Origin of the sequence: Streptomyces sp. NPDC096323 (assembly GCF_040302845.1) — a bacterium.
Taxonomy (GTDB): domain Bacteria; phylum Actinomycetota; class Actinomycetes; order Streptomycetales; family Streptomycetaceae; genus Streptomyces.
Genome location: NZ_JBEOSI010000003.1, coordinates 544563 through 602233, shown reverse-complemented (window position 1 = coordinate 602233; position 57671 = coordinate 544563). Strand labels below are relative to the sequence as shown.

Sequence of the window (57671 nt, the reverse complement as noted above, 5' to 3'; positions counted from 1 at the left end):
CCTCCGCGTGGTCGGCCAGCACGCCGGCCAGCGTCTCGCCGGGCAGCATCTTGAATTCGTCGGCCCGCCGCGCAAAGTCGGCCTCGGTCATCGCCGTGAAGTCCGGCATGGACGACGGGCCATGGACGATGAAGCCCGCCCAGCTCCGTTCGACGCTGGTGACGTGCTTGATGAGACCGCCCAGACACAGCGCGCTCGCCGTCGTGCGCAGCCCGGCCTGCTCATCGGTGAGATCACGGGTGGTGAAGCGGAGGAAGTGCCGGTGCTTGGCCAGCGTCTCCAGCAGATCGGCGCGCTCGCCGGTGAGGGCCGGGGACTCGGGGACGTCGTGGATGGTCGCCTCGTTGACGGTCATGATCTCTGCCTTCGGTGGTCGTTCCTGGTGCGCTGGACAAGGAACAAACTAGAAGGCATATAGGTCAGTTCCCGACCTGAACGGGACTGGTACGCAAGGGGGTTCGGCGGCAGGCCCGTGCGCGCGGGCGAGGGGTGTTGACCCGCAGGGTCACTCAAGGCCTTCGACGATGCGGAAGTCGCGCTCGACGCCGTCGGAGAGAGCGGCCAGCGCCTCCTGGTAGGCCTCACTCTCGCGGGCCGCGACGGCCTGTTCGAAGCTGTCGAACTCGACCAGGACAGTGCGCTCGGCGATTCCGGCGTCGTATGCGGCGACCCGGCCGCCACGGACGAGGGTCCGCCCGCCCCCGGCCCGGACGGCCGGACCGGCCAGTTCGTTGTAGGCAGCCAGCTTGTCGGGGTCTGAAATGGTGCGGTACACACTGACCCAGTAACCCTTGGCCACGGAACCTCCGGGGTTCGTGAGAGCACATCCGACGTCGATTCGCCATTCAGGGCGATCGTACCCAGTGACAGGTCACCAGGGTGATGCAGAGCACGCGCCGGTCAGGCCCGGCGAACACAAGTGAGTGCCCCCGCTTCCCAGCGAAGGCACTCACCTCACCGCACCCGCTCCCTCAACGCCGCCGCACCTTCAGGGTGTTGTCCGTACGGGTGGTGGGGTTCCCGTCAGGGTCGTTCTGGATGCGTTCGTGCTCCTCGCTGACCAGGACGTCCCACTCGCCCTCGGGAAGCTCGAGGGAGGCGAGCACCTCGTCCGGGGTGGGGAGCTCCATGTCCGCGTGATTGTGCTCCCATGCCGGGAAACCGGCGTGGCCGACGATCAGGAGGATGCCGCCGGGGGCGACCGCGGCGGCGGCGCGGCGCAGGATCTGCTCGCGCGGCAGGTCGCCCATGGAGTGCAGGAACTGCGCGGAGACCAGGTCGTACTCCCCCTCGGGGAAGGAGTCCCCGAGGTCGTGGAACTGCCAGTCGATGCGGTCGGCGACCCCCGCCTCCGCGCCGTGCTCCGCGGCCCGCTCCAGGGCGACGCGCGAGATGTCGGTGGCGGTGACCTGCCAGCCCTCGCGGGCCAGCCACACCGCGTCGGCCCCCTCACCGCACCCGAGGTCCAGGGCGCGCCCCGGCTTCAGGCCCTCCACCTCGCGGACGAGTGGGGCGTTGGGCTTTCCGCTCCAGATGCGCCGGCTCTCACGGTAGCGCTCGTCCCAGAGTTCGGCGTCGGACGCGGCGGTGCTGTCGTTGGTCATCGTGTCTCCTGCAGTCCGTGCGAGCGGTTTCCGAGGGTCTTCTCGCAGACCTCGCGCTCGGCCTCCGCCGAGAAGGGTGCGCGGCGGGCCTCGACCGCGCGGCGGGTGTCCTCGGCGACGAGGTCCGCGTTGATGGCGCCACCGGCCTTCAGCCCCGCCGCGGCGGAACCGATGACCTGCTCCATCAGACTGGCGACGTTACCGGCCACCCACACGCCCGGCACCTCCGTCGCCCCGGTCGGGTCGGCCGCGATGTACGTGCCGAGAGTGTGGCCGCCCATCTCCAGCGGGGTGGCGCGCAGACCGAGGCCGTCGAGCACCCCGGAGCGGGCCGTGAACCGCGGCTGGACCACGACGGCCTCGCGCGGAACGACCCGGCCGCCTGCCAGCCGCACCCCGGTCAGCCGGTCGCCGCTCACCTCGAGCCCGGCCACCTCCCCGTCGACGACGGCGATGCCCCGCGCCGCGAGCTGCTCGTACTCCTCGTCGCCCGGCTCGGGCCCGTCGTGGAGGAAGAGGGTGACGTCGGCGCTCCACTGCCGCCAGAGCAACGCCTGGTGCACGGCCATCGGTGTCAGCGCCACGATGCCGATCGCCGTGTCCCGTACCTCCCACCCGTGGCAGTACGGGCAGTGCAGCACGTCGTGCCCCCAGCGCTCGGCCAGGCCGGGGATGGGCGGCAGTTCATCGACGAGCCCGGTCGTCACGAGGAGGCGACGCGCGGTGACGGCGACCCCGTCCGCCCGTACGACCCGGAACCCGGCCCCACCCGGCAGCCGCTCGGCCGCCGTGACCTCGCCCTCGACGATCTCGGCCCCGTACTGAGCCGCCTCCTTGCGCCCGCCGGCCAGCAGCTCCGAGGGCGGGGTGCCCTCGCGGCCCAGGTAGTTGTGCACATGGGACGCGGGTGCGTTGCGCGGGCTGCCCGCGTCGATCACCAGCACGGAACGCCGGGCCCGCGCCAGGGCCAGCGCCCCGCTCAGCCCCGCGGCCCCGCCGCCGGTGACCACCACGTCGTACGTCTGCGTCATGTCGCTCATGCGAAACACCTCCATCTACGGGAGATGGTGCGCCCCCGGCCCGGATTCGGCAAAGATCCTTGCCGAAGCAGCAAACTCGCACCACCCAGGGCCCGGGCGGAGGTCACCAGCCGAGGGCGGCCGCCACCGGCAGGTGGTCGCTGCCGGTCTCCGGCAGGAGCCATGCCCGCTTCGGTTCCACGCCCCGGACCAGGACGTGATCGATCCGCGCCACGGGGAACGTCGCCGGCCAGGTGAAGCCGAAGCCGGCCCCGGCCTCGTCCTGGGCCGAGTGCAGCCGCGAGGTGATGCCGTCGAACGCGCGGTCGTCCATGGTGCCGTTGAAGTCGCCGAGAAGGATCACCCGCTCGTTCTTCTCGGCGGCGACGGCTTCCGCGAGCGCCTTCGCGTTGCGATCCCGGTTGCCCGTCCCGAAGCCGGTGCGGGGCGTGACGCGGACGGACCCCAGGTGGGCCACGTACACCGCGAGCGGACCCTGGTCGGTGGCCACCGTGGCACGCAGCGCCCGGGTGTCGGGCAGCTTCTCGGCGGCCGACTTGGTGGCCCCCAACGGCCCGACGTCCTGCTGGATGTCGACCGGCCCGGTGTCCGAGAGCGGCAGCTTGCTCCACAGCCCGACCGTGCCCAGCACCGTGTGGTGCGGGTACGCCTGCGCCAGTTCCTTCTCGTACGTGCCCCTCACCCGCGTGGCGATCTCCTCCAGGGCCAGCACATCCGCGCCCGAGGCGACCAGGTCGCGGGCGGTGCCTGCCGGGTCGGTGTTTTCGGCGCCGACGTTGTGGCTGACCACCGTCAGGTCGCCGCCCGACCGGGACCGGTCGCCGAGCAGCCCGCCGAAGAGGTTCAGCCACACCACGGCCGGCAGCAGCAGCGCGACCACCGCGGAGGCGGAGCGGCGCCACAGCGCGGCGGCGAGCAGCACCAGGACGCCCAGGACGAACCACGGGAGGAAGGTCTCCACCAGACTGCCGATGCCGCCTCGGCCGGGGATCTGCTCGTGCGCCAGCATGAGCAGGCCCAGTACGAGCGCCAGCGCGGCGAGCACCGGGCCGCGCTTCCACGGTCCCGGCCCGGAAAGGGCGCGGACCGCCCGCCGTATGCGGGCGGTCCGGGTCATCTCCGCAGGGGCACCGGTGCCCGCCGGGCCGCCCTGCCCGGTCTCCGCCGTGTCCACCTGCGTCATCGTCCGCCTCGCTCACTGTCCATCGCTGCTTCTCCGTGCCAGTCAACGCAAGGCGCTGTAGTCGTCACGTATGCGGTTTTCGATACACCGGCGATATGTGGCGAATCGTATTCTGAGCGCATGCGTGTCTTGATCGTCGAGGACGAGCCCTATCTGGCCGAAGCCATCCGCGACGGCCTGCGGCTGGAGGCGATCGCCGCCGACATCGCCGGTGACGGCGACACCGCGCTGGAGCTGCTCGCGGTCAACGCGTATGACATCGCCGTGCTCGACCGGGACATCCCCGGACCCTCCGGCGACGAGATCGCCCGGCGCATCGTCGCATCGGGCAGCGGGATGCCGATCCTCATGCTCACCGCGGCGGACCGGCTCGACGACAAGGCGTCCGGGTTCGAGCTCGGCGCCGACGACTACCTCACGAAGCCCTTCGCCCTCAAGGAGCTCGCCCTCAGGCTCAGGGCCCTCGACCGCAGGCGCGCCCACAGCCGGCCTCCCGTTCGGGAGATCGCGGGCCTGCGGGTGGATCCGTTCCGCAGGGAGGTCTTCCGGGACGGCCGCTATGTCGCACTGACCCGGAAGCAGTTCGCCGTGCTCGAAGTCCTCGTCGCGGCCGAAGGGGGTGTCGTCAGCGCGGAAGAACTCCTGGAGCGGGCGTGGGACGAGAACGCCGATCCGTTCACCAACGCCGTGCGCATCACCGTCTCGGCACTGCGCAAGCGGCTCGGCGAACCGTGGATCATCGCCACCGTGCCCGGCGTCGGCTACCGCATCGATACGGCGTCCGCGGGCGGGGACGGGGACCGTGGATAGGCAGCCCGGGCTGAACGTCCGCCTCAAACTCACCCTCAGCTACGCCGGGTTCCTCATGGTGGCCGGCGCCCTGATGCTCATCGCCGGCTGGCTGTTCCTGACGCGCGTCAAGCACGTCGGGCTCATCTTCCTGCCCGGCTACAGCATGCCCGTCGCGCGCGACTTCGCTCCGATGGCGGCCCTGACGATGCTGTTCCTGCTGGTGTTCGGTCTCGCGGGAGGGTGGTTCCTCGCCGGCCGCATGCTCGCCCCGCTGACCCGCATCACGCACGCCGCCCGGATGGCCGCGAACGGATCGTTCTCCCACCGGATCGAGCTGCCGGGCCGCCAGGACGAGTTCCGTGAACTCGCGGACGTCTTCGACACGATGCTCGTACGGCTCGAAGCGCACGTCGCCGAACAGCAGCGGTTCGCGGCCAACGCCTCGCACGAGCTGCGCACCCCCCTGGCCATCTCGAAGTCGCTGCTCGATGTGGCCCGCAACGACCCCGATCAGGATCTGGGCGAACTCATCGAGCGCCTCCACACCGTCAACACCCGGGCCATCGACCTCACCGAGGCGCTGCTGCTGCTCAGCCGCGCCGAGCGGAGGTCCTTCACCCGGGAACGCGTCGACCTGTCGCTCATGGCGGAAGAGGCGACCGAAACGCTGCTGCCCCTCGCGGAGGGCCACGGCGTCACCCTCGAAACCAGCGGCGACATCGCGCCCACGGCCGGATCACCAACGCTGCTGCTCCAGCTGGCCACCAACCTCGTACAGAACGCGATCGTCCACAACCTGCCCGAAGGCGGCAACGTCCGGGTCCACACCGCCGTGCGGCCCGGCGCCGTGGTGCTCACCGTGGAGAACACCGGTGTCCAGCTCACTCCCGAGGCGGTCGCGACCCTCACCGAACCCTTCCAGCGGGGCACCGAGCGCGTCCATACCGGCCACGCGGGGGTCGGCCTCGGCCTGGCCATCGTCGCCTCCATCACCCGGGCCCACGACGGAACACTCACCCTCACCCCGCGCGACACCGGCGGGCTGTGCGTGACGGTGGAGCTGCCCGCGGCGGTCTAGCCGCTTTTGCCTCTCAGCGCAGCAGGGCGCCCAGGAACATCTCACGGTGAGCCACCAGCCAGGCCTGCACGCGGTCCCAGCGCTCCCAGCCTCCGCGTTCAGCCAGCGACTTGGTGTAGACCGGGTCGCCGTCGGCCACTCGGGCGGCGACGAAGGCCCGGCAGGACGCGGTGGCCTGTTCGATGACGCCGGGCAGTTCAGCGCGCTCCTGGGGAGGGAGGCCGTAGCTGTCGGCGAGGATCCGCAGTCGGGCCGGGGCGTCCAGCCCTGCGGGACAGAGGGCTGCCGCGGACGCGGGATCGAGCATGGGCACCCAGTAGCGGGCGGTCATGGCGACGTCCCACACCGCGCGGCCGGGGGCCGCCAAGTCGAAATCGATCAGGGCCGCGGCCCGGCCGTCGCGGAAGACGACGTTGTCCGGGCACACATCGTTGTGGCACAGCACCGTTCCCCCTGCCGGATCGGCCAGGGCACGGGGCCACTCGACGGACGTGTCAACCGCCACGGCGGCGCCCGCATCGTGCAGGCGCCGCAGCAGGCTCCCCACCGATCTCAATGCGGGCTCGGTCATCACCCACGGCGGAAACGGCGGCAGAGCGACGTCCCCGGGAATGAAGGTCAGCTGCTCGCGGCCGTCCGAGGTGAGGGCGACCGGCATCGGAGCCGCGTGGAACCCGCGCTCCCCGAGCGCGCGGAGATGGGCGTGGAGGGCGCGCGCGGTGCGCGGCGCCGGGCGCTCCACCAGCGAGCCGCGACGGAAGACCGCGCCCGCGTTCTCCATGCCCCCGGCCAGGGCTTCGCCCTCACCCGTCTCGCCCTCAGCCGTCATGCCGATCACGCTACGCTCGGGGCCGTCGACGCGTCGCCGAAAGGTAGACGCGACGGGTGGGGATCTCGTCCTCGTACGCCTCGCGGACCGTGCAGTCGTCGACGCGGAACGCTGCGGACCCGGCCGCGGCGCGGAGCTCGTACTCCGTGAACTCCGCCCAGTACACGCGCAGATCGTTCCCCAGCGGATCGTCGATGACGTGGTCACCGGTCCCCTCCTTCACCACGATCAGCAGCTGCCCGCCGGGGCGGAGCGCCGCGGCCCATGAGGCCAGGGTGGCGGCCAGGTGCCTCTTGGGCTGGTCATGGAGCGAGTAGTACGAGACGAGCCCGTCCAGCCGCTTCCCCGCGAGGTCCCGCTGGTCCATGACGGCGAACCGGCAGCCGGGCTTCTCCTGCCCGGCGAGGGTGACGCAGCGCGGTGAGAGGTCGATTCCCAGGACGTCGAGGCCCTGGGCGGCCAGCATCTCCGTCACATGGCCGCAGGGCCCGCAGCCGGCGTCGTACACCCTGCCGCCCTCGGCAACGCGTCCGGCGAACGCGTGCAGAGCCTCCCGGTCGTACGGCTTGCCGTCCAACTCGTCGCGGAAGAGCCGGAGATAGTGGTCGGCGCGCGCGTCCCACGTACGGACGACGTCGGCGGCGCTGCCGGGCTCCGGCATGATCACCCTCCCATACCCTGGCCTCAGGCTACTGTGACCGCCCAGCGCGGCCCGTTCCACACTCGATCGAGTGGACGTTTCGTCCTGTGGACGTGGTTCGGGGCGGAAATGTCCTCCCCGGCAGCGATCATTCGGCCGTGATCTCAACCATTCGGACGGCACGCCGTCCCAAGTCCCCCTTTGCCGCCGGGCTCGGCGCCCTTGCCGTGCTGACGCTGCTCCCGGCGATCCCGGCCGCCGCTGCCGCGCCCTCGGCCGATGTGTCGCCGCGGGCTTCCGGGTTCGTCTCGCCCCGCGAGGTGACCGCGGCCGAGCGCAGGACCGCCGCGTATCTCGATTCCCTGCAGGGCAGGCCCGCGCGGCTGAAGGCGTTCTTCAAGGCCCTGCCCAAGGGCGGTGACCTGCATAATCACCTCTCGGGGGCGGCCACCACCGAGTACCTGATCAAGCTCGCGGGCGAGAAGGGCCTGTGCATCGACGCGACGATGACGGCCGTCGCGCCGCCCTGCGGTCCGGGGAAGCGGCCCGCCGCCGACGCGCGGACCGATGCCGCGTTCCGGCAGCAGATCATCCGGGCGTGGTCCATGCAGGACTTCCCGGCCGACGAGTCCGGACACGACCACTTCTTCGACACCTTCGGCAAGTTCGGCCTGGCGACGTGGGACCGGGGCAAGCTGCTGGCCAATGTGGCCAACACCGCGGTCGAGCAGAACCAGTTCTATCTGGAGACCATGGTCACCCCCGCCGGGGACAGCGCCAAGAAGCTCGCGGAGGCGGTCGGTTACGACGCCGACCTGGCGGCGTTCCACCGCAAGCTCCTGGCCGGCGGGCAGCTCGACCGGGTCGTGGACGACGCGGTACGGGAGGCCGACGACGCCGACGCGCAGTTCCGGGCGACCGCGCACTGCGACACCGCGCACCCCGAGCCGGCCTGCCGGCTGCCCGTCCGCTGGATCTCCCAGGTCTCCCGGGGCAGCTCCCCGGCGCGGGTGTTCACGCAGATGGCGGTCGGCATGCGGCTGGCGGAGCGCGATCCGAGGTTCGTCGCGGTCAACCTGGTCCAGCCCGAGGACTGGGACAGCTCGCTCAGCAACTACAGCCTCCAGATGCGGATGCTGAAGTACCTGCGCGGCCAGTACCCGGGCGCCCATCTCACCCTGCACGCCGGTGAACTGGCCCCGGGGCTGGTCAAGCCGGAGGACCTGACGTTCCACATCCGCGAGGCCGTGCTCGTCGCCGGAGCCGAACGCATCGGACACGGCGTCGACCTGGTCCACGAGGACGACTGGCGGCAGCTCGCCCGGACGATGGCGCGCCGCCAGGTCGCGGTCGAGGTGCCCTTCTCCAGCAACAAGCAGATCCTCGGCATCGCGGGCGCCGACCACCCGTTCGAGGCCTACCGCCGCTACGGCGTCCCCGTGGTCCTGTCCACGGACGACCCGGGCGTCTCGCGGATCGACATCAGCCACGAGTACCAGTACGCCGCCCGGACGTACGACCTGGGCTACACCGCGCTGAAGGACCTGGCCCGCGCCTCGCTGGAGTACGCGTTCCGCGACGGGCGCAGCCTGTGGGCCGCCGGTTCCGCGCCCTCCGGCTACCGCCCGGTCCCGGCCTGCGCCGGCAGCCGGCCCGGCGGTGACCGGCCGGGCCCGCGCTGTGGCCGTTACCTCGCCGACAATCCGAAGGCCGCGACCCAGTGGCGTCAGGAGGCGGCCTTCGCCGCCTTCGAGCGCGACCACGCGAACCGTCGCTGACAGGACCGCGACCGAGCCGCTCAGGGGTACGGGGCCATGGGCTCCGTACCCCTGACGCGTCCCCGGCGCTTCAGAAGCTGCCACCCCCGAAGTCGCCGCCGCCGAACCCTCCGCCGTCACCGAACCCGCCGCCTCCCCCGTCGCCGAACCCGCCCCCGCCGAAGCCGGAAGAGTCGAAGTCGGAGCCCGAGACGTCGCCGCCGGAGAAGTCACCGCCGCCGTACTCCCCCGCGTACGCCGGGGTGGAGAGCATCGAGCCGAGCATGGTGCCGACCAGCAGGCCGGGGAGCAGGCCGCCGCCGAAGTAGCCGCCCGCCCAGGGGCCGTAGGCCGGGCCGGCCTCCCAGTACGGGCGCCGGGTGCCGTCGCCCACGTCGACGGTGCGGCTCATCGGGTCGTCGCCGTTGCGGAGCCGTACCTCGTCGGCGCCGCAGACGGGGACCTCACGGGCCGTGCCGCCCGACGGCGACCAGCGGACGTCGGCGACCGAGGGTCCGTGGCGCGGGTCGAAGAAGCAGGGCGGGCGGCGGACGGGGAGTTCGCCGCCGGTGCGGCGGGCTTCGAGGACGGCGAGCGAGTAGCGCCCGTCCTCCAGGGCCTGCGTCACCCCGCGCACGTCCGAGGGATGCCGGGCGTGTTCCATGCGGGACTTCGCGCTCTCGTACGAGTCGAGGGCGCGTGCGTAGTCGGCGCGCATCGCGTCGTCGGCGCCGCGCTCCGCGGGGTGGAAGTCGAGCCGGTCCAGGGTCTCCCCGTACGCGGTGATGTCCTCGTCCACGACGACCCGGAGCCGGTCCAGGGCCGCCTGTTCCTCGGCCTCCTTGCGCTTCCGGTTGCGGCGCACGACCGTGTACGCCGCCGCGCCGCCGAGGACCACGACGCCGCCGATCACGATCAGGCCGGCGGCGGCCGAACCGGAGCCGGAGGAGGTGCCCCCGCCGCCCCAGGAGCCGGGGGCATGGCCGCGGGCCTGGTCGACGGCCCGGTCGACGAAGGCGTTCAGCTGGGTCGCGGCGGACGTGTCCGCGCCGGGGGCCTTCACCGCCGCGACGAGGTTCTGGACGGACTGCCCGGACATGACCTGCGGGTCGGCGCCCGCGTTGAAGCCGTTGCCGAGGCGGATCGCGTAGACGCCGGTGATCCCGGTGTCGGTGCGCAGGGTGCGCAGCACGCTGTCCTCGGGGAAGGCGGGGCTCTGCGGCAGGACGGCCACGAAGACCGGCTTGTCCGCGTCCTTGATCTTCTTCGTCAGGGCGTCGGCCTGGCTCCGGGAGAGCTGGCCGGCCGCCGCCGGGTCGACGTACACCGGGCCCTTGCGCAGGGCCCGGGCCACCTCCTCGACGGTGGAGGCGCTGGTCGCGGCGGGTGCGGCCGGGGCGGCGGAGCCGGCCGGGGCCAGGAGCACGGCGGCGGCCGACAGCAGAAGGAGGAGTCCCGCCAGGAACGCCGGGACCAGGAATGTGGGGAACGCTCTGTTCCGCATACTTCGACGCTAACCCGAACGGGTGAGAAGCGCGTGGTGGGCGGGGGCTGCCGAGGCCCCCGCCCACCCGCGGATCAGGCGGCCCGGTACGCCGCCCTCAGCTTCGCCACCGCACCGGTCAGGTCACCGGTGAGCAGCAGGTGGTCCGCGTCGGCGAACGGCTTGGACACCGCTTCCGTCAGCTTCCCGCCGGTCTTCTGCTGGACCAGCAGCCGGGCCTGGCCGACGATGGTCCGGCCCACGTCGGTCCGGCCGAGGCCGGTCCTCTCCGCCACCTGGGCGGCCAGGGCGAGGGCGCCGAGCGTGAGCTCGCCGCCGGCCGGGGCCTTCTTCAGCGTGGTCAGGCCCCACCCGTACGGGAACTGCGGGTCGTACGCCGCGTCGCCCACGTTGATGGGCAGCTGCGCCTCGGACTTCGGCCAGGTCACCGGAAGCTGCCCGGTGAAGGCCCGCTTGCCGAAGAGCACGTCGGCCACGCCGTCGCCCTCGGTGCCCGGCAGCCAGGAGGCCACCAGCGCGTCGATGCCGTCGAGCCGGTCGCCGATGAGCTGGGGGCGGCCCGAGACGATCAGGACGGCGCACTTCATCGCGGCGCAGACCTTGTCGACCGCCGCCTTGTCCGCGGCGGACAGCTCCAGGTCGTGGCCGTTGCCGACGTCGCCGATGCCCTCCGCGTACGGGGTCTCGCCGACGACCACGACACCGACGTCGTAACCGTCCGTGGCGGCCGATGCGTCCTTGGAGTACGTGACCGAGGCGGCGTCCTTCTTCATGGCGGACAGGATCGTGGTGCCCGGGGTGATGTTGCCGGACGAGCCCTGCCAGCTGACGGTCCAGCCGCCGGCCTGGTTGCCGATGTCGTCGGCGTTGGACCCGGCGACGTACACCTTCTGCGTGGACTTCAGCGGCAGCACACCGCCGTCGTTCTTCAGCAGCACCTGGGACTTGGCGGCGGCCTCGCGGGCCACGGCACGGTGCTCGGCCGAGCCGACCTTGTCGAGGTTGGAGGTGTCGGCGTACGGCTTCTCGAACAGGCCCAGCTTGAACTTCTGCGTCAGGATGCGGGAGACCGCGTCATCGATCCGGGCCTGGGTGATGCGGCCCGCGGTGACCTCGTCCTGGAGCGTCTTCGTGAAGTCCTTGTACGCCGTCGGGACCATGATCATGTCGAGTCCGGCGTTGATGGAGGTACGGACGTCGCTGGCGTAGTCGCCGGGGATCTGGTCGATGGCCTGCCAGTCGCTGATGACGAAGCCGTCGAAGCCCATGCGGTCCTTGAGCACTCCGTTGATCATCTCGGCGTTGGCGTGCATCTTCACCGGGCCCTCGTCGTCGCCGAGGATGTCGAGCGAGGAGTACGACGGCATGACCGTGCCGACACCGCGCTTGACCGCGTCCGCGAACGGGGCGAGGTGGACGGCTTCGAGCTCCTGGCGGGTGACCTTGGTGACGCCCTGGTCGATGGGGTACGAACCGGTGGTCGAGGAGCCGTACTCCGTACCGCCGTCGCCGACGTAGTGCTTGGCGGTGGCCAGCACCTTGTCGTTGCGGGCCAGGTCCTTGCCGGAGGCGGCGCCCTGCATGCCCTGGATCACCGTCTCCAGGGACTCCACGAGGGCCGGGTCCTCGCCGTACGCCTCGTAGGCGCGGCCCCAGCGGTCGTCGCGCGAGACGCAGAGGCAGGGGGCGAAGTCCCACGGGATTCCGGTGGCGCGCACCTCGTTGGCGGTGACGGCGCCGGTCCTCTCGACGGTCCTCGGGTCGCGGGTCGCGCCGAGGCCGACGTTGTGCGGCATGATCGTCGAGCCGATCACGTTGTTGTGGCCGTGCACCGCGTCCACGCCGTAGATCAGCGGAATCTGGAAGCGGGTCGCCTGGGCGCGCAGCTGGTAGGCGTCGACCATCTTCGCCCAGGCCGCAGCGGTGTTGGGGGTCGGCACGGAGCCGCCTCCGGACAGCAGCGAGCCGAGGTCGTACGTGGCGATGTCGCCCTGCGAGGAGAGCGCGTTGCGCTCGGCCTGCGTCATCTGGCCGGCCTTCTCGGCGGGCGACATCCGGGCGAGCAGGTCGGCGACCCGCTTCTTCACCGGCAGCTTCGGGTTCTGGTAGGGCAGTCCGTGGGCGTCGATGACGACCTGCGGGTTCTCCTTCGGCGGCCGGGCGCCGGTGACGGTGAGCTGGAGCGGGATCGTCTTCGCGGAGGCCGCGCCGGTGATCTTCTTCGTGGTGACCGAGACGTGGTGCGTGGTGCCGGACGCGGTGCCCGCGGGGAAGGTGTACGTGCCCCTGACGGGGGTGTAGTCGGTGCCGGGGACGGCGCTGCCGCCCTGCGTCTCGTACGCGACGGTGACGGGCTCGTCCAGCGGGAGCGAGCCGGTGGTGGCGACGGAGAGGTCGAGGCCGGCGGTCTCGCCCTGCGTGACGGGGTGCACGGCCGCGTCGGTGACGACGCTCGCCTTCAGGGCGGCGTCGGCCTTCCCGTACAGCTCGACGCCGTCGATGGCGAACTTGCCGGGGGCGCCGGGCGGCAGGGTGAGGGCGTAGCCCCACATCTCGTTCAGGCCGAGCACCTGGTCGATGCCGCCGACGGGCTGGTAGTCGCCGCGGTAGGCGAAGTCGGCGAACGGGATCTCGACCTGGTGCCAGCCCTCCCAGTCGTCGGTGAACGAGGTGGTCCAGAGCTCGGAGGCCTCGCCGTGGGCGCCGCCGTCCTTGATCTCGAAGCTGATCCTCTTGCCCGAACCGGGCGGCAGGGGCGCGGTGTTCTGTCCGTACCACCAAAAGCGGATGCCCTTGTGCGCGGACCAGTCGTGGGCGGGCTGGTCGGCGGCGTAGTCGTGGCTGAGTCCGCCGTAGCCGCTGATGTCGTAGGTGCCTTCGAGGACCTTCGCGCCCTCGGGGGCATCAGGGCGTTCCTTCAGCGCCAAGGTGGGCGGGTCGTCGGCGTCGCCGCCCCAGGTGAAGATGCCCTCGGCGGGCTGGTTCGCGAAGGGGACCTCTCCCTCGAACCGGTCGACGGCGACGGGCGCCGGTTCGTCGGCCGCGAGGGGCGCCGCCGCGCTGGGGACGGCCCCGGCGAGCAGTCCGGCGATGACGGTGGCGGCGGCCAGTGCGGCGGTCGCGGGTCTGGCCCGGTGACGGGTGCGGGGTGGCATGTGCGGCTCCTTCGTACGGTGGGCTGCGGTACGGGGTGCGGTCTCTGCTACGCGTTGCGGGTGAGGCGGATGGTGTCGCGGTACCACTTGGCGCTGTCCTTGAGCGTCCGCACTTGCGTGTCGTAGTCGACGCGGACGATGCCGAACCGCTTGTCGTAGCCGTAGGACCACTCGAAGTTGTCCATCAGCGACCAGGCGAAGTACCCCCGGACGTCGGCGCCTTGGGCGCGGGCGGCGGCGACGGCGGCGATGTGGTCGGCGAGATAGGTGGTGCGGTCGGCGTCGTGGATCTCGCCGTCCGCGGAGACGGTGTCGTCGAAGGCCGCGCCGTTCTCGGTGATGACCGTCGCCAGGCCGTAGTCCTTGTCCAGCCGGACGAGCAGGTCGGTGAGGGCGGTGGGGGTGATCTCCCAGTCCATGGCGGTGCGCGGCAGATCGCGCTCGACGACGCGGGTGACCGGCAGTCCGTCGGCGTCCGTCGTCGCGCCCTCCTCCGTCACGCCGGAGAAGAGCGAGCCGCGGTAGAAGTTGACGCCGAGGACGTCCAGCGGGGTGGCGATGGCCGCCAGATCGCCGTCCTGGACGGGCAGTTCGATGCCCTGGGCGGCGAGGTCGGCGACGATGTCCTCGGGATAGGCGCCCTTGACGACGGGGTCCAGGTAGAGGCGGGCGCCGAGTCCGTCGGCGCGGCGGCAGGCCTCGGCGTCCTCGTGGCTGTCGGTCTCGGGGGTGGCGGTGCCCAGGTTGAGGGTGAGACCGAGTTCGAGGTCGTTGCCGCGCGCGGCGGCCTGCTCCCTCATGTACCGGGAGGCGAGGCCGTGGCCCAGGAGCAGGTGGTGGACGGCGTGGATGGCGTCGCCGAAGTTCTTCCGGCCGGGGGCCTGGTTGCCGTACGCGTAACCGAGCATCGCCGAGCACCACGGCTCGTTCAGCGTGGTCCAGTGCTTCACCCGGTCGCCCAGGGCGTCGTAGGCGAGGGCTGCGTACTCGGCGAAGCGGTAGGCGGTGTCGCGGGCCGGCCAGCCGCCGGCGTCCTCCAGCTCCTGCGGGAGGTCCCAGTGGTAGAGCGTGATCCACGGGGTGATGCCCTTGGTGTCCATCTCGTCCAGCAGCCGCTTGTAGAAGTCGAGGCCCTTGGCGTTGGCGGGGCCCCGGCCGCCGGGCTGGACGCGGGGCCAGGCCAGCGAGAAGCGGTACGTGTCGACGCCGAGACCGGCGATCAGCGCGACGTCCTCGGGCATCCGGTGGTAGTGGTCGCAGGCCACGTCACCGTTCTCACCGCGGACGACCATGCCCGGCACCCTGCAGTACGTGTCCCAAATGGACGGCGTTCTGCCGTCCTCGGCCGCCGCTCCCTCGATCTGGTACGCGGCGGTGGCGACGCCCCAGCGGAAGTCGGCGGGCAGACCGGGGACGGCCTGGGCTGTCAGCTCGCGGGCGTAGGCCCGGGGGGTGCTGAGGTTCATGGGTCTCCTGGGGTGTGCGTGACGTCGGCGCTACGAACGAACAGCGGGGGCCGGGGCTTCCTTGTGGAGCCAGCAGGCCACCGAGCGGGAGCCGTCCCCGTCCGGAGCCGCGAGCACCGGGACGTGGGTGTCGCAGCCCTCGACCTTCTTGGCGCAACGGGGGTGGAAGGCGCAGCCTGCCGGCATCGCGGACAGGTGCGGGGGCGATCCCGGGATGCCGCTGAGTTCGCGGCGGGGCCCGTGCAGGGCGGGGAAGGAGTGCAGAAGCCCGTCGCTGTACGGGTGGCGGGGGTCGCGGTAGAGGTCGGACGCGCCGGCCTCCTCGACGATCCGGCCGCCGTACATGATCGCGATCCGGTCGGAGAACTCGATGAGGAGGGAGATGTCGTGCGTGATGAAGACGACGGAGAAGCCGAGTTCCTCACGCAGCTTGACCAGTTGGCGCAGGATCTGGCGCTGCATGACGACGTCGAGCGCGGTGGTGGGCTCGTCCATGATGACGATCTCGGGCTCCAGGGCGAGGGCCATCGCGATCATCACGCGTTGGCGCATGCCGCCGGAGAGCTGGTGCGGGTAGGCGCCGAGCCGGTCGGCGGAGATGCCGACCAGGTTCAGCAGTTCCCTGGCCCGCGCGGTCCGCTCGCTCTTCCTCATCTCCGGGCGGTGAGCCTGGAGTACGTCGGTGAGCTGGCTGTGGACCGTGTGCACCGGGTTGAGCGAGTTCATCGCGCCCTGGAAGACGATCGACAGCTCCTGCCACCGGAAGGCGCGCAGTTCGGGCGCCGACAGGGTGAGCAGGTCGAGCGCCTGGCCGTCGCGCTGGTGGTAGTGGACCTCGCCGCCGGTGATCACGCCTGGCGGGGAGAGGAGCCGGGTGACGGCGTAGGCCAGGGTGGACTTGCCGGAGCCCGACTCGCCTGCGAGGCCGAGGACTTCGCCGCGGTGCAGGGTGAGGTCGATGTCGCGCAGCGCGTGTACGGCGTCCGCGCCGGTCCCGTAGTCGACGTTGAGACCGCTGATGGTGAGGACGGGCTCGCTCATGAGCGGGTTTCCTTCTCGGAAGTGCCGGTACGGGCCACGGGGGTGAAGCCGGTGTCGGTTCTGTCCGTGCGGGCCACGGGGGTGAAGCCGACGCGCATGCGGACCTTCCGGGAGGCGCCGGTCTCGGTGCGCAGGCGCGGGTTGACGAATTCGTCGATGCCGAAGTTGATGAGGGCGAGCGACATGCCGAGCAGCGCGATGCAGAGCCCGACGGGGACGAACCACCACCAGGCGCCCTGGGCGAGGGCCTGGTTGGACTGCGCCCAGAACAGGACGGTCCCCCAGTTCCAGTTGGAGATGTCGGCGACGCCGATGAAGGCGAGCGTGATCTCGGAGAGGATCGCGAAGATGACGGTGCCGACGAAGCCGGAGGCGATGACGGCGGTCAGGTTGGGGAGCACCTCGAAGAGGATGATGCGCCAGGTCGACTCCCCGGTGGCGCGGGCCGCCTCGACGTAGTCCCGGCGGCGCAGCGAGAGCGTCTGGGCGCGCAGCACCCGGGCGCCCCAGGCCCAGGAGGTCAGGGCGATGACGGCGGCGATCAGCAGGTCGCCCGCGTCGGAGACGAAGCTGGCGATGATGATGATCAGCGGCAGTCCGGGGATGACCAGGAAGACGTTGGAGAGCAGCGAGAGCACCTCGTCGGCGGCGCCGCCGAGGAAGCCGGCGCTGACCCCGACGAGCACGGACAGCACCGTGGCGAGGATGCCCGCGACGAATCCGACGATCAGGACACCCCGGGCGCCCACGAGGATCTGCGAGAGCACGTCCTGGCCGATGTGCGTGGTGCCGAACCAGTGGGCCCCGGACGGCGGCTGAAGCAACTGGTCGCTCATCGCGTCGGGGTCGTACGGGGCGATCCACGGGCCGATGACGGCGATCAGCACGAAGAAGAGCAGGATGCCGAGTCCGACGACGGTCTTGCGTCCGCGCAGGAAGCGGAACCTGCGCCTGCTGGGCGCCGGGGTCTCGGCGGCGTCGAGTACGGCTACCTCGGTGGCGGTGACGGCCATGTCCTACGCCTCCCTTCGGGTACGGGGGTCGAGGAGCATGTAGAGGACGTCGGCGAGGAGGTTCGCCGCGAGGACGGAGAGCGTGATGATGAGGAAGACGCCCTGCATGAGGGGGTAGTCCTTGGCTCCGACGCCCTGGAGGAGCTGGAAGCCGATGCCCGGGTAGTTGAAGACCATCTCGACCAGGAGCGTGCCGCCGACGATGAAGCCGAGTGAGAGGGCGAAGCCGGAGATGTTGGGGAGGATCGCGTTGCGGGCGGCGTACCCGAACATCACCCGGCGCTCGGACAGGCCCTTGGCCTGGGCGACCATGACGTAGTCCTCGCTCGACACCGTCACCATCATGTTGCGCATGCCGAGGACCCAGCCGGCCACGGCGCTGAGCACGATCGTGAGGCCGGGCAGCGCCCCGTGGTAGAGCGCGCTGGAGATGAACGGCCAGTCGAAGGCGGGCACCAGCCCGTCGTCGTATCCGCCACCGGCCGGGAAGAGCGGCCATTTCATGGCGAACAGCCAGATGGCGACGAGGCCGAGCCAGAAGTACGGGATGGCCGAGATGAACGTGGTGACGGGCAGCAGGCTGTCCATCCACGAGCCGCGCCGCCAGCCGGTGAAGACCCCGAGGCCGGTGCCGAGCACGAAGCTGATCAGCGTGGTGATGCCGACGAGCGCGAGTGTCCACGGCAGTGCGTCGCCGATGACCTCGCTGACCGGTGTCGGGAAGAAGGTGAACGACAGCCCGAGGTCGCCATGGAACAGGTGCACCCAGTAGTCGGTGTACTGGTCCCAGAGCGACTGGTGCTTGTCCAGGCCGAACAGCGCCTTGAGCGAGGCGATGGCACTGGTGTCCAGCTGCCCCTGGAAGCGGGCGATGAGGGACTGCACCGGATCGCCGGGCATCAGCCGCGGGATGAGGAAGTTGATGGTGATCGCGGCCCACGCGGTGACCAGGTAGAAGGCGAGCCGTTGGAGCAGGTACTTCACTTCGCAGCCTCCTTCGCCGCAGCGCCTTCGGAGTCGTACAGCCAGCAGGCGGCCCACTGGCCGTCGGCCAGGTCGAAGCGCGGCGGCGGTTCGGTGCGGCAGCGCTCCATGGCCTTCGGACAGCGGGGGTGGAAGCGGCAGCCGGCCGGCGGGTCGATGAGGGAGGGCGGTTCGCCGCTGCCGGTCTCCTCCTGCTCCACCTCGTCGACGACCCGGTCCGGGTCGGGCGCCGAGGCGATCAGGAGCTGGGTGTAGGGGTGGGCGGGGCGCTGGGTGACGGTCTCGCTGTCCCCGCCCTCGACGATCCGACCCGCGTACATCACGAGCGTGGAGTCCGCGAAGTAGCGGGCGGAGGCGATGTCGTGGGTGATGTAGAGGATCGCGAGGTGCATGCGGTCCTTGAGGTCTTTGAGGAGGTTGAGCACGCCGAGCCGGATCGAGACGTCCAGCATCGAGACGGGCTCGTCGGCGAGAAGGACCTGGGGGTCGGCGCCGAGCGCGCGGGCGATGGCCACGCGCTGGCGCTGACCTCCCGACAGCTCGTGCGGGAACTTGTCCAGATACTGATGAGGAGGAGTCAGCTGGACACGGTTCAGCAGAGCGGTCAGGTTCTGTTCCAGTTCCGCTTCGCCGCTGCCCGCCCTGCCGTGGATCTTCAGGGCGCGGGTGAGGTGGTAGCGCACGGTGTGCACGGGGTTCAGCGAGGCGAACGGGTCCTGGAAGATGAGCTGGACCCGGCGTACGTACCTGCGGAAGGACCGGCCACGTCCGGCCTTCACCGCCTGACCGCCCAGGTGGATCTCGCCCTCGGTGAGCGGATACAGCTGGGCGAGCAGCCTGGCGACGGTCGACTTCCCGGAGCCCGACTCCCCCACCAGTGCCGTGACGGTGCCGCGCCGCAGTTGCAGCGAGACGTCGTCGACGGCGTGGACGGTGCGGCGCCTGCCCGCGAGGAGATCGCGGCCGGTGCGCCGTACGGCGAAGTGTTTGGTGACTCCGCGTGCTTCGAGCACGACGTGGTTGTTCTGGGTCTGTTCAGACATGGCCGGTTCCTGGATCCCTGGGTGTGAGGCCGACGGCCCTACTTCGACGGCTTGAGATTCAGCACGACTTCCAGCGACGAGGGCTGGGTGTGCTGCGGGTCGGCGTACGGGTTGGCCTCGGTGGGCCAGCCCACCCAGTTCTTGGTGGAGTACTCGGCCCCGATGGGGGCGGCCGCGGTCGGGATGACGGGCGCCTGCTCGACCATGATCTTCTGCAGGGTGTTCATGGCGGTGGCCCGGGCCTCGTCGGTCGTGGCGCCGGCGAAGTCCTTCAGCGCCTCGGTGGCCTCGGTGTTCTTGAAGCGGCCGAAGTTGCCGAGCTGGGAGGCCTTGCCGATGGGCTGGAGGAGGGCCCCGTCCATGATGTTCTGGTACATGTCGTACGGGGTGGCGCCGCTGTTGGTCCAGTGCAGGGTGGCGTCGAAGTTGCCGTTGGCGACGTCCGCGCCCCAGGCCTCGGCGGTCTGCGTCTTGACCTTGGCCTCGATGCCGAGCTTCTTGATGTTGTCCTTGATGATCGCGAGGCCGGTGATGTAGTCGTTCCAGCCGGCGGGGTCGGTGAAGGTGAGCTTCACGGGCTTGCCGCCCGGGTCCTTCAGCACGCCGCCGCTGAGCGTGAAGCCGGCCTTCTCCAGGACCTTCTTGGCGCCCTCGACGTCCGGCTTGATGGTCGCGCCCTTGTACTCGGGCGCGAGGAAGGACTCACCGGCGGGCAGCGGGATGCCGGTCGGGTTGGTGATCTCCGGGTAGAGGGTCGCCTCGGCCTGGACGTAGATCGCCTTGCGGTCGACGACCATCGCCATGGCCTTGCGCAGCGCCGGGTTGTCGAACGGCTTGCGGGCGGTGTTGAACCACAGTCCGTGGATGCCGAGCCCGGAGGGGAACCAGAGCTTGTGGTTCTTGGGGTCCTTGGCGATGTACAGCTGCTTGTAGTTCGGCATGAAGACGAACGACCACTCCAGCTTGCCGCTCGCCAGGGCGGTGGTCGCCGCGCTGTTGTCGTTGTACGTGCTGTAGCGCAGCTCCTTGACCTTCGTCGCGCCCTTCCAGTACGTGGGCGTGGCGGTCAGGGTGGTGGTCTGCGGGGTGAACGTCTTGAGCTTGTACGGCCCCGAGCCGACGGGCGTCCGGTTGGGCCAGGTCTCCGGGTCCTTGACGCCTTCCCAGATGTGCTTGGGCACGATGAACTGGTTGATGATCTTGTTCTGGTTGACGTACTGGGAGTCGTCGAAGGTCAGGACGACCTTCTTGCCCTGGACCTCGACGCCGCCGAAGGCGATGCCGTTGCCGTTGAGCGCCGGGTGCTTCTTCAGAAGGTTGAAGGTGAACGCGACGTCCTCGGCGGTCAGCGGCTTGCCGTCGGCCCACTTCGCCTTGTCGTTCAGGGTGAAGGTGACCTTGGTGAAGTTGAGGTCCCACGTCCAGTCCGTCGCCAGCCACGGGTCGGCCTTCTCGGCGGGGCGGATCTGGCGGGTCATCGCCAGCGGCTCGTAGATCATGTAGCGGTAGCCGAGGGTGGCGCCCGCCGACGTGGCCAGGAACGGGTTGCTGTTGTTCGTCTGCGGCCCGTCCGGCTTTCCGAGGGTCAGGACGCCCGAGGCGCTGCCGCTCTTGTTGTGGTTCGAGTTGGCGGACGAGCATCCGGCGGCGAGCGCGACCACCGCGGTGGCGAGCGCGACCGCTCTGAGCGTGTGCTGACGGCGTGCGGACATGGCGACTCCAGGAGGGACTGGCGGGTCTCGAAGATCCGGAAACGGGCAGCGCTCGGCGCGCCGGGTACGGGCGGTGCGGGTGCGGTGCGGGTCCTGCGGGTGCGGCGCGGGCCGGAGCCCCCTCCGCTAAGGCGCCGAGTGGCGCACGACCAGTTCGGTGGGCAGCACGAGGGGTGCGTCGGGCACGGGTGTGCCGCCGAGGTGGGAGAGCAGCATCCGTGCGGCGGCCTCACCCATCTGACGGGTGGGCTGGCGCACGGTGGTCAGGGGTGGTTCGGTGTGCTCGGCCATCGGGATGTCGTCGAACCCGACCACCGCGATATCGCCGGGCACGGTCCGCCCCGCGGCGCGCAGCGCCCGCAGCACGCCGGCGGCGGAGATGTCGTTGTGCGCGAAGACCGAGTCGAACTCGGCTCCCGAGGCGATGAGTTGCTCCATGGCCAGCCGGCCGCAGGGCTCGGTGAAGTCGCCGCGGACGACGAGGTCGGTGGGCAGGACGGAGACGAATCCCGCCAGCCGGTCGCGTACGCAGCCGAAGTGCTGGGGGCCCGTGAGGACCACGGGCCTGGTGCGGCCGGCGTCCCGCAGATGACGGGCGGCCGACGCGCCTCCTTCGTGGTTGGTGGTCACGACGGAGGGGAACTCGGGGTGGTGGCCGCGATCGTCGATCAGCACGATCGGCAGGCCGCCGCGGTGCAGTGCTGTGAGGTGGTCGAGGGTGTTCTCGGGCTCGACCACCACCAGTCCGTCGAAGGCCCGCGCCGACACCTGGGTGGTGAAGCGCTCCACGGACTCGGCCCCGCGGTTGCAGGTGAAGAGCAACAGCCCGTAGTCGGCGGCCTCGACGGTGTCGACGACGCCCTGAAGCAGCTCGCCCATCCACGGCCAGGTCAGCGAGGGCACCAGCATGCCGACCGTACGGCTGCTGCCGCGGGCCAGACCGACGGCGCCCGAGCTGGGGACGTAACCGAGCTGTGCGATCACTTCACGAACACGGGCGGCCGTCTCCGCGTCCACTTCGCCCTTGGTGTTGATGACCCGGGAGACGGTCGTCTTGCTGACGCCGGCCTCGCGGGCGACATCAGCCATGGTGACACGCATCGAGGGCCTCCAGGACACAACGGGACAGAGCGAACGAGCAGCCGTGGAACCGGTACCGCAACCGGTTCCGGAACCGGTACCGGCGTTGGTGGCGTGAGTTAACCGCGCCGGAACAGGGCCGTCAATACTTCACGTCGACATTGGTCCGTACCCATCCTTCGAGCAGCGGGAAAGGCGATTGCGTTCAAGTCCTGAACACAAAGCGCTCTTGACGTGGGCACGTAAGAGCAGTTCACTCCCCTCTCGTCCGACGGCACGTCCCCCACGCTCCCGCCGAGGAAGGCATCAGCCATGATCCGATCAGGAAGGGCGGCCAGGGCGCTGCTCGCCGCAGCGCTCGCCGCCGCCGGCCTCACCGGACTCTCGTCCGGCACCGCGCAGGCCGCCGGTGAGACGGTGAACATCGCCCTGACCACCACCGACGACGCGGGCGGCCGTCATGTCACCCGGGGGCTGCAGGCGCAGACCCCGGTCACGTTCGGGGCCGGTAACGGGGGCGGCGGTACGAACATCACCGTCGACGAGAACACCAGGTACCAGACCTTCACCGGCGGCGGCGCCTCGTTCACCGACACCGCGGCGTACCTGCTGAAGAGCAGCGGGGCGCTGAGCCAGGCGACCCGCGACGCCACGATGAAGAAGCTGTTCTCCCCCACGGAGGGCATCGGACTGTCGTTCGTACGCAATCCGATGGGCGGTTCGGACCTGGCACGGTACGGCTACACGTACGACGACCTGCCCTCCGGGCAGACCGACCCGTCACTCGCGAAGTTCTCGATCGCACACGATCTGGAGGACGTGCTGCCGCTGACGAAGCAGGCCAGGCAGCTCAACCCTGCGCTGACGACGGTGGCGTCCCCGTGGACCGCACCGGCCTGGATGAAGGACAGCGGGCAGCTGAACGGCGGCTGGCTGAAGGCGGAGAACTACGGCGCGTACGCCGACTACTTCGTGAAGTACCTCCAGGCCTACCGGGATCAGGGCGTCCCGGTCGACTACGTCACCGCACAGAACGAACCGACGTGCTGTTCGGGATACCCCTCGATGAGCTGGAACGGCTCCGGACTGGCCTACTTCACCAAGAGCGAGCTGCTGCCGAAGCTGGCCTCGGCCGGACTGGCCACCAAGGTGCTCGCGCACGACTGGAACTGGGACACCTACGACGCGTACGCCGCGGCCACCGTGGACGACGCGGCCGTGCGCAACCACCCCAACTTCGGCGGAGTGGCCTGGCACGGGTACGGCGGTGACATCGCCAAGCAGACGACGGTGCACAACCAGTACCCGTCGATGGACGCGTTCCAGACCGAGCACTCGGGCGGGACCTGGATCGCCGACCAGCAGCGCGAAGACATGATGAACATCATCGATTACACCCGCAACTGGGCGAAGTCGGTGACCAAGTGGTCCCTGGCGGTGGACCAGAACCGCGGCCCGCACAACGGTGGCTGCGGCACCTGCGACGGGCTGATCACCGTACACAACGGCGACAGCAGGAGCGGCCAGGTCGACTACACGGTCGAGTACTACACGATGGGCCACCTGACCAAGTTCGTCCGCCCGGGAGCCTCCCGGATCTCCTCCACCGCCAGCTCCACCGTGCCCAATGTCGCCTGGCGCAACCCGGACGGCTCGAAGGCGCTGATCGCGTACAACGGCGGCGGCTCGGCGCAGCAGATCACGGTCAACTGGGGCGGCAGTAAGTTCAGTTACTCGCTCCCCGCCCGCACCTCGGCGACCTTCACCTGGTCGGGGACGCAGTCCGGGGCCGAGGCCGCCTCGGGGGCGCTGTCCGGACCCGGCGGCAAGTGCCTGGACGCTACGGGCAACACCGGCGCCGACGGCACCCCGGTCCAGCTCTGGGAGTGCACGGGAGCGGCCAACCAGCGCTGGACCGTCCAGGGTGACGGCTCCATCCGTACGCTCGGCGCCTGCCTGGACGTGACCTCGGGCTCGACGGCCAACGGTGCGAAGGTCCAGCTGTACACCTGCAACGGCACCTCGGCGCAGCGCTGGACGTACAACGCCGCGACGGGCGACATCGTCAACACGGCCGCGGACAAGTGCCTGGACGTGACCGGTCAGTCGACGGCGAACGGGGCCCGCACCCAGATCTGGACGTGCACCGGTGCGGCCAACCAGAAATGGCACCTCCAGTAGGAGCCGGCAGGAGCCGCACACACCTGGACCGCGGGCCGGGGAGCCGGCCCGCGATCCGGACGTGTCCGATTGCGTTACTCGGTCGGCTCGACGCCCGCGCGCAGCAGCCCGAAGGTGTACGCGTCCTCCAGGGCCTGCCAGGACGCCGCGATGACGTTCTCGGCGACCCCCACGGTCGCCCAGTCGCCCTTGCCGTCGCCCGTGGTGATCAGGACGCGGGTGGTGGACTCGGTGCCGGTGCGGCCCTCCAGGATGCGGACCTTGTAGTCGACCAGCTCCAGCTTGGCGAGCTGCGGGTAGATCCGCTCCAGGGCGACCCGCAGCGCCCGGTCGAGCGCGTTGACCGGGCCGTTGCCCTCGGCGGTGGCGACGAGGCGCTCGCCCTTGGCCCAGAGCTTCACGGTCGCCTCGTTGGCGTGGGTGCCGTCGGGGCGGTCCTCGACGATGGCGCGCCAGGACTCCACGCGGAAGTAGCGCCGGGGCCTGCCCTCGACCTCGGCGCGCAGCAGGAGTTCGAAGGACGCGTCGGCCGCCTCGTAGGTGTAGCCCTGGAGTTCGCGGGCCTTGACCCGCTCGACGACGCGCCCGACGAGCTCGCGGTCGCCGCCGAGGTCGACTCCGAGCTCCTGGCTCTTGAGCTCGATGGAGGCGCGGCCCGCCATGTCGGAGACGAGCATGCGCATGCTGTTGCCGACCAGCGCCGGGTCGATGTGCTGGTACAGGTCCGGATCGATCTTGATCGCGGAGGCGTGCAGCCCGGCCTTGTGGGCGAAGGCCGAGACGCCGACGTACGGCTGGTGGGTGGAGGGCGTGAGGTTGACGACCTCGGCGATGGCATGCGAGACGCGGGTCATGTCGGCGAGGGCGCCCTCGGGCAGGACCTGCTTGCCGTACTTGAGCTCCAGAGCGGCGACGACCGGGAAGAGGTTGGCGTTGCCGACCCGCTCGCCGTAGCCGTTGGCGGTGCACTGGACGTGCGTGGCGCCCGCGTCGACGGCGGCCAGGGTGTTGGCGACGGCGCAGCCGGTGTCGTCCTGGGCGTGGATGCCGAGGCGCGCGCCGGTGTCGGCGAGGACGGTGGCGACGACGGCCTGGACCTGGGCGGGGAGCATCCCGCCGTTGGTGTCGCAGAGGATGACGACGTCGGCGCCCGCCTCGGAGGCGGCCCGGACGACGGCTTTGGCGTACGCGGCGTTGGCACGGTACCCGTCGAAGAAGTGCTCGCAGTCGACGAAGACCCTGCGCCCCTGGGCGACCAGGTGGGAGACGGTGTCGCGCACCATCTCCAGGTTCTCGTCCAGCGTGGTGCGCAGGGCGAGCTCCACATGGCGGTCGTGCGACTTGGCGACCAGGGTGATCACCGGGGCGCCCGACTCCAGCAGCGCCTTGACCTGCGGGTCTTCCGCCGCCTTGCCGCCGGCCCTTCGGGTCGCGCCGAAGGCGACCAGCTCGGCGTTCTTGAACTCGATCTCCTGGCGGGCGCGGGCGAAGAACTCGGTGTCGCGGGGGTTGGCGCCCGGCCAGCCGCCCTCGATGAAGCCGACGCCGAAATCGTCCAGGTGCCGGGCGATGGTCAGCTTGTCCGCGACCGTCAGGTTGATGCCTTCACGCTGGGCGCCGTCGCGCAGCGTGGTGTCGAAGACATGGAAACTGTCGTCGGTGGGCTTGGCCTTGGTGGTCATGCTGGTCTGACTCCTGTCGGATGAGTGGATCCGGACGATCTGGCTCCACTTGCCCCCATCATCCCGCGCGCCTCGTCCCGGCCCCTGGTGAGGGCCGGAAAACAAAAAACCCCTCGCGGGTGCGAGAGGTCTGCGCGCGGGTCTGGGGCACGGTGGCCGTGCCGTACGTGGTGGTACGGGACGATCACTGCGGACCGGCGCGCCTGTTGCCAATAATCATGACGAACGAGGACACGGAAGCAGTCTGGCACAGGACCGCCTCCGTGCCCCGCCCCGTCTCAGGATGCGGGCGTGACGCTCGTCGCCCCGGACGGCGTCGCCTTCTCTCCCGCACGCACGGCGGCGACGCGGTTCAGGTCGATGTCGCGGGTCTCGCGCATGGTCAGGTAGACGACGAGCGAGACCGCTGCGCAGCCCGCCACGTACCAGTAGAAGCCGGATTCGGCGCCGGCGTTCTTGAACCACAGCGCCACGTACTCGGCGGTGCCGCCGAACAGCGCGTTGGCGACGGCGTACGAGAGGCCGACGCCCAGGGCGCGGATGTTGGTCGGGAAGAGTTCGGCCTTCACGCAGGCGTTGATGGACGTGTAGCCGGTGATCACGAGCAGCGCGAGGAGCGCGAGGCCGAGCGCGGGCCAGAAGGTGTCCGCGTGCCCCAGCATCGTCATGATCGGCACGGTCAGGAAGGTCGAGCCGATCGCGAAGGTGATCAGCAGGGGGCGTCGGCCGATCCGGTCGGACAGCATCCCGGCCAGCGGCTGGATGCACATGAAGACGAACAGCGCGCAGAAGCTGACGAGCGAGGCGGTCGACTTCTCCATGCCGGCGCTCTTGGAGAGGAACTTCGTGAGGTAGGTCGTGTACGTGTAGTAGGCGACGGTCCCGCCCATGGTCAGCGCCATCACGAGGAACGCCTCGCGCCGGTGCTGCCACAGCACCTTCAGCGTGCCGCGGTCCTGCTGCTCGGCGGCGCCGGACTCGGCGTACACCTCGGTCTCCAGCATGGAGCGCCGCAGGTAGAAGACGATGCCCGCGCCGAGCGCGCCGACGACGAACGGGATGCGCCAGCCCCAGCTGTGCAGCGCCGCCTCGGACATGTTGCGCTGGAGGAGGATCTGGAGGCCGAGACCGACGAGCTGTCCCGCGGTCATGGACACGTACTGGAAACTGGAGGCGAAGCCGCGCTTCTCGGGTGCAGACGCCTCGGTGAGGTAGGTGGCGCTGGCCGCGTACTCACCACCGACGGACAGCCCCTGGAGCAGCCGGGCCAGCATCAGCACGGCGACGCCCCCGTATCCGGCGACCTCATAGGTCGGCGCGATCGCGATGAGAACCGCGGACGCCGACATGAGGGTGACGGTCAGCGTGAGGGCGGCCTTGCGGCCCTTGCGGTCGCCGATCCGGCCGAGCAGCCAGCCGCCGACCGGACGCATGAAGAAGCCGACGGCGAAGATGCCCATGGTGTTCATGAGGTTGGCGGTCTCGTTGCCTTCGGGGAAGAACGAGTCCGCGAAGTACACCGCGAAGGTCGCGTACACGAACCAGTCGAACCACTCGACCATGTTGCCGGCCGAGCCGACCCAGATTTTCTTCCACTGCTCTCGTCCCATGGTGGGACACCGTGCCCGAACCGCGGGAAGGCCGACAAGAGTGCAGGGCGCAACGATCGCGGGTACTTACGTGCGTTGCGTTCACGACCGGGTGACGTCAGCCCGCCACGGTCAGCGCTTCGTCGAGGAACTCCCGCACACGTTCCAGAACTTGGGACCGGCTGGTGCCGGGAAGTCCGACCACCACATGGACGCTGAACCCGTCGAGCAGGGCACGCAGCCGGGTGGCGAAGTGCTCGGCGTCGACCCGGCGGAACTCCCCGCGCGCACCGCCCTCGGCGAGCAGCGCCACCAGGTCGCGGTGCCACGCGCCCTCGATCGCGGCCTGCCGGGCGCGCGCCTCGTCACCGGCGTCGCGCGAGCGGTTCCAGACCTCCAGCCAGAGCGTCCAGTGCGGGTCGCGGTGACCGGCCGGGAGGTAGAGGCCGATGTAAGCGTCGAGCCGCTCGCGGACGCTCTCCGGCCGGGACAGCAGCAGGCGCCGCCGCTCCCCGAGCCGGTTCTCGCTCCACTCCAGGGTCTGGAGCAGCAGCTCGTCCTTCGTACGGAAGTAGTAGAGGAGATGGCCGCTGCTCATGCCGACCTCTCGGCCGAGCCCCGCCATCGTCAGGCCGTCGAGGCCGCGTTCGGCGACGGTGGCCATGACGGCGGCGAGCACGTCCTCGCGGGGCGGGGCGGTGTTGCGGGTGCGCGGGGCGGGGGGCACGGTTCAGACCTTCGGCTGCTGCTGGGTGATGCAGTGGATGCCGCCGCCCCCGGCGAAGATGGTGCGGGCGTCGACGAGTGTCACCGTACGGCCGGGGAAGAGGCGGCGGAAGATTCCGGCGGCGAGCTCGTCGCGCGGATCGCCGAAGGCGCACAGGACGACGCCGCCGTTGCAGACGTAGTGGTTGATGTAGGAGTAGTCGACCCACTCCCCGCCGGCCCGCAGCACGGTGGGCGCGAGGACCTCCACGACCTCCAGCGGCCGCCCCTTCGCGTCGGTGGCCGCGCGCAGGATGCGTACGGTCTCCTGGGTGATCTCGTGGTCGGGGTGGGCCGGGTCCGGCTGGACGTGGGCGACGACGGTGCCGGGGCGGGCGAAGGCGGCGACGATGTCGACATGGCCGAGCGTGCCGTACGTCCCGTAGTCGCCGGACAGGCCGCGCGGCAGCCAGATGGCCTTCTCGGTGCCCAGGCGCGCGTGGACCTCGGCCTCGACCTGCTCACGGGTCCAGTCGGGGTTGCGTTCCTTGCCTAGCTGCACGGTCTCCGTGAGCAGGACGGTGCCCTCGCCGTCGACGTGGATCGCGCCGCCCTCGTTGACCAGGGGCGAGCTGTGCACGGGGACGCCGGCGAGCTCGGCGACGGAGCGGGCGATGTGCCGGTCGTGCTCCCAGCGAGCCCAGCCCTGGGCGCCCCAGCCGTTGAACGTCCAGTCGACCGCCGCCAGTTCGGTGTCGTCGGTGACGAAGGTGGGGCCGATGTCCCGCATCCAGGCGTCGTCGAGCGGGCGCACCGCCAGCTCGATGTCCGGGCCGAGCAGGGCGCGGGCGCTGTCCTCCTGACCCGGGCCGACGACCACCGTGACGGGTTCGAAGCGGCGGACGGCGTGGGCGACGGCGGCCCAGGCGCGGCGGGCCTCGTCGAGTTCGGCCGGGGTGTCGAAGGTGGGGTTGGGGCCCGGCCAGGCCATCCAGGTGCGTTCGTGCGGGGCCCATTCGGGCGGCATGCGGAAGGTCACGGCGGATCCTTGGAGGAAGGGAAGCGGGGGGTTCTTACAGGAAGTAGAGCCGGTTGAGGGAGACCGACTCGGCGGGCTCGGAGCTGAGCGGGTCGCCGTCCAGCGTGACGAGGCCGCTGCGGGCGTCCACATCGACCGCTCCCGTACGGGAGTTGAGGCGGAGGTCGGCCGGGCCGATGCCACGGGTGCCCCGGACGCCGACGCGTCGTCTGCGGGTCGGCATGGCGTCCGCCCCCAGCTGGGTGGCGGCCTGCGAGACGAAGGCGACCGAGAGATCGGCGGCGGTGGCCCCGTATGCGCCGAACTGCGGTCCGAGGACGAGCGGTTCGCAGGTGTCGGTGGCGGCGTTGGGGTCGCCGGTGACGCCGTAGGCGGGGAAGCCGGACTTCAGGACCAGTTGCGGCTTCGCGCCGAAGAACTCGGGCCGCCACAGCACGATGTCGGCGAGCTTCCCGCTCTCGATGGAGCCGATCTCGTGCGCGAGGCCGTGGGCGATGGCCGGGTTGATGGTGAGCTTGGCGATGTAGCGCAGCACCCGGGCGTTGTCGTCGCCCGGCCCGTCACCCTCCATCGGGCCGAGTTCGGCCTTCATCTTCCCGGCCATGGCGAAGGTGCGGCGGACGGTCTCCCCGGCCCGCCCCATGCCCTGCGCGTCGGATGAGGTGATCCCGATCGCCCCGAGGTCGTGCAGCACGTCCTCGGCGCCCATCGTGCCGGCCCTGATCCGGTCGCGGGCCATGGCGGCGTCGCCGGGCAGGTCCGTCTTCAGGTCGTGGACGGAGACGATCATCCCGTAGTGCTCGGCCACCGCGTCCCGCCCGAAGGGGAGGGTGGGGTTGGTGGAGGAGCCGATGACGTTCGGCACGCCCGCCATCTTCAGGACGTTGGGGACGTGCCCGCCGCCGCAGCCCTCGATGTGGAAGGCGTGGATGGTGCGCCCCTCCAGGACACGCAGGGTGTCCTCGACCGACAGGCACTCGTTCAGCCCGTCGCTGTGCAGGGCGACCTGGACGTCGTACTCCTCGGCGACGCGCAGCGCGGTGTCCAGGGCGCGGGTGTGGGCGCCCATGTCCTCGTGGACCTTGAAGCCACAGGCCCCGCCCTCGGCGAGCGCTTCGACGAGCGGCGCCTCGTGGGAGGAGGAACCGCGGCCCAGGAAGCCGATGTTGACCGGCCAGGCGTCGAAGGCGTTGAAGGCGTGGCGCAGGGCCCACGGCGAGTTGACGCCGACGCCCCAGACCGGGCCGAACTCCTGGCCGATGATCGTGGTCACGCCGGAGGCGAGCGAGGCCTCCATGATCCGCGGCGAGAGCAGGTGGACATGGGTGTCGACGGCCCCCGCCGTGGCGATCATGCCCTCGCCGGACACGATGGACGTGCCCGTGCCGACGACGACGTCCACCCCGTCGAGGGTGTCCGGGTTCCCGGCGCGGCCGATCGCGGCGATCCGGCCCTCGCGGATGCCGATGGACACCTTTCGGATGCCCTGCACGGCGTCGATGACCAGCACATTGCTGATCACCACGTCGCAGGTCTCCCGGACGGCGGCGGCCTTGAGGTGCAGCCCGTCACGGGCGGTCTTGCCGAATCCGGCGAGGAACTCGTCGCCGGGCTTCTGGGCGTCGGACTCGACCCTGACGGTCAGCCCGGAGTCGCCGAGCCTGACCCGGTCCCCGGCACGGGGGCCGTGGACGGAGGCGTACTCGTACGGATCGATGCTCATCGCTCTGCTCCCAGGTAGCCGCAGGCAGCCGCACGCCGCAGCGCCTCCTCGCGCGCCCCGGGTGTGTCGAGCGGACCGTCGACCAGCCCGGCGAACCCGATCGCGACACGGTCGCCGCCGATGGGCACCAGGCCCACCTCGGCCCGTTCACCGGGCCCGAAGCGGACCGAGGACCCCGCGGGGACGCAGAGCCGCATCCCGTACGCCGTCGCACGGTCGAAGTCGAGCCGCGGGTTGGCCTCGAAGAAGTGGAAGTGCGAGGTCACGGAGACCGGGACGGTCGCGGTGTTGCGGACGTCCAGCCGTACCGCGGGCTCCGGCTCCGGCGTGGCGGGCCCGGGCACGACCGCGCCGGGCGCTTCGTCGCCGAGGCCGGCGCCCAGCGGCCGGGAGACCACGGCGAGCCGCGATCCGTCGTCGAAGACGGCCTCCACATGGACCTCGGTCACGACGTCCGCGACCCCGGGCAGCACATCGTCCGGCCCCAGCACGCTGCGGGCGGCCTCGATCGCCTCGGAGAGCCGGCGCCCGTCCCGGGCGGCCTCGCAGACGGTGTCCGCGATCAGGGCCGTGGCCTCGGGGACGTTCAGCTTCAGACCGCGGGCGCGGCGGGCGCGGGCCAGCTCGGCGGCGCCGAAGAGCAGCAGCCGGTCGCGCTCGGTCGGGGTCAGTCGCACGTCGTCGCACCTCCTGTTTAGAGCAGCACTCTAACCAGTGAACAGGGAAAAATGGAACCCATGGCAGTCAGGTTTGAACGACACTCGAACTTCTGCGCACAGGAAAGGCCGCGCCCGGCGGAGGCGCGGCCTTTCGTGCGTACAAGCGGATGCCGACTAGCCCAGCGGGTGCATCCAGCCGTGGGTGTCCTCGGCGACACCGCGCTGGATGTCCAGCAGGCGCTCGCGCAGCCGGAGGGTGACCGGGCCCGGCGTGCCGTCGCCCTGGGTCCACTCGGCGCCCGCGCTCTTCACGGTGCCGACGGGGGTGATGACGGCGGCGGTGCCGCAGGCGAAGACCTCGGTGAGAGTGCCGTTCGCGGTGTCGTCGCGCCACTGGTCGATGGAGACGCGGTTCTCCTCGGGCTCGTAGCCGAGGTCGGCGGCGAGCCTGAGCAGCGAGTCACGGGTGATGCCCGCGAGCAGGGAGCCGGTCAGGGACGGGGTGACGATCTTGTTCCCGTACACGAAGTACAGGTTCATCCCGCCGAGCTCCTCGACCCACTTGTGCTCGACGGCGTCGAGGTAGGCGACCTGGTCGCAGCCCTTGGCCGCGGCCTCGGCCTGGGCCAGCAGGGACGCGGCGTAGTTGCCGCCGGTCTTGGCGTCGCCCATGCCACCGGGGACGGCGCGGACACGGTCCTCGGAGAGCCAGATGGAGACGGGCTTCACACCGCCGGGGAAGTACGCGCCGGCCGGCGAGGCGATGACCAGGAAGAGGTACTCGTTGGCGGGCCGGACACCGAGCCCGACCTCGGTCGCGATCATGAACGGGCGCAGGTAGAGCGACTCCTCGCCGCCGTGGGCCGGGACCCAGGCCGCGTCCTGCTGGACGAGCGCGTCGCAGGCGGCGACGAACGTCTCGACGGGCAGCTCCGGCATGGCCAGCCGGTTCGCGGAGCGCTGGAAGCGCTCGGCGTTGGCCTCGGGGCGGAAGGTGGCGACCGTGCCGTCGGGCTGGCGGTAGGCCTTGAGACCCTCGAAGATCTCCTGGCCGTAGTGCAGCGTCATGTTGGCGGGGTCGATCGACAGCGGCGCGTACGGGACGAGCTGCGCGTCGTGCCAGCCGCGGCCTTCGGTCCACTTGATCGTCACCATGTGATCGGTGAAGTGGCGGCCGAAGCCGGGCTTGACCAGGATCGCCTCGCGCTCCGCGTCGGACAGCGGGTTCGAGGAGGGCTTGAGCTCGATCGTGGGCGTCGTCATGAGTGCGTGTCCTTCACCGGTTTTGTGTGTGTAGGACCCACGCCCACGCCAGTTCCTGCCGGACGGATGCTAGGACGTCCGAGCTTCGCGGCAAGCCACGGTCCCGTTCGATTATCTCTCGCGGGGGGCCGTGCACGAAATGGCGTGAATGCGGTCCAGGGTTCGATGGTGACACCCGGGGCCGCACAGGAGAAGCCGCCGGGTGCGTGTGCGACCCGGCGGCTTCGTGAGGGAGTCGTCGGATCAGCCCGCTACGCGTACCGCGAGCGCGTCGCCGATCTCGTCGGTGCTGCGGGCACTGCCTCCCCCGGAGCCTGAAAGGCCCGGGAGGTGCCCCCCTCGCTCCGCGAGGTCGGCGGAGACGGCGTCCTCGATGCGCACGGCCTCGGCCTCGTAGCCGAGGTGGCGCAGCAGGAGGGCGACGGAGAGGATCGTGGCGGTCGGGTCGGCCTTGCCCTGGCCCGCGATGTCGGGGGCCGAGCCGTGGACCGGTTCGAACATCGACGGGAAGGCGCCCGTCGGGTTGATGTTGCCGGAGGCGGCCAGGCCGATGCCGCCGGAGACGGCCGCGGCGAGGTCGGTGAGGATGTCACCGAAGAGGTTGTCGGTGACGATGACGTCGAAGCGCTCCGGCTGGGTGACGAAGAAGATCGTCGCCGCGTCGACGTGCAGGTAGTCGGTGGTGACCTGGGGGTACTCGGCCGCGACCCTGTCGAAGGTGTTCTTCCACAGGTGACCCGCGTACACGAGGACGTTGTTCTTGTGGACCAGGGTCAGCTTCTTGCGCGGGCGGGCGGCGGCGCGCTCGAAGGCGTCGCGGACGACGCGCTCGACACCGAAGGCGGTGTTGAGGCTGACCTCGGTGGCGACCTCGTGCTCCGTGCCCGTGCGCAGCGAACCGCCGTTGCCGGTGTACGGACCCTCGGTGCCCTCACGGACGACGACGAAGTCGATGTCCGGAGTGCCGGCCAGCGGGGTCGCCGTGTTCGGGAAGAGCTTCGACGGCCGCAGGTTGATGAAGTGGTCGAAGGCGAAGCGCAGCTTCAGCAGCAGCCCGCGCTCCAGCACGCCGGAGGGCACGGACGGGTCGCCGATCGCGCCGAGCAGGATGGCGTCGTGGCCCTTGAGGGCCTCCAGCTCCGCGTCCGGGAGGGTGTCACCGGTGCGGTGCCATCGCTGGGCGCCGAGGTCGTACTCCTTGGTCTCCAGCTTCACATCCTGCGGGAGAACAGCGCGGAGGACCTTGAGCCCCTGGGCCACGACCTCCTGGCCGATACCGTCACCGGGGATCACTGCGAGATTGATGCTGGGTGCCATGTCCGGAACGATACTGCGCGTCCCACCCCGTGACACGTCGCGTCCACTATGCGGACACGTGGACGGCTGTACGTGTGCCGTTCATCTACCCCGCGGAGTGCAGTCGGGCAGCAGTCAGCGCGCTCGCCAAGAGGGGCGAGCGCATCGACCACTTCGAGATCAGCCGCGGCTGACCGGCGGCGACTGCGCGGCGGCCGACGGGACGTACGCCGACCGGTGAACGTGTCGCCGACCGACAGACGTGCGGCCCCGGTTGTTCAGTGCCCGGTGGAGCCGCCGTTGTCCCTGCGGTCCAAGGCGCGCTGCAGGGCGGCGGCGGCATTCTGCCGCTCCGACTCGGTCGGGCGGTGGGTGTGGCGGACGCGGCGGCGGACAGTGGTCTCGGCCATGGTGGATCGACTCCTTGAGATCGCGAGGATTTCGAGATCGAAAAATCGTGAACGTGATGTCGAGATCAGGGATTTCGAGGTGCCGGAAGGGGCGGGGAGCAGGCGCGGCAGGGGTTGCCTGCTTCGGGGCGCGCGCTCACGACCGCCAGTCGCTTGATCAAGCGAGACGTTCGGCTTCTACAAAGCTAGAACAGCTGCGCCGGTCTGTCTCCACAATTACTCGGACTTCCTACTATCTGAGACGGAGGTTTACGCGCGCTCACGCCGCGCTCACTCTCAGCTCCCGGATGAGCGCCCGCACGGCGAGCGATCGTGCCAGCTCAGGGGTGGTGACATAGCCCACCGAACGGGTCGGCCGCTCCGGTCCGAGAGCGGTGATCGCGACCGTGTCCGGTGCTCCTTCGAGGGACAGTCCGGGCATGATCGCCATGCCGAGACCACGGGACACCATCGAGAGCACCGCTCCGTCGTCCTCCGCCTCCACCGTCGCCCGCGGGATCCAGTCCTGGGCGGCCCACCAGTCGCGGGTGTACGAGGTGCAGCTCTCCGCCCAGTCGACCAGGGGGAGCGTCCGGGGCGCCGGATGACCGGCCGGATGTACCAGCGCGTACTCCTCCTCCCGCAGCACTCCCCCGACCAGTTCCTCCGGTACGGGTGAACTCGCGCCGATCGTCGCGATGCCGAGGTCGGCGCGGCCGTCCAGGACCTCCCCCGCCGTCCCTCGCCCCACTTCCCGGACCACGCGCACCCTCGGCTCGATCCCCGGGTGGCGGGCCCTGAGCCGTTCCAGGGCGGGCGGCAGCAGATGGAGCGCGGCGCTGCGGAAGGCGGCGATCCGCAGCGGCCCGGCCAGGGCGCCGGCCCCCTCGGGTCCGGAAGCCGCCGCCCGCGCCTCGGCGCCCATGACCTCCAGCAGCCGCAGGACGCGGCGTGCGTGCGCGACGGCACTCGCACCCGCCGCCGTGGGCCGGGCACCCTTGCGGCCGCGGTCGAAGAGCACCGCCCCGATCCTGCCCTCGCTGGTCCGGATCGCATGCGAGACCGCCGACTGCGTCATGCCCAGCGCGGCCGCGGCGCCCGAGAAGCTGCCGGCGTCCTCGACCGTGACGATGATCCGCAACTCGTGCGGGGTGAGATCGGTCATGGTGTGCGTCCCCCTGTTTCCCTCAGCCATCCATGAAAGCCGTTCATGGAAACGGGCTTTCCATCGACGGAACCCACTGCCGGCCCGATCGATTCCTTCCTACGGTCACTGCCATGACGACGACCCGCACCGCCCGTACCTTCCACCTGACCACCCGCCCCTCCGGCTTCCCCGCTCCCGGCCTCTTCTCCGTGGTCGACGCCCCGCTCCCCGCTCCCGGTCCGGGCGAGGCCCTCGTGGAGAACCTCTACCTCTCCGTGGACCCGTACCACCGCGAGGAGATGGACGGCGGCTGGGAGCTGAACACCCCGCTGGAAGGCCGCGCGGTCGGCCGGGTCGTCGCCTCCCGCGACCCCGCTCTCGCCGAGGGCGACCTGGTCTTCCACCGGCACGGCTGGCGGACCCACGCCCTGGTCACGGCCGGCACGCCCGGTACGCGCAGGCTTCCGTCGTACGAGGGCGTGCCGCTGGCCGCTCATCTCTCGATCCTCGGCGGCACCGGTCTGACCGCGTATGTGGCGCTCACCCGCACGCTGGAGCTCAGGGCGGGGCAGGATCTGTTCGTCTCGGCCGCCGCGGGCGGGGTCGGCACCGCGGTGGGCCGGATCGCCCGGCTCCTCGGCGCCGGCAGGATCGTCGGCAGCACGGGTTCGCCCGCGAAGGCCGCCCGGCTGACGGGGGAACTCGGCTTCGACGCGGCCTTCGACTACCACGACGGGCCGTTCGGTGAACTCCTCGCCGAGGCCGCGCCGGACGGACTCGACGCCGTCGTCGACAACGTGGGCGGGGACCAGCTGGAGGGCGCGATCGGGGCGCTGCGCGAGCACGGGCGGATCGCCTGGGTGGGCGCGATCGCCCAGTACCACTCCGCGGGCCGGCCGCCCGCCGCCCCGCGCAACCTCTACGACGTGGTGGGCAAGAGCCTGCGGCTCGAAGGCGTGCTGGTCCGCAACCACGGCGACGCGCAGGGCGAGTTGGAGGACCTGCTCGTCCCGCATCTGCGGAACGGCCGGATCACCCCGGACGTCACCGTCGTCGACGGCTTCGAGCGGACCGTGGACGGCTTCCTGGCCATGCTGCGCGGCGAGAACACCGGCAAGATGCTGATCCGTACGGGCGCCTAGCCGGGCGCACCCGCGCCGCACCAGAGAGATACTCAGCCGCCGTTTGAGTACCTGCCCCGTGTCGAAGGCATGCGCGGCGCACGACAGTTGGGTCCATGAACGGCCTCTACGCTCTCAAGCCCTGGTACGCGGACCGGCTCTCCGGTCTTCGCGCCTCGCTCGTCCGCCGTGAGGTGTCGCCCGACACCCTCACCGCCGCCGGCGTCGTCGCCGCGGCCGGCGGCGCAGCCGCGCTCGCCTGGCTGCCCACCGGAATCGCCGCGCTTCCCGTCGCCGTGCTGCTCGCGGCCCGGCTCGCCTTCGCCAACCTGGACGGGGCCCTGGCCCGCGACACGGGCCGCACGACGCGGCGTGGCGCGGTGCTCAACGAGCTGGGCGACCGGGTCGCGGACCTGGTGGTGCTGGCCGGATTCCTCGCGCTCGCCCCGCTCTGGCTGGTGGCGGTCGCCGCGCTCGCGGCGACGCTGCCCTCCTGGGTGTCGCTGGCCGGTGCGGCGGCCGGGGCACCCCGGCGCAACGGCGGGCCGGTCGGCAAGACCGAGCGCTGCCTGCTGGTCGTGGTCGCCGCGGCCAGCGGCTGGGCCGTACCGGTACTGATCGTGATCGCCGTCGGTTCGCTGCTCACGGCGGCGCTCCGGCTGGCCGGGCTGTGGAGGGAGCTGGCATGAGCGCCGTACTGATCGCCGAGGAGGCCGTCGTGCGGGCGGTGCCGCTGGTCGCGGGTGTGCTGGGGGCGGGCGGGGTCGCGGTCGCGGTCCTCCCCTCGAAGGTGCGGATGCGCGCCGAACTGCGCAGACGGTGGCGGACCTGGGCGCTGGTCGCGCCGGTCTTCCTGGGGGCGTACGCCCTGGGCGGCGGCGGCACGTACGCGCTGGCCGCGGGGCTCGGGGTGATCGCCGCGAGCGAGTTCGTCCGGATGGCCGGACTGCGGCGCGGCGACCATGTGGTGCTGGCGGCGGCCGCGGTCACCCTGCCGGCGCTGGCCTGGCTGGGGCCGCAGCTCCTGGACCTTCGGGCGGCGGCCCTGCTGCTGGTCGCGGCCGCGTTGCCGTCGGTGCTTGGCGGGGACGACCGCACGGGCTTCACCCGCACGGCCCGCACCGCGTTCGGGCTGCTGTGGATCCCGGTCGCGCTGACCGGTCTGGTGACGCTCGGCGAGACTGCTGTGGCGGTGGGCCTGGCGGTGGCCCTCGGCGATGTCGGGGCCTGGTGCGGCGGTACGGCACTGGGCCGGCGCGGTCCGCTCGCCCGGCCGCTGTCGCCGCTGTCCCCCAACAAGACCTGGGCGGGCGTGCTCGGCGCTGCCGCCGCGACGGCCGGACTCCTGCTCGTGCTGGGCGAGTTCAGCCTCCCGCTGTGGGCGGCGGTGATCGTCGGCTGTGTGCTCGGCGACCTGATCGAGTCCATGGTCAAGCGCGAGTCGGGGGTCAAGGACGCGGGCAGCTGGCTGCCCGGCTTCGGCGGGCTGCTCGACCGGATCGACTCCCTGCTGGTGGCCCTTCTCCTGGCGACGGTGATGACGTGATGGGTGCGCTCCTGAACCTTCCTGCCCGGCTTGTGCTCCCGCGCCGCTCCCGTGCCGGCGCCGCGCTCCGGCGCGGGCTGTGGTGGGGCGTGCTGAGCCTCACCGGCGGGGTCGAGCGGCGCGGCCGGCTGCCGCGCGGCGGCTGTGTGGTGGTCGCGAACCACTCCTCGCACGCCGACACGGCGGCGCTCCTCGCGGCGCTCGACGCCCGGCACGGCCCGGCGATCGGCGCGGCGGCCGACTACTGGTTCGCCTCCCCGTGGCGGCGGCGGATCTGCCGCAGGCTGGCGGCGGGCTTCCCGGTGCGGCGGGGCGGCGGCGGGATGGAGGACCTGCTCACGATGGCCGGGGAGCTGCGGGCGGGCCGCGCGGTCGTCCTGTTCCCCGAGGGAACGCGGGCGCAGGACGGGGCGCTGGGCTCCTTCCACCGGGGCGCGCTGGTGCTGGCCGAGGAGGCCGGGGTGCCGGTGGTGCCGGTAGGGATCGCCGGTACGGACCGGCTGCTGCCCAAGCACGGACGGCTGCGTTCGGCGCTGGTGCGGGTGTCGATCGGTGAGCCGCTGCCGCCCGCCGTGACCCCGGAGGAGGCCCGGGACGCGGTGGTCGCGCTGCACGCCCGTACGGTCTCCGAGCCGCTGCGGGACTCCGCGACGCGGCGCCGGGTGGCGGCGGTCGTCACCTCGCGCTGGGGTGTGTTGCCGGCGTTCTGCTGGGCGCTTGCGGAGGCCCTGAGCTGGCCGCTGATGCCGGAGCTGCTGCTGGGCGCGGTGTGCGTGGCGGTGCCGCGCGCGGCCCTGAAGATGTCGCTCGGCGCGCTGGCCGGCAGCCTGGCGGGCGGTCTGCTGGCGCTGCACCTGGCGTCGGCCGGCGTCCATCTGCCGGCGCCGCTGACCACGGACCGGATGAGGGCGGAGGTCCGGCACGAACTGGCCCTGGAGGGCGCGTCGGCGGTGCGCCACCAGCCGTGGAACGGCATCCCGTTCAAGGTGTACGGCGCCGAGGCGGGCCGCGCCGGTGTCCCCGCGCCCGACTGGCTGGCCGCGTCGGCGGCGGCCCGCGGCTCCCGCACCCTGACGGTCGGCCTCGCCTTCGCGGGCTTCGGCCTCCTGATGCGCCGCCACCGGCGCCACTACGGCCGCTATCTGGTGCTGCTGGGCGGCGGGTTCGCGGCGGGGCTGTCGTTGATCGTGCACGGCTGGAGGTGAACGGGCGGCAGGGGAAATGGAAACCGCCTCCCGGCCGGCAGGGGAACCGATCGGGAGGCGGAGTTCGTGGCGGGGCCGGGGCCCCTGGGCATCAGCCCTGGTGGGGGTAGGTGTAGTCGGTCGGCGGGACCAGCGTCTCCTTGATGGCCCGGGTCAGGGTCCAGCGCTGGAGGTTCTGCGGGGCGCCCGCCTTGTCGTTCGTACCCGAGGCGCGGCCGCCGCCGAAGGGCTGCTGGCCGACGACGGCGCCGGTCGACTTGTCGTTGATGTAGAAGTTGCCCGCGGCGTACCGCAGCTTCTCCATCGTGTACGCGGCCGCGGCGCGGTCGTTCGCGATGACGGCGCCGGTCAGGGCGTAGTCGGAGACCGACTCCATCTGCTCCAGCATCGCGTCGTAGTTCTCGTCCTCGTAGACGTGCACGGCGAGGATCGGGCCGAAGTACTCGGTCGTGAAGACCTCGTTCTCGGGGTCGCTGCACTCGATGACGGTCGGGCGGACGAAGTAGCCCACCGAGTCGTCGTACGTGCCGCCCGCGATGATCGTGCACGCCGGGTCGGCCGCGGCGCGGTCGATGGCGGCCTTGTTCTTCGCGAACGAGCGGTCGTCGATGACGGCGCCCATGAAGTGCGACAGGTCGGTGACGTCGCCCATGGTGATGGAGTCGACCTCGGCCGCGAACTTCTCCTTGAAGCCGGAGTTCCAGATGGAGGCCGGGACGTAGGCGCGCGAGGAGGCCGAGCACTTCTGGCCCTGGTACTCGAAGGAGCCACGGGTCAGCGCGGTCTTGAGGACGGCGTGGTCGGCCGACGGGTGGGCGACGACGAAGTCCTTGCCGCCGGTCTCGCCGACGAGGCGCGGGTAGGTGCGGTAGTTCGCGATGTTGTTGCCGACCGTCTTCCACAGGTGCTGGAAGGTGGGGGTCGAGCCGGTGAAGTGGATACCGGCCAGGTCGCGGTGGTTCAGGGCCACCTCGGAGACGGCGATGCCGTCGCCCGTCACCAGGTTGATGACGCCCTTGGGCAGACCGGCCTCCTCCAGGAGCTGCATCAGCAGCACGGCGGCGTGGGTCTGCGTCGGGGACGGCTTCCACACGACGACGTTGCCCATGAGGGCGGGGGCGGTGGGCAGGTTGCCCGCGATGGCCGTGAAGTTGAACGGCGTGATCGCGTAGACGAAGCCCTCCAGCGGGCGGTGGTCCATGCGGTTCCACACGCCCGGGGAGTTGGCCGGGGGCTGCTCGGCGAGGATCTGGCGCGCGTAGTGCACGTTGAAGCGCCAGAAGTCGACGAGCTCACAGGGACAGTCGATCTCGGCCTGCTGGGCGGTCTTGCCCTGGCCGAGCATCGTGGAGGCGGCCATCGTCTCGCGCCAGGGGCCGGCGAGCAGCTCGGCGGCCCGCAGGATGATCGCGGCGCGGTCGTCGAAGGCCATCGCGCGCCAGGCCGGGGCGGCGGCGAGGGCGGCGTCGATCGCGTCCTGCGCGTCCTGCTCGGTGGCGCCGGCGAACGTGCCGATGACGGCCTTGTGGTTGTGGGGCTGGACGACGTCGAAGCGCTCGCCGCCACCCATCCGCTTCTCGCCGCCGATGGTCATCGGCAGGTCGATCGGGTTCTGGCCGAGCTCCTTGAGCTTCGCCTCCAGGCGGGCGCGCTCCGGGGAGCCCGGGGCGTAGGAGTGGACCGGCTCGTTGACCGGCGCGGGGACCTGGGTGACAGCGTCCATGATTTCCGTGGCTCCTTCAGTAATAAAGGGGTGGGGGGCTCAGCCCTTGGTGAGGATGGAGCGGCCGAAGAACAGGAGGTTGGCCGGCTTCTCCGCGAGGCGGCGCATGAAGTAGCCGTACCAGTCGGTGCCGTACGCGGTGTAGACACGCATGCGGTGGCCCTCGGCCGCGAGCCGGACGTGCTCGTCGCTGCGGATGCCGTACAGCATCTGGAACTCGTACTCGTCGAGCTTGCGCCCGGCCTTGCGGGCCAGCTCCTGGCCGATGGCGATGAGGCGCGGGTCGTGGGACCCGATCATCGGGTAGCCCTCGCCCTCCATCAGGGTCTTCAGGATGCGGACGTACGCCTTGTCGGTCTCGGCCTTGTCCTGGTACGCGACTGAGGCGGGCTCCTTGTAGGCGCCCTTCACGATGCGCACGCGGCTGCCGGCGTCGGCCAGGCGGCGGGCGTCGTCCTCGGTGCGGAAGAGGTAGGCCTGGATGACGCATCCGGTCTGCGGGTGGTCCTTCCGCAGCTCCTCGTGGATGGCGAACATCGAGTCGAGGGTGGTGTGGTCCTCGGCGTCCAGCGTGACCGTGGTGCCGATCGCGGCGGCGGCCTCGACGACCGGGCGGACATTGGCGAGGGCCAGCTCGTGGCCGCCGTCCAGTGCCTGGCCGAACATGGAGAGCTTGACGGACATCTCCGCCTTCGTGCCCAGGCCGAGCTCCTTGAGGCGGCCGATGAGCTCGAGGTAGGCGTCGCGCGCGGCGGCGGCCTGCTCGGGGGTGGTGATGTCCTCGCCGACCACGTCGAGGGTGACTTCGAGGCCCTTGCCGGTGGCGTCCTCGATGATCGGGACGACCTGCTCGACCGTCTCACCGGCGATGAACCGGTCGACGACCTGCTTCGTGCCCGGGGCTGCCGAGATGAAACGGCGCATCTTGTCGCTGCGTGACGCGGCGAGAATCACGGGACCCAGCACGGGGCACCTCCACGGAAAGTACGAACGAAGGCCGAACCGCCACAAGTGCCCGATAGGGAACAGAAGCGGTGCAGCACGGAGAACCACCGTGAAATCTAAGGATCCCTCCGATCCTGTGCCATCGACAGCTGTCACGCATCCGTTCCCCGGATCTCAGACATATGTCTGAAGGGGTGCGAGAATGGCGGGGTGAAGGGCGATTACCAGGAGCTGGTCGACGAGATCTCCGCGCTGCTCGGCGTCCCCGCGACACTGGAGAACCGGGACTTCGGCCTGGTCGCCTTCGGGGCCCATGACAGCGACGACGACACGGCGATGGACCCGGTCCGCACCCGCTCGATCCTGACCCGCCGCTCGACGCCGGCGGTCCGCGCCTGGTTCGAGAACTTCGGCATCACCCGCGCCACCGGCCCCGTCCGCATCCCGGCCGCCCCGGAGGCCGGTGTCTACCGGGGCCGGATCTGTCTGCCCGTACGCCATCGGGGCGTCGTGCTCGGTTACGTATGGCTGCTGGACGCCGATCCGGGGCCGACCGACGAGCAGCTCGACGCGGCGATGGACGCGGCGGGCCGGATCGGGGCGCTGCTCTCCGACGAGGCGCGGGTGGGCACCGATCTCTCCCGGGAGTTCGGGGCGGTCCTGACGGCGGGGCGCGGCTGGCAGCGGGACATGGCCGTGGCCGCGCTGGCCGAGGCGCTCGGTCCGGACGCGGAGGGGCTGCACACCGTGGTGTGCGTGACCCCGTGGCCGGAGGACCCGCCGTCGGTGCGCACGGTGCCGTCGGCGGCGGCCCTGTCCGGTGTCCCGGGCCCGGGTGGCGTGGGGGCCCCGGCGCTGGCAGCGCTGGTCCGGCTCCGGTCGCCCGACGTCCTGGACCCGGCGTTCACCGCCGCGGACCGCCTGCGCACCACCGCGGGGGCGGCCGCCGCGGCGGGGATCGCGGACCCCCGCCGCGGCCTGGCGGAGCTGGCCGACGCGTGGCACGAGGCGTCGGCGGCGGCCCGGGCGGCAGCGGCGGAGACCCGGTTCGGCCCGGTGGGCGAGTGGTCGGCCATCGGCCCGTACCGCCTGCTGACGGCGCTGGCCACGGACGGCCCGCCGGACCCCTCGGTCCGCCCGCTGCTCACCCCGGCGCACCGCGACCTCGCCCGTACCGCCGAGGTCTTCCTCGACTGCGCGGGCCAGGCGTCCCGGACGGCTGCCGAGCTGGGCGTCCACCGCCAGACGCTGTACTACCGCCTCTCCCGCGTCCAGCTGCTCACCGGCCTGGACCTGAACGACGGCGAGGACCGGCTGCTGCTGCACATGGCACTGAAGGCGTCCCGGCTGTAATCCGGCCGGCAGGCCGCTGGGCAGGGTGTCGTCCGGCAACTTTCACTGCGGGCCAGTCACCTACGCCGGTTGCGGCTTGTGACTGTCGAGCAGCTTGGCAAGCAGGCACTGAAGTTGTCGTCGTTCCACGGGGTCGAGGCCGGCGAGCAGTTCGGCCTGGACGGCGTCGGCGTGCTGTTGGAGTTCCTCGAGGTGCTGCCTTCCGGCGGCGGTAAGGGTGACGACGTTGCGGCGCCGATTGGCGGAGTCGGCCTGGCGGTCGACCCGGCGGCAGCTCTCCAGGCGATTGACGATGCCGCTGACGTCGTTGCGGTCGAGGCCGAGGCGGCGGCCGATCTCGGCCTGACTGAGCGCCTCGTACTCCTCCAATGCCGCCAGGACGGCGAAATCGGCGCGGGCGCTCAGCGGCATGCGTTGCGCGGTCAGCCGGGCGCCGAGCGTCGACACCTTGCTCGTCTGCCAGCTGGCGAGCTCACGCAGTCGGGCCGGGGGTCGCAACGCGTGGTCCATGTCCGCCATTTCCCCATCCTAACTGTTGGCCACCCCAACACCTGCTATGTTGGGCTACCCAACGTTGGATTAACCAACATGCGAGTGGGTCAGCGGCGGACCGCCGGTCGACTGCCCCGCACCGCTCCCGAGGAGTGATCTCATGCGCAGCAGCAACGCACTTTCCGGTCTGTCCGGTCGCCGGGTCGTCGTTCCGGGCGGCACGGGCGCCGTGGGGGAGGGTGTCGTCCGCGGCTACCTCGCCGCCGGTGCGGACGTCGTCGTCCCGACCCGCACCCAAAAGCGGGCGGAGGAGTTCCGGCGCGTGCTCGGGGACGCGGCGACCGACCGCCTGCACCTGACGGTCCACGACTACACAACGTTCGCCGGCGCCGAGCAACTTGCCGACGAGATGGAGCGCAGGCTCGGCGGCGTCGACGACGTGGTGGCCCCGATCGGTGGGTGGTGGGCCGGCAAGCGGCTCTGGGAGATCGACGAGAGCGACTGGCAGAACGCCTTCGTCGGACTCGCGGCCGCGCACATGGCCGTCCTGCGAGCCTTCCTGCCCCGGCTGAACGCCCGCGGCGCCTACACGTTGATCGTCGGGGCTTCCGCGTTCACGCCGGTTCCCGGCAGCGGGCTGGTCAGCATGGAACAGGCCGCGCTGTTGATGCTGCGGCGGGTGGTCGAGGCCGAGGTCGCAGGACGGCAACGGGTCTTCGCCCTCGTCCTCGGGCCGGTCAGGACCCGCCTGATCGACTCCGATGATCCGGACTGGGTCAGTGCCGACCAGGTCGGCGCGGTCGCGGTCGCAGCCTCGGCCGCAGCGGCGGTGGGCGGCCGGGAGATCCGGCTGCGCAGTCAGGCCGAGGCAGCCGAGGCGCTGGCGGTGCTCCAGGGCGGCCGGCCGATCAGGACCGGCACGGTCGTTGCCGTGTCCACGATGGAGCCCAGGAACGGACGACGCGAGGACCTCCTTGAGGTGCTGGCCGAACTCGCTCCGCGGATCCGCGCCGAACCGGGATGCCTTCACTACTCGGTGCACCGCGCGCGCGGCGATGCCGACGGACCGCTGCTGGTCATCCAGATGTTCGCTTCGATCGAGGCGTTCACGGAGCACAGCGCGAGCGTGGCGGACCAGATCCCGAGGATCGCCGCTCTCCTCGCCGCGCCCCCCGTGCCTCCGACCCTGTTCGAACCGGTCCCGAAGTCCGCTCTCGGCGAGGGCGTCGGCAACCTCCGGGGACCCGCTCCGGACAACCTGACCCACACCCTCCACGGACTTCCGCGGAGCAGCACCAGCTAGAGCCAGGAGGGCGGGTCCGGGGCGACGATCGGCCGGTCGCTGACGACGGCCGTCATGACCAGGGGTGCGTCCCCGTCGCTGCGCCCGACACTCACTCCGGCCCAGCGGCCCTGCCCGGGCACCGGTCCCCAGGCGGCGAGATCGCCGTAGCAGTCCTGGGCGAGCAGCGCGTCGAGGAGCGGCGGCACCTCCTGCCCGTCCTCCCTCAGCAGGGACGACTGGTGTTCTCCGCTCTCCTTCACAAGGAGCAGGACGTGGACGGCCACCCGGTGGTGGGGACCCCAGCGGCCTTCCAGCTCCGCGACCAGCGCTGCGAGGTGCGCCTCGGCCGTCTCCTCCGCCTCGTCCCACTCCTCGCCCCGCAGGCCCTGTGAGTCGCTCTCCCAGAGCGGGACGATCCGGAAGCTCTCGCCCTCGCTCGCCGCCCACTCCCCCGTGACCGGATCGCCCTCGGCCACTGTCGGTCCGGAGGCGGGCAGCGGCGCGGCGAGCAAGGCGTCCAGGTCCGCGACGGCCCGCGCGACGTCGAAGGTCTCTCCTGCCCGGATGCTCATCCCAGGTCCTCGCTCACAGGTGCCCGCCCCCCCAGGACCGCCTTCAGGCCGTCCGTCAGGTCCTGCGCGGAAGGCGCCGAATCGCTGTCCATCAGCCACTGGACCATGACGCCCGCGAGCAGCGCCTGGCAGAACAGGCCGGCCACCCGGGCCTTCTCGGGTTCGGTCTCGGGGTCGATGCCCAGCATGTTCTCGGCCAGGCCGTCGCGGCCCTCCCGCTGCGGGCCGGCGAGGGCCTTCTGCAGCTCGGGGTCGGAGTCGATCCGCGAGATGACCTCCATCTGGAGCTGCCAGACCGCACGGGTCTGCTCGTAGCTCCCGATCACCCGCTCCCACGTCTCGCGGAACTGGTCGAGCGGAGCCGCGGGTACGTCCTTCGCGGGCTCGGCCGCGTCGCCGTCCTTGGTCAGCACGTCGCCCCACTCCTCCGTCACCTTGAGGAAGGCGAGGTTGAGCAGGGCCTCCTTGGAGCCGTAGTGGTAGCCGATGGACGCCAGGTTGGTCCCCGAAGCGGCGACGATGTCGCGGGCCGTCGTCCGGGCGTACCCCTTCTCCAGCAGGCAGCGCTTCGCGCCTTCGAGCAGATCCTCACGATGTCCCATGACAGCAGCGTACCCGGCACCCAGACGCTCGTGTAAGACGGGCGTCTAGATGTCGGGTACGTGGACTGCGGAACAGACTCAGTCGGTCAGGTTCACCGAACGGGCCGAGGCCGCGCCGATCTCGGTCGAGATCTCGGCCAGCACCGACGCCGGGACGTCGTCGTCGACGGTGAGGACGACCAGCGCCTCGCCGCCCACGTCGGCCCGGGAGACCTGCATGCCCGCGATGTTCAGGCCGGCCTCGCCGAGGATCTTGCCGACCGCGCCGACGACGCCGGGACGGTCCTGGTACCGGAGGACGACCATGTGGTCGGCGAGCGCCAGGTCCACATCGTGCTCGCCGATCGCGACGATCTTCTGGAGGTGCTTGGGACCGGCCAGCGTGCCGGAGACCGCGACCTCCTGGCCGTCGGCCAGCGTGCCGCGGACAGTGACCACGTTGCGGTGGTCGGGCGACTCGGAGCTGGTGGTGAGGCGGACCTCGACACCGCGCTCCTGCGCGAACAGCGGGGCGTTGACGTAGCTCACGGTCTCGTCGACGACGTCCTCGAAGACGCCCTTGAGCGCGGAGAGTTCGAGCACCTTCACGTCGTGCTGGGTGATCTCGCCGTACACCTCGACGTCGAGCCGGGCCGCGACCTCGCCCGCGAGCGCGGTGAAGATCCGGCCGAGCTTCTCGGCGAGCGGCAGTCCGGGACGTACGTCCTCGGCGATGACGCCGCCCTGGACGTTGACCGCGTCCGGCACGAGCTCACCGGCGAGCGCGAGACGGACGGACTTGGCGACCGCGATGCCCGCCTTCTCCTGCGCCTCGTCCGTGGAGGCGCCGAGGTGCGGGGTGCAGACGACCTGGTCGAACTGGAACAGCGGGGAGTCCGTGCAGGGCTCCTTGGTGTAGACGTCGAGACCTGCGCCGGCGACGCGGCCCTCCTTGAGGGCGGAGGCCAGCGCCTCCTCGTCGACGATGCCGCCGCGCGCGGCGTTGACGATGCGCACCGAGGGCTTCACCTTGTGCAGCGCGTCGTCGCCGATCAGGCCGAGCGTCTCCGGGGTCTTGGGGAGGTGCACGGTGATGAAGTCGGAGACCTCCAGCAGCTCGTCCAGCGTGAGGAGCTTGACGCCCATCTGCGCGGCGCGCGCCGGCTGGACGTAGGGGTCGTACGCGACGATCTTCATGCCGAAGGCCGACATGCGCTGGGCGACCAGGACGCCGATGCGGCCGAGGCCGACGACGCCGAGGGTCTTCTCGCTCAGCTCGACGCCGGTGTACTTGGAGCGCTTCCACTCGCCGTTCTTGAGGGCGGTGTTGGCCTGGGGGATGTTGCGCGCCGTGGCGACGAGCAGACCGCAGGCGAGCTCGGCGGCGGTGACGATGTTGGAGGTCGGCGCGTTCACGACCATCACGCCGGCCTTGGTGGCCGAGGAGACGTCGACGTTGTCCAGACCGACGCCCGCGCGGGCGACGACGCGCAGCTTCTTCGCGGCGGCGATGGCCTCGGCGTCGACCTTGGTGGCGGAGCGCACCAGGATGGCGTCGACATCGGCGATCGCGGGGAGGAGCTCGGCGCGGTCCGCGCCGTTGCAGTGCCGGATCTCGAAGTCCGGGCCCAGGGCGTCCACCGTGGCGGGCGACAGCTCTTCAGCGATGAGTACGACAGGTTTCGAGCTCACGTGAGTCCTCACAGATCCAGTGCGGACGGCCGTCCCGACGGCCGCAGGCGGTGGAGGGGCTTGCCGCGTGGAAGACGCACGACACTGTGGGCCTGACGCGTGTATGTGCAGAAGTGTAGTCATGCGCGAGGACGCATACTGCGCCCCGTTGGAAGGATCACCCACATGAGGCTGGACGACTTGTACACACGTACGACGCCGCCTCTTCCAGCGGGTGAAACAGGGCGGAAGCCCGAGGCGGCGGATCCGGGGATCCGCCGCCTCGGGCTTCGGTGTTACGCGTCCTCGTCGTTGACCCAGCTCATGAGCTTGCGCAGCTCACGGCCGGTGGTCTCCAGCAGGTGGTCGCTGTCGGCCTTCTTGTACTCGTTGTACTTGGGCAGACCGTTGTGGTACTCGGCCATCCAGGCGTTGGCGAAGGTGCCGTCCTGGATCTCGGTGAGGACCTTCTTCATCTCGGCCTTGGTGTCGGCCGTGATGATCCGCGGGCCGGTGACGTAGTCGCCCCACTCGGCGGTCTCGGAGATCGACCAGCGCATCTTCTCCAGGCCGCCCTCGTACATGAGGTCGACGATGAGCTTCAGCTCGTGGAGGCACTCGAAGTACGCGATCTCCGGCTGGTAGCCGGCCTCGGTCAGCGTCTCGAAGCCGGCCTTGACCAGGGCGGCGGTGCCACCACAGAGAACGGCCTGCTCACCGAACAGGTCGGTCTCGGTCTCCTCGGTGAAGGTCGTCTTGATGACGCCGGCCCGGGTGCCGCCGATGCCCTTGGCGTACGAGAGGGCGAGCTCCAGGCCCTTGCCCGAGGCGTCCTGCTCGACGGCCACGATGCACGGAACGCCGCGGCCCTCCTCGTACTGGCGGCGGACCAGGTGGCCCGGGCCCTTGGGGGCGACCATGCAGACGTCGACGCCGGCCGGCGGCTTGATGAAGCCGAAGCGGATGTTCAGGCCGTGGCCGAAGAACAGCGCGTCGCCGTCCTTGAGGTTGTCCTTGACGGACTCCTCGTAGACCTTGGCCTGGATCGGGTCCGGAACCAGGATCATGATGACGTCGGCCTCGGCGGCGGCCTCGGACGGAGTCACCACGCGCAGGCCCTGCTCCTCGGCCTTGGCCTTGGACTTGGAACCCTCGTGCAGACCGACACGGACGTCGACACCCGAGTCGCGCAGCGACAGCGCGTGGGCGTGGCCCTGGCTGCCGTAGCCGAGAACCGCGACCTTGCGGCCCTGGATGATGGACAGGTCGGCATCGTCGTCGTAGAACATCTCGGCCACTGGGTCTTCTCCTTGGTGTGCAGGTGTTGCGTCCCACCGTACGGCGGGGTGCGTCAGTTACGTTTTCGGGTCTCGCGATACGAGCGGCGTGGCGGACCCGGAAGGGTTACGCCGTGCGGTCGAGGGCGCGCAGCGACCGGTCGGTGATCGAGCGTGCGCCACGTCCTATGGCGATGGTGCCGGACTGGACGAGCTCCTTGATGCCGTACTGCTCCAGCATCTTGAGCATCGCCTCCAGCTTGTCGGCGCCGCCGGTCGCCTCGATCGTGACGGCCTCCGGGGAGACGTCCACGGTCTTGGCGCGGAACAGCTGGACGATCTCGACGATCTGGGAGCGGGTCTCGCTGTCGGCGCGGACCTTCACCAGGACGAGCTCACGCTGGATCGCAGCGGACGGCTCGAGTTCGACGATCTTCAGGACGTTGACCAGCTTGTTGAGCTGCTTGGTCACCTGCTCCAGGGGCAGGTCCTCGACATTCACGACGATGGTGATGCGGGAGATGTCGGGGTGTTCGGTGGTACCGACCGCGAGCGAGTCGATGTTGAAGCCGCGGCGGGAGAACAGGGCGGTGATCCGGGCGAGGACACCGGGCTTGTTCTCGACCAGGACGGAGAGCGTGTGCTTGGTGGACATGGAAGTCGGTCTCTCTCTGTCTCTCAGTCGTCTTCGTTGTCGCCGAAGTCGGGGCGGACGCCGCGGGCGGCCATGACCTCGTCGTTGGAGGTGCCGGCGGCGACCATCGGCCACACCATGGCGTCCTCGTGGACGATGAAGTCGATGACGACCGGGCGGTCGTTGATCGCGTTGGCCTCGGCGATGACCTTGTCAAGGTCGGCCGGGTCCTCGCAGCGGATCGCGTGGCAGCCCATGGCCTCGGACAGCTTGACGAAGTCGGGCACCCGGGTGCCCTTGGCCGCGTTGCCGTCCGTGTCGGCGCCCGAGTGCAGCACGGTGTTGGAGTACCGCTGGTTGTAGAAGAGGGTCTGCCACTGGCGGACCATCCCGAGGGCGCCGTTGTTGATGATGGCGACCTTGATCGGGATGTTGTTGAGCGCGCAGGTGGTGAGTTCCTGGTTGGTCATCTGGAAGCAGCCGTCGCCGTCGATCGCCCAGACCGTGCGGTCCGGCATGCCGGCCTTGGCGCCCATCGCGGCCGGGACCGCGTAGCCCATCGTGCCCGCACCGCCGGAGTTCAGCCAGGTGGCGGGCTGCTCGTACTTGATGAAGTGCGAGGCCCACATCTGGTGCTGGCCGACGCCCGCGGCGAAGATCGTGTCCGGCGGGGCGAGTTCACCGACGCGCTGGATGACCTGCTGCGGGGAGAGGCTGCCGTCCTCCGGCAGGTCGTAGCCGACCGGGTAGGTGTCGCGCCACCGGTTGAGGTCCTTCCACCAGGCGGTGTAGTCGCCGGTGTTGCCGTCGGTGTGCTCGGCCTGGACCGCCTGGACGAGGTCGGCGATGACCTCGCGGGCGTCGCCGACGATCGGGACGTCGGCGGTCCGGTTCTTGCCGATCTCCGCCGGGTCGATGTCGGCGTGGACGATCTTGGCGTACGGGGCGAAGCTGTCCAGTTTGCCGGTGACCCGGTCGTCGAAGCGGGCGCCGAGGGCGACGATCAGGTCGGCCTTCTGCAGCGCGGTGACGGCGGTGACCGCACCGTGCATACCGGGCATTCCCACGTGCAGCGGGTGGCTGTCGGGGAAGGAGCCGAGCGCCATCAGTGTGGTGGTGACGGGCGCTCCGGTGAGCTCGGCCAGCACCTTGAGTTCGGCGGTGGCCCCGGCCTTCATGACGCCGCCGCCCACGTAAAGCACCGGGCGCTTGGCCTGGGTGATGAGCTTGGCGGCCTCGCGGATCTGCTTGGCGTGCGGCTTGGTGACCGGGCGGTAGCCGGGCAGGTCCATGACCGGCGGCCAGCTGAAGGTGGTCTTCGCCTGGAGCGCGTCCTTGGCGATGTCGACCAGGACCGGGCCCGGACGGCCGGAGGCGGCGATGTGGAAGGCCTCGGCGATGGTGTGCGGGATGTCCTCGGCCTTGGTGACCAGGAAGTTGTGCTTGGTGATCGGCATCGTGATGCCGCAGATGTCGGCTTCCTGGAACGCGTCGGTGCCGATGGCGGCGGAGGCCACCTGGCCGGTGATCGCGACGATCGGCACCGAGTCCAGGTACGCGTCGGCGATGGGGGTGACCAGGTTGGTGGCGCCGGGGCCGCTGGTGGCCATGCAGACGCCGACCTTGCCGGTGGCCTGCGCGTAGCCGGTGGCCGCGTGGCCGGCGCCCTGCTCGTGGCGGACCAGGACGTGGCGGACCCGCTTCGAGTCCATCATCGGGTCGTACGCCGGAAGGATGGCGCCGCCGGGAATGCCGAATACCGTGTCGGCCCCCACCTCCTCGAGGGAGCGGATGAGGGACTGCGCACCCGTGACGTGCTCAACGGTGGCGGACGACGATCCGCCGTTACGGGCCCGCGGCTGGGGATGGTGGGCCCCGGTGGCCTGCTCGGTCATCGGCATTCTCTTCTCGAAGCTGAGGGTTTACGCGAGTGTTTTGCGCTGTTTTGACTGGTGCCGGTGCAACAAAAAACCCCTCGTGCCGGGAGGCAAGCGAGGGGAGCGCGTCGGTGCGGTCTGCAAAGTGCCTTCGAGGAACTCTGCTTCAGCCGACGCGCTTTCCAAGTACGAGAATTCGGGTGCGCATGGCATTGACCCTCTCTCCGACGCACTCGACGTGTCAAGTGGGTGGGACGGGCGTCTCAGCATGTGAGCCGGTGAGAAGAGGGACGGAGCCGCCCGCCAGGACCGGCTGGGCGGCCGGAGCGCCGGGCACCGGGAACGCGCCGCGGACCAGGGCGCGGCGCAGCCGGTACTCGTCCAGCGGCCCGGAGAAGGCCATGCCCTGGCCGTGCGTACAGCCCATGGCGCGCAGCGCGAGGACCTGTTCCGGTACGTCGACGCCGTCGGCCACGGACTGCATGCCGAGGTCGCAGGCGATCCGCAGCAGCCCGCTGGTGATCTTGTGCAGCCGGGCGGACTCGACGACGCCCTCCACCAGGCCGCGGTCCAGCTTCAGGACGTCGACGGGGAGCCGGCGAAGGGCGTTGATCGCGGCGTAGCCACTGCCGAAGCCGTCCAGCGCGATGCGTACACCGAGGCGCCGCAGGGCCACCAGGCGCTGTTCCAGCTCGTCGAAGGAGACGCGGGGGTCGCTGTCGGCGACCTCGATCATCAGGGCCCCGGACGGCAGCCCGTACCGCGTCAGCAGCGCCTCGATGGAGCCGAACGGCGCCCCCTTGTCGAGCAGTCTGCGGGCGGAGAGCCGGACGGCGACGGAGACCTGGTGGCCGGCCCTCGCCCGGTCGGCGGCCTGCTCGACGGCCTCTTCGAGGAGCCAGCGGCCGAGCTCCGCCGTGCGGTCGCTGTCCTCGGCGACGTGGAGGAACTCGGCGGGCGTGAAGAGGATGCCCTGGGCGGACCGCCAGCGGGCCTGTGCGGCGACGGCGGCGACCGTGCCGGTGGCCAGATGGACGACGGGCTGGTGCAGCAGCGAGAACTCGCCGTCCCGCAGGGCGGTGCGCAGCCGGGCCGCCAGCTCGGAGCGGCGCACCACCTCGGCCTGCATCTGCGGGGCGTACAGCTCGACGCGGTCCTTGCCGCCCGCCTTGGCGCGGTACATGGCCAGGTCGGCGTTGCGCATGAGGTCGTTGGGGGTGATGCCGGGCTCGGCGAAGGCGACGCCGATGGAGGCGGTGACCCGGACCTCGCCGGCGCCGATGCGGTAGGGCTGGGAGAGCGTGAGGCGCAGCCGGTCGGCGATCTCGTGGACCTGGTACTCACGGGCGGTCTGGTCGCGTCCGCCGTCGCCGACGATGAGGGCGGCGAACTCGTCCCCGCCGAGGCGCGCGGCGGTGTCCCCCGCCCGGACGGAGTCCTGGAGGCGGCGGGCGGCCTGGATGAGGAGTTCGTCGCCCGCCTGGTGGCCGAGCCGGTCGTTGGCCGCCTTGAAGCCGTCCAGGTCGATGAAGAGCACGGCGGTGCCCGCGTCGCCCGCCCGGCGGCCGGCCAGCGCCCCGCGGACCCGGTCGGTGAAGAGCGCGCGGTTGGGCAGGTCGGTGAGCGGGTCGTGCTCCGCGTTGTGCTGCAACTGGGCCTGCAGCCGCACCCGTTCGGTCACGTCCCGGCTGTTGAGGATCAGGCCGCCCTGGTGGCGGTTGACGGTGGACTCGACGTTCAGCCATTCGCCGGTGCCGGAGCGGAAGCGGCACTCGATGCGGGTGGTGGGTTCCTCGGCGGGCGGCGCGGCCAGGAATCTCCGCACTTCGTGGACCACCCGGCCGAGGTCGTCGGGGTGGATGATCGAGGAGAGCTCGGCGCCGACGAGGTCGTCCGCGTCGCGCCCGTAGACGCCGGCGGCGGCGGGACTGACGTAGCGGAGTATGCCGGTCGGAGCGGCGATCATGATGACGTCGCTGGAGCCCTGGACCAGGGAGCGGAAGTGGTTCTCCTTCTGGGCCAGTTCCTGGGTGAGGGCGATGTTGTCGACGAGCATGATGCCCTGCCGTACGACCAGCGCGAGCACCACCGTGCACCCGGTGAAGACCACGACGCGGTCCACCCGGCGGCCCTCGATGACGTTGTAGAGGATGCCCAGGGTGCAGACCGCGGCGGCGAGATACGGCGTCAGCGCGGCCAGTGAGCCGGAGATGGGGCGGCTGGTGGTACGGGCCGCGGGCCGCGGCCGGTCGGTGGCGTCCTCGTCGCGGGTGACGCCCCAGGGGGCGTACGCGAGGAGCAGCGATCCGGCGAACCAGCCCGCGTCGAGCAGCTGGCCCGACCGGTAGCTCTGGCGCAGCAGCGGCGAGGTGAACAGCGCGTCGCACAGGACCGTGAGGGCCAGTGCGGCGATGGCGGTGTTCACCGCGGCACGGTTGACGCTGGAGCGCCGGAAGTGCAGCGCGAGCACCATCGAGACCAGCACGATGTCGAGCAGCGGATAGGCCAGCGAGAGCGCCGCGCGGGCGACGCTGGCGCCCTCGACGTCCGCCACGTGCGCGGTGTGGGCGAGCGCGAGGCTCCAGGAGAGTGTGAGGAGCGATCCGCCGATCAGCCAGGCGTCGAGAACCAGACAGAGCCAGCCGGCCCGGGTGACGGGGCGCTTGGCGAGGACGAGCAGCCCCACGATGGCGGGCGGCGCGAAGCAGAGGAAGAAGAGGTCGGCCAGCGAGGGGCTGGGCACCTGGACCTCGCGCACGCACTCGTACCAGCCCCATACCGCGTTGCCCGCCGCGGCCATCAGGGAGGAGAGCGAGAACAGCAGCCAGGCCGGCCGGAACCTGTTGTCCGCGGTGCGCGCGAACAGGAAGCAGGAGACGGCGGCGACCAGGGCGGCCGCGCTCAGGCCGAAGTCCCCCATGAACAGCGCGAGTCGCGCCGAGCCCCAGCCGAGGGCCGCGCCCACCGCGTATCCCCCGCAGACGAGGCCGAGGAGGAGCCGCGGGACCACCGCGGGCGCCCGGTCCACGGCCGGACGGCGGGCGAGGAATGCTCCGCGGGCGCTCGCCGGCGCGCTCACCGGGGTGCCCCCGATGCCGCCCGGCGGCTGCGGCGCCGGCGCACCTGACGCACCGTCGGCAGCCGTCGGCCGCCCCGCCGTGTCGGATCGTTCGCCCATCGGCCGTACATCGCCTGTCGCCCCCCTCGCGTGTGGCTTCCTCCCCGGCGCCGTCCCTTCCACGGCGCAGCCCCCCTTTCGGGACGATACACCAGACTCGTCACAGAGGGACATAGTTCCTCTACTCTCCGTGACAGCCTGCACGGTTGTCGCCACGGAGGGATACGTGACGTGCCCGTAGCGTGTTCAGCCGGTGGTCCGCACGACGTTGTGCACCGGCTCCCCCGCGGCGAAGCGGCTGAGCTGTCCGGCCAGCAGACGCTTGGCGCGCGGCAGGAACGCCGAAGTGCTGCCGCCGACGTGCGGGGTGATGAGGACGTGGGGAGCATGCCAGAGGGGATGGCCCGAAGGGAGCGGTTCGGGATCCGTGACGTCGAGGGCCGCGTGCAGCCGCCCGGACTCGAGTTCGGACAGCAGGGCCTTGGTCTCGACGACGCCGCCGCGCGCCACGTTCACCAGCAGCGCCCCGTCCCGCATCGCGGCGAGGAACTCCGCGCCGACCAGCCCCTGTGTGGACGGGTTCAGCGGGGTGGACAGAATGACGACGTCGGCCTCGGGCAGCAGTGCGGGCAGGTCGTCGAGTGTGTGTACGGGGCCGCGTGCGGTTGTCCGTGCGGAGCGCGCGACGCGCACTACCCGCGCGCACTCGAACGGCGCGAGCCGGTCCTCGATGGCCGAGCCGATCGATCCGTATCCGACGATCAGCACGGACTTGTCGGCGAGGGCCGGGTAGAAGCCGGACCGCCACTCCTGCGCGTCCTGGCCGCGCACGAACCCGGGGAACCCGCGGAGCGAGGCGAGGATCAGCGCGAGGGTGAGCTCGGCGGTGGACGCCTCGTGGACCCCCTTGGCGTTGCAGAGCCGCACACCGGCGGGCAACAGACCCAGGCCCGGCTCCACATGGTCGATGCCCGCGGAGAGCGTCTGGACGACCTGGACCCCGCTCATGCCGCCGAGCGGACGGACCGCGACCGCCGGCCCCTTCATGTAGGGAACGACGTAGAAGGCGCAGCGCGCGGGGTCGGCGGGGAAGTCCTGCCCGCCGTCCCAGAAACGGTAGTTGAACCCCTCGGGGAGCCCTTCGATCTCATTGGCCTCGAAGGGCAGCCAGACGTCGGGCACATCGGCGGAATGCGTGGTGGAAGTCATGGTCAGGAGGCTATGCGAAGCCCGGCGGGGCGCAGAGGTTAGTTTTGGGGGTGCGGTAAGAGGGAGTGTCCGCACAGTATCGTCGTCCGCCCGAAGGGCGGGGCGAGACTTTGCGGACACGACCGAGGGAGGGTTCGGGGAGTTGGAGCGCAGAAGTCTCGGTGCGGCGGCGCTCGCCGTGGGTGCGGTCGGCCTCGGCTGCATGCCGATGAGCTGGGCGTACGGCGCCTCGCGGCAGCGCGGTGACGAGGCGTTGCGCGCGGTGCATGCGGCGCTGGAGGCGGGCGTGGATCTGCTCGACACCGCCGACATGTACGGGCCGTTCACCAATGAGCTGCTGGTGGGGCGTGCGTTGAAGGGACGCCGTGAACAGGCCTTCCTCTCCACCAAGTGCGGGCTGCTGGTGGGCGATCAGCACATCGTGGCCGACGGCCGGCCGGGCTATGTGCGGCGGGCGTGCGACGCCTCGCTCCGGCGGCTGCAGACGGATGTGATCGACCTCTACCAGCTCCACAGGGCCGATCCCGATGTGCCCGTCGAGGAGACCTGGGGCGCGATGGCGGAGCTGGTGACCGCGGGCAAGGTGCGGGCACTCGGGCTCTGCGCGGTCGGTGCCGGGGCCGCCCGCAGGCGGGGAGCGCGGACGCACGACGAAACGATCCGGCAACTGGAGCGGGTGCAGCAGGTCTTTCCGGTGAGCGCGGTGCAGGCGGAGCTCTCCGTGTGGTCCCCCGACGCGTTGGAGGCGCTGGTGCCTTGGTGTGCGGCGCGCGGGGTCGGGGTGCTGGCGGCGATGCCGCTGGGCAGCGGGTATCTGACGGGCACGCTCACTCCGGGGCAGGGCTTCGAACCGGAGGATCTGCGGGCCAGGCATCCGCGGTTCACCGCCGAGATCATGGCGGCGAACCAGCCGGTGGTGGTGGGGCTGCGGCGGATCGCGGAGCGGCACGGGGCGACACCGGCGCAGGTGGCGCTGGCCTGGGTGCTGCGGCAGGGGCCCCAGGTGGTTCCGGTGCCGGGGACCAAGCAGGCGCGGTGGGCCGTCGAGAACGCGGGGGCGGCGGGGCTGACGCTGACGCCTCGCGACCTGAGCGAGATCGACGGACTTCCCGCCGCGCGCGAGTCATGGGACTGAACACCCGTACACCGGCCTTGGAGTCCTCTGCGTCCTCGGCGTCCTCGGCGTCCTGTGCGTGTGAAGTTTGATCGCCGAGCGAGAAAGTCGACGGGCTTCGGGAACCCTGGGCCCGGCCGCGGTGTATGAACAGGGGACAGGCGGTCGTCGAAGGGGTCGGTGCTGTGCGCGGTGCGAGGTTCGGATCTGTGCGGGAACCGGTGGGGCGGGGGGGGGCGCCCCCCGGGCGGGGGGGGGGGGGGGGGGGCGGGGGGGGGGCGGGGGGGGCGGCGGGGGCCCGCAGGCTCGCCGCGGGGTGCTCCGCGCGGGTGGGGGCCGAGAGCACCGCGGGCC

Annotated in this window: 48 protein-coding genes (1 of these 48 only partly in view); 11 read left to right on the top strand and 37 right to left on the bottom strand. The window is 71.0% G+C overall.

Annotated features, from left to right (window positions below; genetic code table 11):
• The 5 genes from ABTX18_RS10475 to ABTX18_RS10455 form a co-directional block, all read right to left on the bottom strand.
• Positions 1-355, bottom strand: partial view of a DinB family protein gene (locus tag ABTX18_RS10475; RefSeq protein WP_352122323.1) — the 5' portion only. Its footprint begins 203 nt before the window's first position; the window shows 355 of its 558 coding nt (coding positions 1-355); the start codon lies at positions 353-355; the stop codon falls past the left edge of the window.
• A 150-nt stretch (positions 356-505) separates the two neighbouring features.
• Positions 506-799, bottom strand: coding sequence for a DUF1330 domain-containing protein (locus tag ABTX18_RS10470; protein WP_352122322.1), 294 nt, complete (start codon positions 797-799; stop codon positions 506-508).
• A gap of 172 nt (positions 800-971) precedes the next feature.
• Positions 972-1604, bottom strand: a complete 633-nt coding sequence (locus ABTX18_RS10465; RefSeq protein WP_352122321.1) for an SAM-dependent methyltransferase — start codon at positions 1602-1604, stop codon at positions 972-974.
• Complete coding sequence (locus ABTX18_RS10460) at positions 1601-2644, bottom strand: NAD(P)/FAD-dependent oxidoreductase (protein WP_352122320.1); 1044 nt, start codon at positions 2642-2644, stop codon at positions 1601-1603. Before ABTX18_RS10460 ends, ABTX18_RS10465 begins: the two co-directional genes overlap by 4 nt.
• A 103-nt stretch (positions 2645-2747) precedes the next feature.
• A complete protein-coding gene (locus ABTX18_RS10455) occupies positions 2748-3761 on the bottom strand; it encodes an endonuclease/exonuclease/phosphatase family protein (RefSeq protein ID WP_503061124.1) in 1014 nt (337 codons plus the stop codon).
• Between the two features lie 186 nt (positions 3762-3947).
• Here ABTX18_RS10455 and ABTX18_RS10450 point away from each other — a divergent pair, with 186 nt between their 5' ends.
• Together ABTX18_RS10450 and ABTX18_RS10445 are read left to right on the top strand one after the other, a co-directional pair.
• Positions 3948-4637, top strand: coding sequence for a response regulator transcription factor (locus tag ABTX18_RS10450; protein ID WP_352122318.1), 690 nt, complete (start codon positions 3948-3950; stop codon positions 4635-4637).
• Positions 4630-5697 carry a sensor histidine kinase gene (locus ABTX18_RS10445; protein ID WP_352122317.1) on the top strand — a complete coding sequence of 356 codons (1068 nt, stop codon included), beginning with the start codon at positions 4630-4632 and terminating at the stop codon, positions 5695-5697. The genes ABTX18_RS10450 and ABTX18_RS10445 overlap by 8 nt, the downstream gene beginning before the upstream one ends.
• 13 nt (positions 5698-5710) lie before the next feature.
• Here ABTX18_RS10445 and ABTX18_RS10440 read toward each other — a convergent pair whose 3' ends face one another.
• Positions 5711-6526: a phosphotransferase gene (locus ABTX18_RS10440; RefSeq protein WP_352122316.1), complete on the bottom strand. Its 816-nt coding sequence runs from the start codon at positions 6524-6526 to the stop codon at positions 5711-5713.
• Between the two features lie 10 nt (positions 6527-6536).
• Positions 6537-7187 (bottom strand): class I SAM-dependent methyltransferase, encoded by a 651-nt coding sequence (locus ABTX18_RS10435; protein ID WP_352122315.1) that lies wholly within the window; start codon positions 7185-7187, stop codon positions 6537-6539.
• Between the two features lie 137 nt (positions 7188-7324).
• Here ABTX18_RS10435 and ABTX18_RS10430 point away from each other — a divergent pair, with 137 nt between their 5' ends.
• Complete coding sequence (locus ABTX18_RS10430; RefSeq protein WP_352122314.1) at positions 7325-8944, top strand: adenosine deaminase family protein; 1620 nt, start codon at positions 7325-7327, stop codon at positions 8942-8944.
• 70 nt (positions 8945-9014) lie between these two features.
• On the opposite strand, the gene ABTX18_RS10425 is transcribed toward ABTX18_RS10430, so the two are convergent.
• The 9 genes from ABTX18_RS10425 to ABTX18_RS10385 all read right to left on the bottom strand — a co-directional run bounded on the left by ABTX18_RS10425 (position 9015) and on the right by ABTX18_RS10385 (position 21942).
• Entirely contained in the window at positions 9015-10427 is a 1413-nt protein-coding gene (locus ABTX18_RS10425; RefSeq protein WP_352122313.1) for a hypothetical protein, read from the bottom strand.
• Positions 10428-10501: 74 nt separating this feature from the next.
• Positions 10502-13582, bottom strand: coding sequence for a glycoside hydrolase family 3 protein (locus ABTX18_RS10420; protein WP_352122312.1), 3081 nt, complete (start codon positions 13580-13582; stop codon positions 10502-10504).
• Between the two features lie 47 nt (positions 13583-13629).
• Positions 13630-15048, bottom strand: a complete 1419-nt coding sequence (locus ABTX18_RS10415; protein WP_352122311.1) for a GH1 family beta-glucosidase — start codon at positions 15046-15048, stop codon at positions 13630-13632.
• Between the two features lie 30 nt (positions 15049-15078).
• Positions 15079-16089, bottom strand: coding sequence for an ABC transporter ATP-binding protein (locus ABTX18_RS10410; protein WP_352122310.1), 1011 nt, complete (start codon positions 16087-16089; stop codon positions 15079-15081).
• Positions 16086-17102, bottom strand: coding sequence for an ABC transporter permease (locus ABTX18_RS10405; RefSeq protein WP_352122309.1), 1017 nt, complete (start codon positions 17100-17102; stop codon positions 16086-16088). Before ABTX18_RS10405 ends, ABTX18_RS10410 begins: the two co-directional genes overlap by 4 nt.
• Positions 17103-17105: 3 nt before the next feature.
• Positions 17106-18086: an ABC transporter permease gene (locus ABTX18_RS10400; protein ID WP_352122308.1), complete on the bottom strand. Its 981-nt coding sequence runs from the start codon at positions 18084-18086 to the stop codon at positions 17106-17108.
• Positions 18083-19129, bottom strand: a complete 1047-nt coding sequence (locus ABTX18_RS10395; protein WP_352122307.1) for an ABC transporter ATP-binding protein — start codon at positions 19127-19129, stop codon at positions 18083-18085. The genes ABTX18_RS10400 and ABTX18_RS10395 overlap by 4 nt, the downstream gene beginning before the upstream one ends.
• Positions 19130-19167: 38 nt before the next feature.
• A complete protein-coding gene (locus ABTX18_RS10390) occupies positions 19168-20841 on the bottom strand; it encodes an ABC transporter substrate-binding protein (RefSeq protein ID WP_352122306.1) in 1674 nt (557 codons plus the stop codon).
• A 126-nt stretch (positions 20842-20967) separates the two neighbouring features.
• Positions 20968-21942, bottom strand: a complete 975-nt coding sequence (locus ABTX18_RS10385; protein WP_352122305.1) for a LacI family DNA-binding transcriptional regulator — start codon at positions 21940-21942, stop codon at positions 20968-20970.
• Between the two features lie 291 nt (positions 21943-22233).
• Between ABTX18_RS10385 and ABTX18_RS10380 the strand changes: the two genes are divergently transcribed.
• Positions 22234-24102, top strand: a complete 1869-nt coding sequence (locus ABTX18_RS10380; protein ID WP_352122304.1) for a lectin — start codon at positions 22234-22236, stop codon at positions 24100-24102.
• A 74-nt stretch (positions 24103-24176) separates the two neighbouring features.
• On the opposite strand, the gene cimA is transcribed toward ABTX18_RS10380, so the two are convergent.
• The 10 genes from cimA to ABTX18_RS10330 all read right to left on the bottom strand — a co-directional run bounded on the left by cimA (position 24177) and on the right by ABTX18_RS10330 (position 35612).
• Positions 24177-25784, bottom strand: coding sequence for a citramalate synthase (cimA, locus tag ABTX18_RS10375; RefSeq protein ID WP_352122303.1), 1608 nt, complete (start codon positions 25782-25784; stop codon positions 24177-24179).
• Positions 25785-26062: 278 nt separating this feature from the next.
• Positions 26063-27394 carry an MFS transporter gene (locus ABTX18_RS10370; protein ID WP_352122302.1) on the bottom strand — a complete coding sequence of 444 codons (1332 nt, stop codon included), beginning with the start codon at positions 27392-27394 and terminating at the stop codon, positions 26063-26065.
• Positions 27395-27491: 97 nt separating this feature from the next.
• Complete coding sequence (locus tag ABTX18_RS10365; protein WP_352122301.1) at positions 27492-28100, bottom strand: TetR/AcrR family transcriptional regulator; 609 nt, start codon at positions 28098-28100, stop codon at positions 27492-27494.
• A 3-nt stretch (positions 28101-28103) separates the two neighbouring features.
• Positions 28104-29105 carry an agmatine deiminase family protein gene (locus ABTX18_RS10360; RefSeq protein ID WP_352122484.1) on the bottom strand — a complete coding sequence of 334 codons (1002 nt, stop codon included), beginning with the start codon at positions 29103-29105 and terminating at the stop codon, positions 28104-28106.
• Between the two features lie 46 nt (positions 29106-29151).
• Positions 29152-30840, bottom strand: coding sequence for an urease subunit alpha (locus tag ABTX18_RS10355; RefSeq protein WP_352122300.1), 1689 nt, complete (start codon positions 30838-30840; stop codon positions 29152-29154).
• Positions 30837-31517: an urease subunit gamma gene (gene ureA / locus ABTX18_RS10350; protein WP_352122299.1), complete on the bottom strand. Its 681-nt coding sequence runs from the start codon at positions 31515-31517 to the stop codon at positions 30837-30839. The genes ABTX18_RS10355 and ureA overlap by 4 nt, the downstream gene beginning before the upstream one ends.
• Positions 31518-31673: 156 nt before the next feature.
• Positions 31674-32762 (bottom strand): branched-chain amino acid aminotransferase, encoded by a 1089-nt coding sequence (locus ABTX18_RS10345; protein ID WP_352122298.1) that lies wholly within the window; start codon positions 32760-32762, stop codon positions 31674-31676.
• Positions 32763-33005: 243 nt separating this feature from the next.
• Positions 33006-34079, bottom strand: coding sequence for a 3-isopropylmalate dehydrogenase (locus tag ABTX18_RS10340; protein WP_352122297.1), 1074 nt, complete (start codon positions 34077-34079; stop codon positions 33006-33008).
• 257 nt (positions 34080-34336) lie between these two features.
• Positions 34337-34468 (bottom strand): hypothetical protein, encoded by a 132-nt coding sequence (locus ABTX18_RS10335; RefSeq protein ID WP_261991728.1) that lies wholly within the window; start codon positions 34466-34468, stop codon positions 34337-34339.
• A gap of 259 nt (positions 34469-34727) precedes the next feature.
• Positions 34728-35612 (bottom strand): LysR family transcriptional regulator, encoded by an 885-nt coding sequence (locus ABTX18_RS10330; RefSeq protein ID WP_352122296.1) that lies wholly within the window; start codon positions 35610-35612, stop codon positions 34728-34730.
• A gap of 113 nt (positions 35613-35725) precedes the next feature.
• Here ABTX18_RS10330 and ABTX18_RS10325 point away from each other — a divergent pair, with 113 nt between their 5' ends.
• The 4 genes from ABTX18_RS10325 to ABTX18_RS10310 all read left to right on the top strand — a co-directional run bounded on the left by ABTX18_RS10325 (position 35726) and on the right by ABTX18_RS10310 (position 39466).
• Complete coding sequence (locus tag ABTX18_RS10325) at positions 35726-36736, top strand: NADP-dependent oxidoreductase (RefSeq protein ID WP_352122295.1); 1011 nt, start codon at positions 35726-35728, stop codon at positions 36734-36736.
• A 95-nt stretch (positions 36737-36831) separates the two neighbouring features.
• A complete protein-coding gene (locus ABTX18_RS10320; protein WP_352122294.1) occupies positions 36832-37404 on the top strand; it encodes a CDP-alcohol phosphatidyltransferase family protein in 573 nt (190 codons plus the stop codon).
• On the top strand, positions 37401-38261 hold the full coding sequence (locus ABTX18_RS10315) for a phosphatidate cytidylyltransferase (RefSeq protein WP_352122293.1): 861 nt from the start codon (positions 37401-37403) through the stop codon (positions 38259-38261). Before ABTX18_RS10320 ends, ABTX18_RS10315 begins: the two co-directional genes overlap by 4 nt.
• Positions 38261-39466 (top strand): lysophospholipid acyltransferase family protein, encoded by a 1206-nt coding sequence (locus tag ABTX18_RS10310; RefSeq protein ID WP_352122292.1) that lies wholly within the window; start codon positions 38261-38263, stop codon positions 39464-39466. Before ABTX18_RS10315 ends, ABTX18_RS10310 begins: the two co-directional genes overlap by 1 nt.
• Positions 39467-39557: 91 nt before the next feature.
• On the opposite strand, the gene pruA is transcribed toward ABTX18_RS10310, so the two are convergent.
• Together pruA and ABTX18_RS10300 are read right to left on the bottom strand one after the other, a co-directional pair.
• Complete coding sequence (gene pruA / locus ABTX18_RS10305) at positions 39558-41189, bottom strand: L-glutamate gamma-semialdehyde dehydrogenase (RefSeq protein ID WP_352122291.1); 1632 nt, start codon at positions 41187-41189, stop codon at positions 39558-39560.
• Between the two features lie 39 nt (positions 41190-41228).
• Positions 41229-42155 carry a proline dehydrogenase family protein gene (locus tag ABTX18_RS10300; RefSeq protein ID WP_352122290.1) on the bottom strand — a complete coding sequence of 309 codons (927 nt, stop codon included), beginning with the start codon at positions 42153-42155 and terminating at the stop codon, positions 41229-41231.
• Positions 42156-42344: 189 nt separating this feature from the next.
• On the opposite strand from ABTX18_RS10300, the gene ABTX18_RS10295 reads away from it, so the two are divergent.
• Complete coding sequence (locus ABTX18_RS10295; protein ID WP_352122289.1) at positions 42345-43487, top strand: PucR family transcriptional regulator; 1143 nt, start codon at positions 42345-42347, stop codon at positions 43485-43487.
• A 60-nt stretch (positions 43488-43547) separates the two neighbouring features.
• On the opposite strand, the gene ABTX18_RS10290 is transcribed toward ABTX18_RS10295, so the two are convergent.
• Entirely contained in the window at positions 43548-44006 is a 459-nt protein-coding gene (locus tag ABTX18_RS10290) for a MarR family winged helix-turn-helix transcriptional regulator (protein ID WP_352122288.1), read from the bottom strand.
• Positions 44007-44139: 133 nt separating this feature from the next.
• On the opposite strand from ABTX18_RS10290, the gene ABTX18_RS10285 reads away from it, so the two are divergent.
• Positions 44140-45282 carry an SDR family oxidoreductase gene (locus ABTX18_RS10285; protein WP_352122287.1) on the top strand — a complete coding sequence of 381 codons (1143 nt, stop codon included), beginning with the start codon at positions 44140-44142 and terminating at the stop codon, positions 45280-45282.
• Here ABTX18_RS10285 and ABTX18_RS10280 read toward each other — a convergent pair.
• From ABTX18_RS10280 to ABTX18_RS10245, 8 genes are all read right to left on the bottom strand, one after another.
• Positions 45279-45836, bottom strand: coding sequence for a hypothetical protein (locus ABTX18_RS10280; protein WP_352122286.1), 558 nt, complete (start codon positions 45834-45836; stop codon positions 45279-45281). The genes ABTX18_RS10285 and ABTX18_RS10280 overlap by 4 nt on opposite strands.
• Positions 45833-46438, bottom strand: a complete 606-nt coding sequence (locus tag ABTX18_RS10275; RefSeq protein WP_352122285.1) for a TetR/AcrR family transcriptional regulator — start codon at positions 46436-46438, stop codon at positions 45833-45835. Before ABTX18_RS10275 ends, ABTX18_RS10280 begins: the two co-directional genes overlap by 4 nt.
• Positions 46439-46516: 78 nt before the next feature.
• Positions 46517-48109 carry a phosphoglycerate dehydrogenase gene (gene serA / locus ABTX18_RS10270; RefSeq protein ID WP_352122284.1) on the bottom strand — a complete coding sequence of 531 codons (1593 nt, stop codon included), beginning with the start codon at positions 48107-48109 and terminating at the stop codon, positions 46517-46519.
• Positions 48110-48384: 275 nt separating this feature from the next.
• Positions 48385-49386: a ketol-acid reductoisomerase gene (gene ilvC / locus ABTX18_RS10265; protein ID WP_136329339.1), complete on the bottom strand. Its 1002-nt coding sequence runs from the start codon at positions 49384-49386 to the stop codon at positions 48385-48387.
• 106 nt (positions 49387-49492) lie between these two features.
• The gene (gene ilvN, locus ABTX18_RS10260) at positions 49493-50020 is read right to left on the bottom strand and encodes an acetolactate synthase small subunit (RefSeq protein ID WP_136329340.1); all 528 of its coding nucleotides are present in this window, start codon (positions 50018-50020) and stop codon (positions 49493-49495) included.
• A gap of 23 nt (positions 50021-50043) precedes the next feature.
• Positions 50044-51900, bottom strand: coding sequence for an acetolactate synthase large subunit (locus ABTX18_RS10255; RefSeq protein WP_352122283.1), 1857 nt, complete (start codon positions 51898-51900; stop codon positions 50044-50046).
• Between the two features lie 217 nt (positions 51901-52117).
• Positions 52118-55054, bottom strand: a complete 2937-nt coding sequence (locus tag ABTX18_RS10250; protein WP_352122282.1) for a putative bifunctional diguanylate cyclase/phosphodiesterase — start codon at positions 55052-55054, stop codon at positions 52118-52120.
• A gap of 186 nt (positions 55055-55240) precedes the next feature.
• Positions 55241-56203 carry a 2-hydroxyacid dehydrogenase gene (locus ABTX18_RS10245; protein ID WP_352122281.1) on the bottom strand — a complete coding sequence of 321 codons (963 nt, stop codon included), beginning with the start codon at positions 56201-56203 and terminating at the stop codon, positions 55241-55243.
• A 178-nt stretch (positions 56204-56381) separates the two neighbouring features.
• On the opposite strand from ABTX18_RS10245, the gene ABTX18_RS10240 reads away from it, so the two are divergent.
• Entirely contained in the window at positions 56382-57338 is a 957-nt protein-coding gene (locus ABTX18_RS10240; protein WP_352122483.1) for an aldo/keto reductase, read from the top strand.
• The last annotated feature ends 333 nt before the right edge of the window (positions 57339-57671 follow it).

Coding starts and splice junctions, on each gene's coding strand:
- ABTX18_RS10465 (WP_352122321.1), bottom strand. CDS start 1,604: ATGACCAACGACAGCACCGCCGCGTCCGACGCCGAACTCTGGGACGAG.
- ABTX18_RS10460 (WP_352122320.1), bottom strand. CDS start 2,644: ATGAGCGACATGACGCAGACGTACGACGTGGTGGTCACCGGCGGCGGG.
- ABTX18_RS10455 (WP_503061124.1), bottom strand. CDS start 3,761: ATGACCCGGACCGCCCGCATACGGCGGGCGGTCCGCGCCCTTTCCGGG.
- ABTX18_RS10450 (WP_352122318.1), top strand. CDS start 3,948: ATGCGTGTCTTGATCGTCGAGGACGAGCCCTATCTGGCCGAAGCCATC.
- ABTX18_RS10440 (WP_352122316.1), bottom strand. CDS start 6,526: ATGACGGCTGAGGGCGAGACGGGTGAGGGCGAAGCCCTGGCCGGGGGC.
- ABTX18_RS10435 (WP_352122315.1), bottom strand. CDS start 7,187: ATGCCGGAGCCCGGCAGCGCCGCCGACGTCGTCCGTACGTGGGACGCG.
- ABTX18_RS10425 (WP_352122313.1), bottom strand. CDS start 10,427: ATGCGGAACAGAGCGTTCCCCACATTCCTGGTCCCGGCGTTCCTGGCG.
- ABTX18_RS10420 (WP_352122312.1), bottom strand. CDS start 13,582: ATGCCACCCCGCACCCGTCACCGGGCCAGACCCGCGACCGCCGCACTG.
- ABTX18_RS10415 (WP_352122311.1), bottom strand. CDS start 15,048: ATGAACCTCAGCACCCCCCGGGCCTACGCCCGCGAGCTGACAGCCCAG.
- ABTX18_RS10410 (WP_352122310.1), bottom strand. CDS start 16,089: ATGAGCGAGCCCGTCCTCACCATCAGCGGTCTCAACGTCGACTACGGG.
- ABTX18_RS10405 (WP_352122309.1), bottom strand. CDS start 17,102: ATGGCCGTCACCGCCACCGAGGTAGCCGTACTCGACGCCGCCGAGACC.
- ABTX18_RS10395 (WP_352122307.1), bottom strand. CDS start 19,129: ATGTCTGAACAGACCCAGAACAACCACGTCGTGCTCGAAGCACGCGGA.
- ABTX18_RS10390 (WP_352122306.1), bottom strand. CDS start 20,841: ATGTCCGCACGCCGTCAGCACACGCTCAGAGCGGTCGCGCTCGCCACC.
- ABTX18_RS10385 (WP_352122305.1), bottom strand. CDS start 21,942: ATGCGTGTCACCATGGCTGATGTCGCCCGCGAGGCCGGCGTCAGCAAG.
- ABTX18_RS10380 (WP_352122304.1), top strand. CDS start 22,234: ATGATCCGATCAGGAAGGGCGGCCAGGGCGCTGCTCGCCGCAGCGCTC.
- cimA (WP_352122303.1), bottom strand. CDS start 25,784: ATGACCACCAAGGCCAAGCCCACCGACGACAGTTTCCATGTCTTCGAC.
- ABTX18_RS10370 (WP_352122302.1), bottom strand. CDS start 27,394: ATGGGACGAGAGCAGTGGAAGAAAATCTGGGTCGGCTCGGCCGGCAAC.
- ABTX18_RS10360 (WP_352122484.1), bottom strand. CDS start 29,105: ATGCCGCCCGAATGGGCCCCGCACGAACGCACCTGGATGGCCTGGCCG.
- ABTX18_RS10355 (WP_352122300.1), bottom strand. CDS start 30,840: ATGAGCATCGATCCGTACGAGTACGCCTCCGTCCACGGCCCCCGTGCC.
- ABTX18_RS10345 (WP_352122298.1), bottom strand. CDS start 32,762: ATGACGACGCCCACGATCGAGCTCAAGCCCTCCTCGAACCCGCTGTCC.
- ABTX18_RS10340 (WP_352122297.1), bottom strand. CDS start 34,079: ATGGCACCCAGCATCAATCTCGCAGTGATCCCCGGTGACGGTATCGGC.
- ABTX18_RS10335 (WP_261991728.1), bottom strand. CDS start 34,468: ATGGCCGAGACCACTGTCCGCCGCCGCGTCCGCCACACCCACCGCCCG.
- ABTX18_RS10330 (WP_352122296.1), bottom strand. CDS start 35,612: ATGACCGATCTCACCCCGCACGAGTTGCGGATCATCGTCACGGTCGAG.
- ABTX18_RS10325 (WP_352122295.1), top strand. CDS start 35,726: ATGACGACGACCCGCACCGCCCGTACCTTCCACCTGACCACCCGCCCC.
- ABTX18_RS10320 (WP_352122294.1), top strand. CDS start 36,832: ATGAACGGCCTCTACGCTCTCAAGCCCTGGTACGCGGACCGGCTCTCC.
- ABTX18_RS10315 (WP_352122293.1), top strand. CDS start 37,401: ATGAGCGCCGTACTGATCGCCGAGGAGGCCGTCGTGCGGGCGGTGCCG.
- ABTX18_RS10310 (WP_352122292.1), top strand. CDS start 38,261: ATGGGTGCGCTCCTGAACCTTCCTGCCCGGCTTGTGCTCCCGCGCCGC.
- pruA (WP_352122291.1), bottom strand. CDS start 41,189: ATGGACGCTGTCACCCAGGTCCCCGCGCCGGTCAACGAGCCGGTCCAC.
- ABTX18_RS10290 (WP_352122288.1), bottom strand. CDS start 44,006: ATGGCGGACATGGACCACGCGTTGCGACCCCCGGCCCGACTGCGTGAG.
- ABTX18_RS10285 (WP_352122287.1), top strand. CDS start 44,140: ATGCGCAGCAGCAACGCACTTTCCGGTCTGTCCGGTCGCCGGGTCGTC.
- ABTX18_RS10280 (WP_352122286.1), bottom strand. CDS start 45,836: ATGAGCATCCGGGCAGGAGAGACCTTCGACGTCGCGCGGGCCGTCGCG.
- ABTX18_RS10275 (WP_352122285.1), bottom strand. CDS start 46,438: ATGGGACATCGTGAGGATCTGCTCGAAGGCGCGAAGCGCTGCCTGCTG.
- ilvN (WP_136329340.1), bottom strand. CDS start 50,020: ATGTCCACCAAGCACACGCTCTCCGTCCTGGTCGAGAACAAGCCCGGT.
- ABTX18_RS10255 (WP_352122283.1), bottom strand. CDS start 51,900: ATGCCGATGACCGAGCAGGCCACCGGGGCCCACCATCCCCAGCCGCGG.
- ABTX18_RS10250 (WP_352122282.1), bottom strand. CDS start 55,054: ATGGGCGAACGATCCGACACGGCGGGGCGGCCGACGGCTGCCGACGGT.
- ABTX18_RS10245 (WP_352122281.1), bottom strand. CDS start 56,203: ATGACTTCCACCACGCATTCCGCCGATGTGCCCGACGTCTGGCTGCCC.